General features: G+C 34.9%; 40 protein-coding genes and 3 rRNA genes (1 of these 43 only partly in view). 5 read left to right on the forward strand and 38 right to left on the reverse strand.

Annotated elements, in window-relative coordinates; translation table 11 throughout:
- Positions 1-41: 41 nt before the first annotated feature.
- The 38 genes from ACE1MS_RS22920 to ACE1MS_RS23105 all read right to left on the reverse strand — a co-directional run bounded on the left by ACE1MS_RS22920 (position 42) and on the right by ACE1MS_RS23105 (position 51,985).
- The gene (locus ACE1MS_RS22920) at positions 42-458 is read right to left on the reverse strand and encodes a hypothetical protein (RefSeq protein ID WP_447403083.1); all 417 of its coding nucleotides are present in this window, start codon (positions 456-458) and stop codon (positions 42-44) included.
- An 858-nt stretch (positions 459-1,316) separates the two neighbouring features.
- Positions 1,317-8,846 carry a leucine-rich repeat protein gene (locus ACE1MS_RS22925; RefSeq protein WP_447403084.1) on the reverse strand — a complete coding sequence of 2,510 codons (7,530 nt, stop codon included), beginning with the start codon at positions 8,844-8,846 and terminating at the stop codon, positions 1,317-1,319.
- 235 nt (positions 8,847-9,081) lie between these two features.
- Entirely contained in the window at positions 9,082-9,672 is a 591-nt protein-coding gene (locus ACE1MS_RS22930; RefSeq protein WP_447403085.1) for a hypothetical protein, read from the reverse strand.
- 15 nt (positions 9,673-9,687) lie between these two features.
- The gene (locus ACE1MS_RS22935) at positions 9,688-10,203 is read right to left on the reverse strand and encodes a hypothetical protein (RefSeq protein WP_447403086.1); all 516 of its coding nucleotides are present in this window, start codon (positions 10,201-10,203) and stop codon (positions 9,688-9,690) included.
- A 9-nt stretch (positions 10,204-10,212) separates the two neighbouring features.
- Positions 10,213-10,545, reverse strand: coding sequence for a hypothetical protein (locus ACE1MS_RS22940; RefSeq protein WP_447403087.1), 333 nt, complete (start codon positions 10,543-10,545; stop codon positions 10,213-10,215).
- Between the two features lie 346 nt (positions 10,546-10,891).
- Positions 10,892-11,587, reverse strand: a complete 696-nt coding sequence (locus ACE1MS_RS22945; RefSeq protein WP_090002871.1) for a peptidoglycan recognition protein family protein — start codon at positions 11,585-11,587, stop codon at positions 10,892-10,894.
- 27 nt (positions 11,588-11,614) lie between these two features.
- Entirely contained in the window at positions 11,615-11,767 is a 153-nt protein-coding gene (locus ACE1MS_RS22950) for a hypothetical protein (protein WP_447403088.1), read from the reverse strand.
- Between the two features lie 253 nt (positions 11,768-12,020).
- A 5S ribosomal RNA gene (gene rrf, locus ACE1MS_RS22955) occupies positions 12,021-12,136 on the reverse strand.
- Positions 12,137-12,247: 111 nt separating this feature from the next.
- Positions 12,248-15,175 (reverse strand): 23S ribosomal RNA (locus ACE1MS_RS22960).
- Positions 15,176-15,356: 181 nt separating this feature from the next.
- Positions 15,357-16,908: ribosomal RNA gene (locus tag ACE1MS_RS22965) — 16S ribosomal RNA — on the reverse strand.
- The 16S, 23S and 5S rRNA genes sit together here, the layout of an rRNA operon.
- Positions 16,909-17,259: 351 nt before the next feature.
- Positions 17,260-17,427, reverse strand: coding sequence for a hypothetical protein (locus tag ACE1MS_RS22970; RefSeq protein ID WP_258954759.1), 168 nt, complete (start codon positions 17,425-17,427; stop codon positions 17,260-17,262).
- Between the two features lie 384 nt (positions 17,428-17,811).
- On the reverse strand, positions 17,812-18,429 hold the full coding sequence (locus tag ACE1MS_RS22975) for a hypothetical protein (protein ID WP_090002756.1): 618 nt from the start codon (positions 18,427-18,429) through the stop codon (positions 17,812-17,814).
- A 301-nt stretch (positions 18,430-18,730) separates the two neighbouring features.
- Complete coding sequence (locus ACE1MS_RS22980; RefSeq protein WP_090002757.1) at positions 18,731-19,225, reverse strand: hypothetical protein; 495 nt, start codon at positions 19,223-19,225, stop codon at positions 18,731-18,733.
- A 7-nt stretch (positions 19,226-19,232) separates the two neighbouring features.
- Positions 19,233-19,904, reverse strand: coding sequence for a hypothetical protein (locus ACE1MS_RS22985; protein WP_447403089.1), 672 nt, complete (start codon positions 19,902-19,904; stop codon positions 19,233-19,235).
- Positions 19,905-19,915: 11 nt separating this feature from the next.
- Positions 19,916-22,105 (reverse strand): peptidoglycan DD-metalloendopeptidase family protein, encoded by a 2,190-nt coding sequence (locus ACE1MS_RS22990; RefSeq protein WP_447403090.1) that lies wholly within the window; start codon positions 22,103-22,105, stop codon positions 19,916-19,918.
- Complete coding sequence (locus ACE1MS_RS22995) at positions 22,098-24,026, reverse strand: hypothetical protein (protein WP_274997023.1); 1,929 nt, start codon at positions 24,024-24,026, stop codon at positions 22,098-22,100. The genes ACE1MS_RS22990 and ACE1MS_RS22995 overlap by 8 nt, the downstream gene beginning before the upstream one ends.
- A 16-nt stretch (positions 24,027-24,042) precedes the next feature.
- Positions 24,043-26,799, reverse strand: a complete 2,757-nt coding sequence (locus ACE1MS_RS23000; RefSeq protein ID WP_447403091.1) for a hypothetical protein — start codon at positions 26,797-26,799, stop codon at positions 24,043-24,045.
- Positions 26,800-28,827 (reverse strand): VirB4 family type IV secretion system protein, encoded by a 2,028-nt coding sequence (locus ACE1MS_RS23005; protein WP_447403092.1) that lies wholly within the window; start codon positions 28,825-28,827, stop codon positions 26,800-26,802.
- Entirely contained in the window at positions 28,808-29,710 is a 903-nt protein-coding gene (locus ACE1MS_RS23010) for a hypothetical protein (RefSeq protein WP_447403093.1), read from the reverse strand. Before ACE1MS_RS23010 ends, ACE1MS_RS23005 begins: the two co-directional genes overlap by 20 nt.
- A gap of 12 nt (positions 29,711-29,722) precedes the next feature.
- Complete coding sequence (locus tag ACE1MS_RS23015; protein ID WP_447403094.1) at positions 29,723-30,025, reverse strand: hypothetical protein; 303 nt, start codon at positions 30,023-30,025, stop codon at positions 29,723-29,725.
- Positions 30,026-30,086: 61 nt separating this feature from the next.
- Positions 30,087-30,383, reverse strand: coding sequence for a TrbC/VirB2 family protein (locus ACE1MS_RS23020; RefSeq protein ID WP_447403095.1), 297 nt, complete (start codon positions 30,381-30,383; stop codon positions 30,087-30,089).
- 174 nt (positions 30,384-30,557) lie between these two features.
- Positions 30,558-30,998: a hypothetical protein gene (locus ACE1MS_RS23025; protein ID WP_090002765.1), complete on the reverse strand. Its 441-nt coding sequence runs from the start codon at positions 30,996-30,998 to the stop codon at positions 30,558-30,560.
- A 679-nt stretch (positions 30,999-31,677) separates the two neighbouring features.
- The gene (locus ACE1MS_RS23030; RefSeq protein ID WP_274997007.1) at positions 31,678-31,872 is read right to left on the reverse strand and encodes a hypothetical protein; all 195 of its coding nucleotides are present in this window, start codon (positions 31,870-31,872) and stop codon (positions 31,678-31,680) included.
- 683 nt (positions 31,873-32,555) lie between these two features.
- Positions 32,556-34,115 (reverse strand): nuclease-related domain-containing protein, encoded by a 1,560-nt coding sequence (locus ACE1MS_RS23035; protein ID WP_274997005.1) that lies wholly within the window; start codon positions 34,113-34,115, stop codon positions 32,556-32,558.
- Between the two features lie 947 nt (positions 34,116-35,062).
- Complete coding sequence (locus ACE1MS_RS23040) at positions 35,063-36,133, reverse strand: hypothetical protein (protein WP_447403096.1); 1,071 nt, start codon at positions 36,131-36,133, stop codon at positions 35,063-35,065.
- Positions 36,134-36,506: 373 nt separating this feature from the next.
- Positions 36,507-36,722, reverse strand: coding sequence for a hypothetical protein (locus ACE1MS_RS23045; protein WP_090002769.1), 216 nt, complete (start codon positions 36,720-36,722; stop codon positions 36,507-36,509).
- A gap of 1,430 nt (positions 36,723-38,152) precedes the next feature.
- Entirely contained in the window at positions 38,153-39,547 is a 1,395-nt protein-coding gene (locus ACE1MS_RS23050; protein WP_274996997.1) for a DUF3854 domain-containing protein, read from the reverse strand.
- 507 nt (positions 39,548-40,054) lie between these two features.
- A complete protein-coding gene (locus ACE1MS_RS23055) occupies positions 40,055-40,267 on the reverse strand; it encodes a hypothetical protein (protein WP_090002771.1) in 213 nt (70 codons plus the stop codon).
- Between the two features lie 79 nt (positions 40,268-40,346).
- Positions 40,347-41,150, reverse strand: a complete 804-nt coding sequence (locus ACE1MS_RS23060) for a hypothetical protein (RefSeq protein ID WP_447403097.1) — start codon at positions 41,148-41,150, stop codon at positions 40,347-40,349.
- Positions 41,151-41,240: 90 nt separating this feature from the next.
- The gene (locus ACE1MS_RS23065; RefSeq protein WP_447403098.1) at positions 41,241-41,690 is read right to left on the reverse strand and encodes a hypothetical protein; all 450 of its coding nucleotides are present in this window, start codon (positions 41,688-41,690) and stop codon (positions 41,241-41,243) included.
- A gap of 48 nt (positions 41,691-41,738) precedes the next feature.
- Positions 41,739-42,392, reverse strand: coding sequence for a hypothetical protein (locus tag ACE1MS_RS23070; RefSeq protein WP_447403099.1), 654 nt, complete (start codon positions 42,390-42,392; stop codon positions 41,739-41,741).
- A 22-nt stretch (positions 42,393-42,414) separates the two neighbouring features.
- Positions 42,415-42,948, reverse strand: coding sequence for a hypothetical protein (locus ACE1MS_RS23075; RefSeq protein WP_447403100.1), 534 nt, complete (start codon positions 42,946-42,948; stop codon positions 42,415-42,417).
- Between the two features lie 577 nt (positions 42,949-43,525).
- A complete protein-coding gene (locus ACE1MS_RS23080; RefSeq protein WP_274996988.1) occupies positions 43,526-43,906 on the reverse strand; it encodes a hypothetical protein in 381 nt (126 codons plus the stop codon).
- An 11-nt stretch (positions 43,907-43,917) separates the two neighbouring features.
- Positions 43,918-45,075, reverse strand: a complete 1,158-nt coding sequence (locus ACE1MS_RS23085) for a hypothetical protein (protein WP_447403101.1) — start codon at positions 45,073-45,075, stop codon at positions 43,918-43,920.
- A 1-nt stretch (position 45,076) separates the two neighbouring features.
- Positions 45,077-45,922, reverse strand: a complete 846-nt coding sequence (locus ACE1MS_RS23090; RefSeq protein WP_090002778.1) for a hypothetical protein — start codon at positions 45,920-45,922, stop codon at positions 45,077-45,079.
- A gap of 198 nt (positions 45,923-46,120) precedes the next feature.
- Positions 46,121-47,062: a hypothetical protein gene (locus ACE1MS_RS23095; RefSeq protein ID WP_090002779.1), complete on the reverse strand. Its 942-nt coding sequence runs from the start codon at positions 47,060-47,062 to the stop codon at positions 46,121-46,123.
- 151 nt (positions 47,063-47,213) lie between these two features.
- Positions 47,214-50,396, reverse strand: a complete 3,183-nt coding sequence (locus ACE1MS_RS23100) for a type IV secretory system conjugative DNA transfer family protein (protein WP_447402975.1) — start codon at positions 50,394-50,396, stop codon at positions 47,214-47,216.
- 158 nt (positions 50,397-50,554) lie between these two features.
- Positions 50,555-51,985, reverse strand: coding sequence for a hypothetical protein (locus tag ACE1MS_RS23105; RefSeq protein WP_447402976.1), 1,431 nt, complete (start codon positions 51,983-51,985; stop codon positions 50,555-50,557).
- A gap of 476 nt (positions 51,986-52,461) precedes the next feature.
- Here ACE1MS_RS23105 and ACE1MS_RS23110 point away from each other — a divergent pair, with 476 nt between their 5' ends.
- The 5 genes from ACE1MS_RS23110 to ACE1MS_RS23130 form a co-directional block, all read left to right on the forward strand.
- Positions 52,462-53,661 (forward strand): ParM/StbA family protein, encoded by a 1,200-nt coding sequence (locus ACE1MS_RS23110; protein ID WP_090002782.1) that lies wholly within the window; start codon positions 52,462-52,464, stop codon positions 53,659-53,661.
- Positions 53,654-54,232, forward strand: a complete 579-nt coding sequence (locus ACE1MS_RS23115; protein ID WP_447402977.1) for a hypothetical protein — start codon at positions 53,654-53,656, stop codon at positions 54,230-54,232. The genes ACE1MS_RS23110 and ACE1MS_RS23115 overlap by 8 nt, the downstream gene beginning before the upstream one ends.
- A gap of 1,072 nt (positions 54,233-55,304) precedes the next feature.
- On the forward strand, positions 55,305-55,946 hold the full coding sequence (locus ACE1MS_RS23120) for a hypothetical protein (protein ID WP_447402978.1): 642 nt from the start codon (positions 55,305-55,307) through the stop codon (positions 55,944-55,946).
- A gap of 832 nt (positions 55,947-56,778) precedes the next feature.
- Positions 56,779-57,531 carry a hypothetical protein gene (locus tag ACE1MS_RS23125; RefSeq protein ID WP_447402979.1) on the forward strand — a complete coding sequence of 251 codons (753 nt, stop codon included), beginning with the start codon at positions 56,779-56,781 and terminating at the stop codon, positions 57,529-57,531.
- Positions 57,532-57,635: 104 nt separating this feature from the next.
- Positions 57,636-57,671 carry the 5' portion of a hypothetical protein gene (locus ACE1MS_RS23130; protein WP_447402980.1) on the forward strand. 1,020 nt of this gene lie beyond the right edge of the window, so the window shows 36 of its 1,056 coding nt (coding positions 1-36); its start codon is at positions 57,636-57,638; its stop codon lies off the right edge, out of view.

Below are 57,671 nucleotides of genomic sequence, written 5' to 3' on the forward strand. Positions count from 1 at the left end.
TCATATAAATTATAATGACTTCAAATCTTCTTCAATTAAAGTTAACTCTTTTTTTGAATGAACCAAAACCTAAATCCTATATTATCAGAATTATCGCAATATATGTAATATTTAGGGTTTTCCATTCCAGCACTATTACTATAGTCTATCTGAGAAATATTAAAATCAAGTATTTTAGTATTTCCATCCATTTCAACTTCAAGCTTAAGTGGTAATACCATATTATTAACTAAAGCATCAATATCAATTAGTGCATCTATTAATCTGTATCTATCATTTTTCCCATCATGATTACTCATAATATCGAGATGATATTTTTGCTCAATTGCTAAAGAAAAATCTTCAAGCAAGAATGGGTCAAGTTGTGATATATCTTTATTACTTTGAGATAGTAGCTCCATCCGGGTAGTATTTGCATTTATTGTTGTATCTTTCTCTAAAATTGATTTAAAAGCCATGAAAATTCTCTCCTTATGATTTTATTTGAATTAATTCATTATATAAAATATACAATAATTATAACTTTTTGTAAAAAATACGAACGATTTTATGTTTTCAAGTAGGGGTAGTACCGTCAAAACGCACATTTTATACGTTAAGGCTGTAAACTTTGATATATACAATTTCTAAAATGTCGGCTGTACCCCTTTTATAAAACCTTACTTGGAAACCTTCCCAAGGCGTCGTTTGGTACTTGTCAAAAAAATGTTATTCCACAATCTGGCCCAATTGTTGAACAAAAAAAATGTTTTGCAATATTAATTTTTAATAAACTCTATCTCTATAATAAATTATGGGACTTTGTTTTAAACGGTCATTCTTTTTATAAAACTTCAATAAAAAAGCACCAATCCATGTCTAAAAGACAGTGAATCGGTGCTTCTTTCGATTTTCATCAGCATTTATACTTTACTTTAATAAATAGAAAAAATCAAACTACCATGTACGATTTTCCAAAATAGCTTTCCATTTAACCTTCTAAACTGTCTATATTTTTCCCAGTTGAATATAGACTTAAGTGGTTCATTGGTCTCTTTTTTAAACGTACTATTAAAACACCTTGAATTACTTATACTTTTAATTTCACCTTTCGGAGCAAAATAAAGAGACTTCCAACAACAGTAAGTACCACCATAAATTTTTTAATCATTTACATTCATCACCTATTTAGTTTCTTGATATACATCATTTTTGGAGTTAACTTATTTGAAAAAGTATATTTAATACATCCCCCTTAGTAAAGAAGTACACTGATTTTTCGTTGTACTTCCTTTTTTTATCTAAAGGAAGAATTGTTCTACTGATTTAAGGATTGCTTAAAATAATCCTGCAAGTTCTAAGGTGATTTGTAGAACTTTGGCCATTTCCGCACGGCTTAAATTAGCACGTGGGTCAAATTTATTGCCCTCTTTACCACTAAAAATCCCAAGTGTTTGCATTGTAGCAACAGCTGGTTTTGCCTCTTCTGAAATTTTATTTGCATCTTTAAAATCAAGCATTGTGGAATCACTTTTCTCAACCTTTAAATAGTCCAGAGCTCGGTCTAGCATAAGTGCTGCTTGTTCACGTGTTAGCGGGCTGTTAGGATTGAACTTCGTAGTAGTTACACCTCTGATAATGCCCGTTTCGTATAAGGCTTGTACATCATTAGAAAACCAATCTTTAGACTTTACATCTTTAAAGACTCCGTTTACAACATTAGATGTATCAATTCCTAAACTTCTTACTAACATCGCACTGAATTGTGCTCTAGTTAGTGACTCGTAAGGGCTGTAGTAGTCAGGAGCTGTACCCTTAACAATATGTCGGCTTGCTAACTCCTCAATTGCACGTTGACTAAAGACTCCATCAATGTCCTTAAATGTAATTTGATTTGTAGAGAATTGGAATTCCCCTGTTTTAGTCACCTTAAACTGAATTTGGTTCGGTACTGCAAAAGTAAATGGAATAGCTGTATATTGGCCGATTTCAAAGCGGAACACATACACTTTTTTCGATGTTTTTGTGATTTCAATTGGCTTCTTAAATACAGTGATTTCCTTACCATCAGCCCAAATGCGAAGTTGATAATGTTGATTGGCTTTTAATATCCATTCGACTTCCCAAAGTTTTGCATCGATTTCAAGTGGAATTTTAATTTTAATATCTTTTTGTTTAAGTTCTATGATATCTGATGCAGGATTTTTAATTGTCCACTTACCTTCATTGTAATCAACAGTTTCTGCTACGGTAGTACCTCCTGGTATTTCTGGTAAAACAGTAGGAATCTCTGGTTTTGGAATAACTACAGGCGGTTCCACTGGTGGGTTCGGATCTACTGGTGGTTTAGAAGGATGTATGATTGTAATATCCTCATCAAAACCAGGAATCTCCTCACCTGGTAATGCTAATAATTTCAACAATGTTGTTTTAAACTCGCCTGCGTATAAGTTCCCTAAGATGAAATTTTTAGCTTCTAACCTTGTCTCATCGGTTGGATTTGCTAAGAATGCCCTAACTAATACCGTTGATTGAGATACATCATATAAATATTGACTGTGACCTACACCTGTATTTTGAACAGTTGCTGTAAAGTATGCATTATCTAATGAAGCAACTAAGAAGGAACGTACAAGTGCCGTCTCTTCTCCGATTGTTGGCACCGTAACTGTTTCAACAGAAGTTTCTTCAATTATTTCTTCAGGAGTTGAAGGTGTCTCTTCTACTTCCCTTGTTTCTACATTTGTTTCGTCAGTAGTTGTTTCTTCTGCGTCAGGTTTTTCGACACTTTCTTTACCATCTTCGGTCGGTGGTGTTTCTATAGAAGTTTCCTTTTGTTTTACTACAAAACGTAGTAATTCAAACGGAATATCTTTTGATAGTTCAATGGTTTGTGAAGGTTCTTCCGTTTCGAGTAATTCATAACCTTCAGGAGCTTGAGCTACAATATCGATATTACCAAAGTTAACCTCTTCGATTGTCTCTGTATGGACAACTTCATTTTCAAGTGTTACATATTCGATTGTGTAGCTTCCTTGCGTTATTTCTGTTACCTCTTTCACAGGTTTTACTATAAAAGTAATAACTGTGCCTTTTGTATCTTCCTTTAATTCAAATGTTTGTGTTCTTTCAGACACTAGCTCGTATCCTTCAAGAGCTTGAGCATTGACAGTTATCGTACCAGTTGGTGCTTCTTTAGTTTGCTCTAAAATAACATCACCACCTTCTGTTACATACTTAACTAAGTAAGACAAAGTAATAACCTCATCAGAACCTAATAATGCTTCTAGTTCAGCCAATACCTCCTCTAAAGGCCTATTTAAAAGATCTGAAAGTTCTTGTGCAAGAGTTGGTAAATCTAAAGCATCATTAAGGTAATTTGGAATGGACCTTAGTACAGACGGATTAGGGAACTTAGATTTTACAGAAACTGTTGCACTTAAAAACTCCGCTTCATATTTAGTGATGTGTTCCTCAGCCATTGATCGTTTTGAACGCTCTAAGAAGGTGATTAAGCGAACAATTTGTACAACATCACCTTTCTCGATATTACCGTGTTCGGCTTCTTCAATGATGTTGTCTATATAATCTTTAAGCTTTTCATCTACTACATCATTATCTGTGTAGTCAGCCAATTCTTGAGAAGTTACGTTGTCAGGGTCATTTAATATCTTGTCAATTAAGTCGCCCTCTTTTTGGTCAATCACATTTTGAAGCTTATCTAAACGCTCTTGCAAGTAATCTTTACCCTTCCAAGGTTTTAATAGATCAACCGACTCCTGAGCTTTATCCTTGTAGGACTGCACCTTCATTTCTTCCGCTTTAGATACCACGTTTTCAGCTTCTCTGTATTCAAGTAGGTTATCTAAACGAGCCTGTAAGGTTATTTTTATTGTACTGTCAGGTAAAGCGTTAATTTTGTCTTGGACGTTACTCAGACTATCTGTGTTTAAAGTATCCTCTGCTTCTTTTAAAGTTTTATCAATCTCTCTAATTAAATCTATAAGTTCTTTAACTTTATCAAGACGATTTTGTAATTCGTCTTTCTTTATACCTTCTTCTAAGGAGTTTACAAAATCTTTTGCAATATTGTAATCACCCTCATCTAACGTAGACTCAGTTTTCTCTACAGCTTTTTCAGCTTTCTCTTCAGCAGATAAATTATCGATTTTCTTCTGTACCTCATCTAAGCGGTTTTGAAGTTCTTTCTTCAATTCACCATCTTGAAGTTTATCTACCTTAGATTGAGCTGAATTTTTATCCTCTTGAGTTAATGTTTTTTCAGCGTTTTCTACTGCTTCGATAGCACCGATTTTTTCTAGGACAATATCTAATCGATCTTGAAGTTCACCTTTCTTTACTTCATCCTCAAGGTTGTTTACTAAATCCTTAGCTTGGTCATAATCATCTTTTTCAAGAGTATTTTCAGCGTTATCTACAGCTTTTTCCGCTTCCTCTTCGGCAGTCAATTTGTCTATCTTATCCTTAATAGCTTCTAGACGGTCTAAAAGTTCATCTTTCTTCGGATGATTTTTTAGAGCATCTACTTGAGATTTTACTCCTTCATAATCGTCCTTTGATAGAGACTGCTCCAAGTTAGATACTGCTTTCTCAGCCTCAATTAAACGTTGTACTTCATCGAGACGTTCAATAAATACATTCTTTATATCTGAATTATTTAAAGCGTCTACAAGTTCCCTAGCTGCATTTACATCTTCCTGCTCTAATGAAGTTTCAGATCTTGAAACTGCATCCTCAACAGCCTTTAAGTTATTTATTCCATCTAAAATCAATTGTAATTCAGCTTTCTTTGGGTTATGTTCTTCAATCTTATTGATAAAATCTTGTGCTGTTTTAATATTATCTACTGTTGGTGATGTTTTAGCAGTTTCAACTGCCTCTATTGCATCAATTACTATCTGTATTTGCTCTAATCGGTCCAGAAGTTCCTGTTTATGTGAATTATCAGGGGATAAAGCATTTACCAACTGTTCCGCTGCGTCTTTGTCTGATTTTGAGTAAGATACTTCTGCAGTGTCTACCCCATCCTTTGCAGATATTGTTTTCGATACTTCATCTAAACGTTCTTGGAGTTCATTTTTCTTTGCCTCGTTAACGATAATATCCACTAAGGGTTGAGCTATTTCTACTACAGCTTTTTCAAGAGTACTTTCAGCATCCTCTATAGCTTTTGTTGCGCTGATGATGTTTTGTACGTCATTTAGACGAGAAAGTAGGTTCTCTTTTTCTGTGCCACCAGATAGAGTGTCAACTAGTTGTTTGGCTTTATCATGATCACTCTGAGTTAAATTCATTTCTGCATTTACTACAGCTTTTGTAGCGTCATTAAGAATTTTCACTGCGTCTAAACGTTCTTGTAATTCGGTTTTCTTTTCACTGGTAGGTAAAAAATCGATCTTTTCTTGAGCAGTGGCAATATTTCCATCAGACGATGCTAATTCAGCTTGCTCTACAGCATTCGTAGCATCGATAATATGCTGTACTAAATCAAGCCTTGACTTCAATGAATCTTTATCGGGGCTGTCAGGTAAAGTATCTACTAGTGTTTGAGCCTTGTCTTTATCTTCTTGTACTAGTGTTGACTCAGACTTTGCTACTGCTTCCTCCACCCCAATTAGATGAAGAAGGGCGTCTAAGCGGTTTTGTAATTCAATCTTAACTTTATGATCAGGTAGATCTGTTACTTTTGCTTGCGCCTCTAAAATGTCTTTCTCATGACGTGTTGATTCAGCATTTTCTACAAAAGTTATAGCAACAATGAATTCTTGTACAATATTTAATCTGTCAGATAAATGTTTCTGTATCTGAGCATCACCGATTACATCTACAAGAGATTTTGCTGAATCTTTATCTCCTTGTTGGAGTGAAGTTTCAGCAACTATAACCGCGTCTAGTGCTATTGCAAAGCGCTCAAGTAAAGATACCTGTTCATTAAAGGAGGTTTTCGCTGCTACCCAGTCAGGTAATGAATTGATTGTATCCTTGATACTTTGAATTGCTGTCGTTAATTCACCTAAATAATCCAAGCTCTTGGCATTTTCAATGCTTGTTTGGATATTTGTTAAAGTGGCAATGTAAGTTAACCAAATTTCGTAGTCAGATACTGTTGGTACAGTTACTTCTCCACCATTAAACGTGGCAATGTAGTTGGTTAAGATACCTTTTAGTAAATCCACATTTTCAGAAGTTACACCAGATATTCCAGCCCAAACAAAATTATCTACTGTGGCAGTTGAGTAGTTATCTAATAGCCACTTTAACTTAATTGCTTGTACATCTACTGATAGTGGTTTAGATACTGTCTCATTACCAGCTGTATCAGTTGCACGTGCCTCGAACTTTCCGTTTTTAACTAGAACGATCGGAGCGGTGTACGGTGTCCATGTACCACCATCAATGCGATACTCTTTTCCAACTGCATCAGTCGGGAAGTCTATTGCTACAGTGAGAGCTTTATCTTTAGAATCATCAATTATCACAGTTATAATCGGCTCTACAGGTGGAGTATTATCTAATTCTAATGGGTTACTTGTTTCGAAAAGGGTATTAATACCCCAAGCGATCTTCGTGTGAAGATAGTACGTTCCATCCTCCAAAGTTTCATCTAACAAGGTTGTTATACCTTCATGAGGAACAATAAACCAATCAGCGCTTTGTACATCCTTTACATTTGCTTTTTTATTGAGTGCATAATATATTGCATCACTAGGGTTACCATCTGTAGGTATAATTGATAAAGAATGCGTTTTTTTTACTTGATTAGAGTAACCAGCCATTGTATAAAAGTCGTTATAGCTGTATCCTTTGTTCGCGATAAACGTTTCAAAAACAGTTTCTTTTAATCCATAGTACTTTGCTGAAGGAGTGTTAAATGCTTCTGTACCAATTGTTGTTGATGGTTCTGCACCTTTGAACTCTACATATGTTAGTGGGTTCTGATTGAATGCTCTATTATCAATGTTTTTTACAGTTGTTGGGATTACTAAATTGATAATTCTATTTGCAGAAAATGCATCTGCACCGATTGAAATTAATCCATTATTCAATGCGACCTTTGATAAAAGATTTGATTGGAAAGCTCTTGCTCCTATTTTTGTAACATTGTTAGGTACAATAAAAGAAGTCAATTTGTTCCCATTTAAAGCATCCGCACCAATTTGAATGATGTTTCCTTGAATATCAATAGAAGTTAATCTGTTACCAAGAAATACTCCATCTTGAAGTGAAGTAACACCTGCAGGTACTACTACAGTTGTTAATTTATTTCCGGTAAATGCATACCCCTCTAAAGACTTCAGATTTTGAGGTAGAGTAATAGATTGCAAGTTGTTTTTATAGAATGCACTGTTACCTATAAACGTCACTGTTTCAGGAATTACAACACTGTTTAACTTTACAGTTGATTGACCTTTAGCTAATTGGGTACTCTCACTAACTGGTTGGAACGCATTTGGTGCAATTCGTGTTACTTGTAAACCCTCGATAGCGGCAGGTATTACTACATCTAGTTCAGAACCCCAATACCCTTGAATACTGATTGAATTATCCATCGTTGAGTAAATAAATGAAGGGTCAAAAGTTTGAACCACCCTATTTCCAAGCGCATCTTCTAGATAAATAGTATAATCTGTACCTTCGTTTACAGTGAATGCGTAATTGGAATTTGTTGTGACCTCAACAATATGACTATTATTAGCCGAGTTATTAAAGAAGTCGGCAGTCAAATCTTTACCTTTTGCGTACTTAACAATTGATACATCTCCCTCAATAGTTGGTGAAACTACAGCTGAAGATTTATCAAGGTTTACATCCCAACGTACATTTTTTATAATCGCAGGTTCCAAATTAACAAGCGGTTGAAATGTAAAACCTTGGCTCTTTACCGCTGTTTCAAATGAAGTGCCTGTATATCCCTTGAAAATTACAGAGGAATTAAGATCATAAATTCCATTCCAATCACCAAACACTGTACTCCTACTTTTCCCCTTATAGACGACCTCTTTTAAACCTTGATTGGCTCCAAATACCCCGTCCTCTACGCTAATAATACCTTCAGGTATATCGACATTCACAAGACGGTTATGAGCAAAAGCATGCTCTCTAATAGTGGTTACGCTATTTGGGATGTCTATACTTGTGATTGTGTTGCCCATAAATGCCCATCGTCCGATAGTTGTTATCCCGTCTTCAAAGATAACACTTGTTAGGGAACCCCTTGCAAATGCCTCTGAGCCCATACTTTTTATTCCTTTAGGGATTGTTAAAGTACCAGCTAAACCACTCTGTAAAAATGCAGAATCCCCAATTGTTTCAAGGGTGTTAGGTAATTTCAGAGTTTTACTCTCGTAATTATTCATGAAAGCTGATTTTCCGATAGCCTTAATGCCTTCTGAGAGATTTATAGACTTTATGGAATTACCATAAAACGCCATTTCTTCAATGGTAGTCACATTACTAGGTATGTCAATATTGGTGATAGGGTTATTATTAAATGCTCTAACTCCAATCACTTTAACAGTGTTAGGTATGACGATACTTGTTATCCCTTTGTTATAGAATGAACCTTGTACCCCTGGCCCTACACTTTCACCAAGCTGTACTACAGGCATACCGTTGATAGTCGAAGGGAATACAATACTTTTACCTACCCCTTCATAGCCTGTTATTGTTACTTCTCCATTGTTTACTTTATACGTAAAATCAGATGCAGGATTTGAATCAATTGCTTTAGGTTCTGCAGCTTTTACCGTATCTACTCCAACAACTAAAGAAGGAGTAAGACCACTTGCTACAATAGTAAATGCCATAGTTGTTTTTATTAATTTTTGTTTCTTTTTCTTGTACAAAATTAAATTCCCCCTTAAAAAAGAAAAAGAAGCACCAAATAAACGCACATATGTGCACTTATTCGGTACTTCCGAATTTTGTTAATTTCAACCTATTTTTTGTATATTCTCTTCAGCAATTAATACTTTAGAATCAAATATACGTAAATTATATTTAAATAAGTATAAGTATTCAACATAAATTATCCTGATTTGGAAAAATGGATCAGAATTAGTACATGTCCATACATGATTATTAGTCGCATCCTCCACTTACAAAATCATTGCTTCCTGAGAATCCCTTACTACTTGAGGAATAGACAGATTCATTGGTTGAGGATACACTATTTCTAGAATCTAAATCTCCAGTATTAATATTTGTGCCTTTATCGAAACGATCATCAATATCCATATATGAAGAGGATGACGGAAGAGCATTTGAGCTCCATAAACCTGTACTTCCATTCCTTTCTCTATCATACTCTCTTTTGTTAAAAGTAATAGCAGCACTTCTTAAAGAACTTTGAGTACCTGGATATTTCTCTTCTTTATTTTCTTGAACTCCTTTATTTAATGTAGCAGCAGCGGTTTTTAGAGAACTCGATGATTGTTGACTTTTAATCTCCTCGCTACTTTTATTACTATACATGGAATTTACTACTTTACTAAATGAACCTTCTCCTTTCCGTAAGTCTTCATTTTCTAACTCTTCCAAAATAATAGCCTCGTCTAAATAGTTTTCAGATTTCTGGGATTTATATCCTCGAAATGCTTTAATACCATGAAAAGCGCTTAATATAGTAACCAGCCCTAAAACGCTTACGCCAATTATTGTAACAATACTCATCTCTTCACCCATTTTCTAGACTAGATCGTTTTCATTAAAACTAACATTTAATGCATTACTTGAACTATTTGCAGGAAAATACTCTTGGTTTATAGTACTAATACGATTACATAATGCAACTAAGTCATCGTATGCATACCCATTTCCCTCAATAAACAATAGGGATTTCATAGATTCATCTAAAAATTCCACACTACGATAGTAAGCTTCACCCTTTCTTTCATCCATTACATCTTGATCAATAAATGCGATATCTCTAAAGTCCAATTCTACTTTTTTAAACTTAGTTTTATATATAAATCGATCGTAAAAAACATCGATAGTATCTTTGTGAGGCATTGGAAGAATTTTTATTAAAAAGAAGGTTAAAAACAGTACAATTGTCGATATTAAATAGCCTTGATTTATATACATTAATAAAGAAAAAACAATCAATAAAATTGCAGATTTCCCTAGTATTAAACTTCTATATAGCCAGATTTTCTTGCGACAAAAAATAGTAAAGTATACTTTAGTTTTTGCTTTGTTCATAAGAATTACCTAGTGAACAGTTCTAACGAGTGACTGTAGTTCACTCATAACGTTTAGACTAGTATGCGTGCTGGGGTTAAAAACAATATTCCCTGCTAAATCACCTTTAGATTGGAAATCCATCAAACCAATAATCATGAATTTTCTTGTGGATTTACTTTTGCTCTCTTCGTACCGTAGATTTTCTTCAAAGTCTTTATTCACTGGCCGTACAAGTTTTTCAATCAATAGGTTTGAATGTAGTAATTCCTTTTCTGCAATTTGTTGCATCATTTGCAACTTACCAACACTTTTTTTGGGAATTAGTTGAACTCCAACAACTTTAAAAGCCCTTTTCTTCAATTAGTGATCCTCCTTAGAATAAAAAAAAGAACCTCAAACGTTTAGTTTCCTAGACGTTAAAGGTTCTTCCTTTATATCGTTCGTTATTTTTAATTAATAATAGTATATTCCTTAAATCATATCTTGTCTATATCGATTCTTCTAATATAGAAAGCACTCTAACAATAAATTATAACACTGTACCACATTAAAAATGCATTTTACTTCTATTTTGGTTCTCTAGCATATCTGCTGACTGTTTTTACCTAGCTACTCTAAAGGGGGGAGCCCCGACTACCATCGGCGCTAAAGAGCTTTATGGAGATTAAAAAAGCCCACTACCAATTAGGGTAACGGGCAATTATTTTTATCGTTGAGAGATAATAATCTTTAATCCTTCAAAATCTCCTGTAGTCATAGTTCCTTGATCAAATTTATCCAGCCATGACTTAACGATTTCCCCTTTATCTACTGATTGTTTAATAAAGTCACGTACTGCTTCTTTAGTTGTTGAGCTTGTAAATTTCATTATATCATCTTCCTTTTCAACTATATTCTTTGATTCAGTATGTTGCATATTCGTTTTAACCATTTGTAAAAAACTGCCCCAAGGAATAGGTGCACTTGTGGAACGCATCTTACTAGGGCAATTTTTCCCACTGTAATAGTTATGTTGTACAACATCATTAATTGTTAGCTTCTCATCTTTAAGAATTTTTGCAACTAGCGCTGCTGTATTTTGTACACTTCTTACATAATCACCATCCATGTTTACACATATTTCAACATGGATACCTTCGTTGTTACCCTGTGTACTACCAGCGGCCCAACATTGATAGTCATGTGTAAAAGATTGAATCGCTTCTTTGTCATCCACAGACCAATGCCAACTTGCTTGGCGACTATTACCATTGGCTTGAAGTCGTGCGTGATTGTCTGCTCCACTACCCGTTTTGGTATTGTCGGTTTCATGGATGCAAACCTTATTACGCGTATTTTTATGTCCAGCAGTTACTTTAATAGCAACCGCTGGATTTACTAAATGTTGTCTGATTATCACCATTATTTATCACCTTTTGTTTGTCATACTTTAAACTCTCTCACTATCATTTAACCCAGGTGTTGTTGGATCACTCACTACACCAAATAGTGCACCAATATGTTGAATTAATAGCAGCAACAATGAAAATGATCCCACTAAGAAAGGCATATGTTTTACTTGTACTTTCCAATTGATTCTCATGTTAAATCAATCCTCCTTAAAGTATAAAGGCCAATAATGCTCCTATAAGTCAACCAATTAACAATCTTAATATTTAATAAAAGCCCTCCACAATTATCTGTGGAAGGCATTACTCTGTAAACTTTTTGCTTTTTCTTTTCCCAATTTAGTTAACTATGATATTAGATTCTATTAAACTAACTTGCATCCTTGGTTGAAAAAGAATCCGTTGTAAATAAAAAAACAGCCAGCACTCAGCTGACTGTTTTATTGTGCCTAGCGACGTCCTACTCTCACAGGGGGAAGCCCCCAACTACCATCGGCGCTAAAGAGCTTAACTTCCGTGTTCGGTATGGGAACGGGTGTGACCTCTTTGCCATCATCACTAGACTATGGTCGACCTTCCATACATGGTGTATTGCTGTGTATAGAAGCTCTCTTTTTAGAAAGATTTGTTCTTTCAAAACTGGATAAACGGTTCATTGAATGCTTCAAACTTTTTTGGTTAAGTCCTCGATCGATTAGTATTCGTCAGCTCCATGTGTCACCACACTTCCACCTCGAACCTATCTACCTCATCGTCTTTGAGGGATCTTACTTACTTGCGTAATGGGAAATCTCATCTTGAGGGGGGCTTCATGCTTAGATGCTTTCAGCACTTATCCCGTCCACACATAGCTACCCAGCGATGCCTTTGGCAAGACAACTGGTACACCAGCGGTGTGTCCATCCCGGTCCTCTCGTACTAAGGACAGCTCCTCTCAAATTTCCTACGCCCACGACGGATAGGGACCGAACTGTCTCACGACGTTCTGAACCCAGCTCGCGTACCGCTTTAATGGGCGAACAGCCCAACCCTTGGGACCGACTACAGCCCCAGGATGCGATGAGCCGACATCGAGGTGCCAAACCTCCCCGTCGATGTGGACTCTTGGGGGAGATAAGCCTGTTATCCCCGGGGTAGCTTTTATCCGTTGAGCGATGGCCCTTCCATGCGGAACCACCGGATCACTAAGCCCGTCTTTCGACCCTGCTCGACTTGTAGGTCTCGCAGTCAAGCTCCCTTGTGCCTTTACACTCTACGAATGATTTCCAACCATTCTGAGGGAACCTTTGGGCGCCTCCGTTACCTTTTAGGAGGCGACCGCCCCAGTCAAACTGTCCGCCTGACACTGTCTCCTGCCCCGCTAAGGGGCATGGGTTAGAATTTCAATACAACCAGGGTAGTATCCCACCGACGCCTCCTTCGAAGCTGGCGCTCCGAGATCTCTGGCTCCTACCTATCCTGTACAAGTTGTACCAAAATTCAATATCAGGCTACAGTAAAGCTCCACGGGGTCTTTCCGTCCTGTCGCGGGTAACCTGCATCTTCACAGGTACTATAATTTCACCGAGTCTCTCGTTGAGACAGTGCCCAGATCGTTACGCCTTTCGTGCGGGTCGGAACTTACCCGACAAGGAATTTCGCTACCTTAGGACCGTTATAGTTACGGCCGCCGTTTACTGGGGCTTCAATTCGCAGCTTCGCTTGCGCTAACCACTCCTCTTAACCTTCCAGCACCGGGCAGGCGTCAGCCCCTATACGTCACCTTACGGTTTTGCAGAGACCTGTGTTTTTGCTAAACAGTCGCCTGGGCCTATTCACTGCGGCTCTCATGCGCTTGCACGCTCAAGAGCACCCCTTCTCCCGAAGTTACGGGGTCATTTTGCCGAGTTCCTTAACGAGAGTTCTCTCGCACACCTTAGGATTCTCTCCTCGACTACCTGTGTCGGTTTGCGGTACGGGCACCTCTCACCTCGATAGAGGCTTTTCTTGGCAGTGTGAAATCAGGAACTTCGTCCATACGGACTCGCCATCACAGCTCAACGTTACAGTGTGCGGATTTGCCTACACACACGCCTTACTGCTTGGACGCGCATAACCAACAGCGCGCTTACCCTATCCTACTGCGTCCCCCCATTTCTCAAACGGTGAGGAGGTGGTACAGGAATATCAACCTGTTGTCCATCGCCTACGCCTATCGGCCTCGGCTTAGGTCCCGACTAACCCTGAGCGGACGAGCCTTCCTCAGGAAACCTTAGTCATACGGTGGACGGGATTCTCACCCGTCTTTCGCTACTCATACCGGCATTCTCACTTCTAAGCGCTCCACCAGTCCTTCCGGTCTAACTTCAACGCACTTAGAACGCTCTCCTACCACTGACATCGTAGATGTCAATCCACAGCTTCGGTGCATGGTTTAGCCCCGTTACATCTTCCGCGCAGGCCGACTCGACCAGTGAGCTATTACGCTTTCTTTAAATGATGGCTGCTTCTAAGCCAACATCCTGGTTGTCTGTGCAACGCCACATCCTTTTCCACTTAACGATTACTTTGGGACCTTAGCTGGTGGTCTGGGCTGTTTCCCTTTTGACTACGGATCTTATCACTCGCAGTCTGACTCCCGTGTATAAATATCTGGCATTCGGAGTTTGTCTGAATTCGGTAAACCGGGATGGCCCCCTAGTCCAAACAGTGCTCTACCTCCAGTATTCTCATCACGAGGCTAGCCCTAAAGCTATTTCGGAGAGAACCAGCTATCTCCAAGTTCGATTGGAATTTCTCCGCTACCCACACCTCATCCCCGCACTTTTCAACGTGCGTGGGTTCGGGCCTCCAGTAAGTGTTACCTTACCTTCACCCTGGACATGGGTAGATCACCTGGTTTCGGGTCTACGACCACGTACTAATTCGCCCTATTCAGACTCGCTTTCGCTGCGGCTCCGCCTTCTAAAGCTTAACCTCGCACGTAATCGTAACTCGCCGGTTCATTCTACAAAAGGCACGCTATCACCCATTAACGGGCTCTAACTACTTGTAGGCACACGGTTTCAGGATCTCTTTCACTCCCCTTCCGGGGTGCTTTTCACCTTTCCCTCACGGTACTGGTTCACTATCGGTCACTAGGTAGTATTTAGCCTTGGGAGATGGTCCTCCCGGATTCCGACGGAATTTCACGTGTTCCGCCGTACTCAGGATCCACTCAGGAGGGAACGAACTTTCGACTACAGGGCTTTTACCTGCTCTGGCGGACCTTTCCAAGTCGCTTCATCTAACTCGCTCTTTTGTAACTCCGTATTGAGTGTCCTACAACCCCAAGAGGCAAGCCTCTTGGTTTGGGCTCTTCCCGTTTCGCTCGCCGCTACTCAGGGAATCGATTTTTCTTTCTCTTCCTCCAGGTACTTAGATGTTTCAGTTCCCTGGGTCTGCCTTCAAGACGCTATGTATTCACGTCAAGATACTACGCGATTAAGCGTAGTGGGTTCCCCCATTCGGAAATCTCCGGATCAAAGCTCACTTACAGCTCCCCGAAGCATATCGGTGTTAGTGCCGTCCTTCTTCGGCTCCTAGTGCCAAGGCATTCGCCGTGCGCCCTTAATAACTTAACCAAGTTATTAAGCATATAAAAAACTTAAAAAAATAAATGTGTTTGTTACTATTTCAATGTCGTTTTATCCAGTTTTCAAAGAACAAGTTTTGAAGTATTTCATTCAGAAGAATGAACCTTCAAAACTGAACGCAAAACGTAATCTTACAAACCCATGGTTTGTATTCCGAAAATATCCTTAGAAAGGAGGTGATCCAGCCGCACCTTCCGATACGGCTACCTTGTTACGACTTCACCCCAATCATCTATCCCACCTTCGGCGGCTGGCTCCAAAAGGTTACCTCACCGACTTCGGGTGTTACAAACTCTCGTGGTGTGACGGGCGGTGTGTACAAGGCCCGGGAACGTATTCACCGCGGCATGCTGATCCGCGATTACTAGCGATTCCGGCTTCATGTAGGCGAGTTGCAGCCTACAATCCGAACTGAGAACGACTTTATCGGATTAGCTCCCTCTCGCGAGTTGGCAACCGTTTGTATCGTCCATTGTAGCACGTGTGTAGCCCAGGTCATAAGGGGCATGATGATTTGACGTCATCCCCACCTTCCTCCGGTTTGTCACCGGCAGTCACCTTAGAGTGCCCAACTAAATGATGGCAACTAAGATCAAGGGTTGCGCTCGTTGCGGGACTTAACCCAACATCTCACGACACGAGCTGACGACAACCATGCACCACCTGTCACCGTTGCCCCCGAAGGGGAAACCATATCTCTACAGTGGTCAACGGGATGTCAAGACCTGGTAAGGTTCTTCGCGTTGCTTCGAATTAAACCACATGCTCCACCGCTTGTGCGGGCCCCCGTCAATTCCTTTGAGTTTCAGTCTTGCGACCGTACTCCCCAGGCGGAGTGCTTAATGCGTTAGCTGCAGCACTAAGGGGCGGAAACCCCCTAACACTTAGCACTCATCGTTTACGGCGTGGACTACCAGGGTATCTAATCCTGTTTGCTCCCCACGCTTTCGCGCCTCAGTGTCAGTTACAGACCAGATAGTCGCCTTCGCCACTGGTGTTCCTCCAAATCTCTACGCATTTCACCGCTACACTTGGAATTCCACTATCCTCTTCTGCACTCAAGTCTCCCAGTTTCCAATGACCCTCCACGGTTGAGCCGTGGGCTTTCACATCAGACTTAAGAAACCACCTGCGCGCGCTTTACGCCCAATAATTCCGGACAACGCTTGCCACCTACGTATTACCGCGGCTGCTGGCACGTAGTTAGCCGTGGCTTTCTAATAAGGTACCGTCAAGGTACAGCCAGTTACTACTGTACTTGTTCTTCCCTTACAACAGAGTTTTACGAACCGAAATCCTTCTTCACTCACGCGGCGTTGCTCCATCAGGCTTTCGCCCATTGTGGAAGATTCCCTACTGCTGCCTCCCGTAGGAGTCTGGGCCGTGTCTCAGTCCCAGTGTGGCCGATCACCCTCTCAGGTCGGCTACGCATCGTCGCCTTGGTGAGCCGTTACCTCACCAACTAGCTAATGCGCCGCGGGCCCATCCTATAGCGACAGCCGAAACCGTCTTTCAGTGTTTCACCATGAGGTGAAACAGATCATTCGGTATTAGCCCCGGTTTCCCGGAGTTATCCCAAACTATAAGGTAGGTTGCCCACGTGTTACTCACCCGTCCGCCGCTAACGTCGAAGGAGCAAGCTCCTTCTCTGTTCGCTCGACTTGCATGTATTAGGCACGCCGCCAGCGTTCGTCCTGAGCCAGGATCAAACTCTCCATAAAAGAAATTTGATTAGCTCAAATTGTTTTGCTGGCATCAATTTTGATGTCCAAAATTTTGTTTGTTCACTAGCTAAGCTAGCTACTAAAAACTATATTGATTACGTTTTTGCTTGTTCAGTTTTCAAGGTTCATTTAATTGTCGTCCAGCGACAAGAATTAATACTATCAGAATGTGAAACATTCGTCAATAACTATTTTAAAATATTTTTATACTGTCGAAGTGACAGGTTCTAAAATATAACATAATACACTTTCTAATCGTTTCTACTAACCAAAACGGCACAGAAATTCCTTCTATTAAATGATAGTATTGCTCATATCCTTTTTTTTAAATGCTCCCATCGGAAATCGTTACCTTAGTGGGGCGAAAAGTGACTCAAAAACAGCCGCATCTGTCCCGATACCTATACACTTCAAATCATCAGCTTCACCACTTACTCCTACTGAATCATAATTTAAATTTGAAAAAACTTTAATTTTAGAAAGAGAGCCTATTGCTTTGTCCCAGTCGTTTTCCATATAATCGCTCCCATCTATAGCATTGAAAAACTACTCTAGTCAACTACTTAATAGAGAATCTATCTCTGTAACAAAAATTTCAGGTTAACCAATACGATTCATTGACTTTTTAATAACATACACGTAATGGTTTAGCATGCATAATTTTTATAATTTTTAAATACCCTCATTAACATATTCTTAGACTTTAATTTAATTACTGAACATCGTAATTTAATTTTAATTGTTCTGGAACTAAACTTCTTTAGTTCTAAAAAAGAAAAATGAGCTGCCTATGCAACTCAATAATCTTTCTTTTAATACACTGCTGTTATTATTTTTATTTTGTTCCGAGAAGGATTTTTCATTCCTATCTATTCGCCACTTACCTTAAAGCCAAATACATTAAGATTGGGATTTTTTCTTAATTAATTGTTGAGGTACATGCTCCTTGCAATAAGCAAATTTAATTCCGTTTAAGCTTAATAAAAGCTCCTCATTTTGAGATAATTGCTTCTTGCATTTTATACACTCTCTACCTGCTGATGGCATAACACTGTGGATTTCAGGATCAAAATTATCAATAACTATACCTTCATTTGATTGTAATCCTCCATTCGATTCTTTAAAACCTGGACTTGTAGACCAGTCTCTGTAGGGTGCTAAATCATGCCACCCCATTTTAAACTTATCACAAGCATCTCTAAAAGCTTCTGATTCAGCAGTCATTAGAGCATTTTTAATAGATGTGGTTTCAGTTTTTGCAATCTTAGCAATCCCCAAACCCTGCCTTATTGTATCTACAAGTGTTATTTCTCCCTTTACAATTACAAAATTTTTTTCAAAGTTAAATACAGGTTCACCAATAATTCTCCAATGCCACTGGGAATTTGCAACGTCTTCTAAGCGAGACATATAGACCTGGACAGGTATATGACCTCTTTTACCATCAGAACTTACTTTGACTGTTCCAGGAGGAAAGGGCTTTCTTAATTGTTCCGTAATCTCTGTATAGGATTTCATTTTGCTGTCCCTACCTATTTAATAGTTTGTAGTTAATCATTTATAACCACCAATATTCAAATTGGAGACGTATTTAATGTTTCAGGTCCATAATAAATTTTAAAAGTGAGTTATTATCAAAATTTGCTTAATAACAAGCAGATTTTAATTATTCGACCGCTTCATGTTCCACAAAAATTTAGCATTAAAGTGTAACGAAAAACATGTATTAAAATAATTGTAGCAGTCTGAGATTTTTACTGCTACAGATGAATACAAAAATAAGGTTATTCCCTTGTATTTAGGGAATAACCTTATTAACTTATGATGTAAGGACTTTAACTATAGATGGTCCGACCTTCATTAAGCACCAAAGAAAAGGAACTCCTAAGAAAATCCCATATCCGATACGCTTTCTTCCCGGTATACGGCTAGCATGATGTAAAACAGCCACTCCAATAATTAAAACAGCCACTATTAAAGGTTGTGTAACTCTAACTATACCTTCATATATTTTTAATCCGGCAATCTCAAGCGTGGGAACAAATAACATCAGTCCAAGCTCTGCCTCGGGCGTAGCAGGTTGCTCAAATACATAATACATGACTAACACAGGACCATGGATAACACACAATAAACCAATTGGCATAAGAACAGTTAATACATACGCTAATCTTCGTTTATGGGGATTTTTAAATGCATATATAAACATAAAAATTCCAAATAAAAATCCGACACCACATACAAATATTAAAATTAACTGAATGTAGTAGATACCTATAAGTAATGGCTCTGTTGCATCAATGTGTTCTAGCATACTTCACCTACTTGTCTTCTATCATTTCTATAATATCCCAAACAGAAGAAGAGATATAAGGTAAATCTATTGTTTCACCTTCACTAGCATTAAATTGGTATTGTTCTAGCATTTTAACAATTAAATTAATACGAATAGGTTCTGAGAGATCTTTATAATGAATATCTAACACTACTCGTACTGCATTTGACTCAAGCACCCATATACTTCGAACTACTTCCACTTTATCTAGTTGACCATCACGAGATAAACGGCTCATAGCTTCATCAATTTTTTCTAAACGTTCTTTTAAAAGGTTACTAGAAAAATCTGCATCTATCTGTTCCGGATTCATTGAAGATATAAATAAATCAGCATTATTCATATTTGCCATAGAAAAAAATTCCGTAATTACCGTCTCCATTTTTCTGCTATCAAAATTGGAAGTTGATTTTTCTACTTCTACTTCAATTCCATCGAGTGTTTTAGAAGTTTTATCAAATTCACTAGCTAAAGAGTCATATTCAATTAAAGTATTTTCATTCCCTATTTCGCCTTTATTTATTGAGGGCGAAAAGTAGGCTTTGTAAAATACAAAACCTATAATTACAACTACGAAAAACAACACCACTTTAAACCATACTTTACTTAGTATATTATCTTTTATGGATAACCATATTGCTTCTTTAATTTCTTTCATAATAGCACCTTCTATTTTATTGGAGGCGTTGGAATGTAATTCATTGGATTACGTGGATTTGTCGCTTGTTTAATATATACAGGAATATGGAACTCAAAATGTAAATGAGGACCTGATGATCTACCCGTACTTCCCATAATCGCAATTTGTTGCCCTTTTTTAACCGTCTGTCCTTTTTTAACATTCATGGAAGCTAAATGAGCATATAATGTTTCAAATTTATCACCGTTTATTTCGTGCTGAACCCTTACAATATTTCCATAGGTGCCTAATGGGCCAACATATGAAACTACACCATCTGCTACTGTTACAATAGGAACATTTTTTCTACCGCCTGCCCCAATATCTACTCCATAATGGAATTCTTGACCATTTCCAATATCTCTCCAACCATAAGGCGATGTAATTCGTCCAGTGGTTGGATACGTAAGATCGCCAGGTGCAACTGAGATTGGAGATGAGACACCTAACTCATATTGCTTTCCAGTACTATATACATCATTTGCATAACCTTGTGCTCCATTACTTTGCCAAGCTACATTGCCTCCATTATATTTAGCTAAAGCAGTTTTTATAGATGTTTCATTTCCTTTTTCATATCCTATGGTTTTTAAATAACAAGCTGCAGTTGTAGCTGCATCTATTAAATCCCACGGACTCGCAACTCCATCATTATTACCGTCCATTCCTCGTCCACCGTACTTTTTAATATTCGCTGGAACAGTAATAAATGAAAGATCATCAACAAGAATATTCCCTTTTTTTGTTGTAGGGTAATCACTAGCAGCGGACCAACCAAGCCACGTTAACGGCATAAACTGGAAGTGACCTACTGCTCCGACTAGGTTACCATCTTTATCACGTGAACCTAATGATGGATCAAAAGCCACAGGATTACTACTAAATGTGGATTCCTTACCATGAACGGCTGCTAATATATACCAGTCAATTCCACAATTATTAGCTGCTTTCTTATAAATATCCTCAAATTCTTTTGGATACCAGCCCCCTGTTAAACCTCCTAAATCCCCTAAGGTTCCACCTAATACAAACTCATCAATACAAGGATCAATAGACTTGTTCTTAAAGTAGCATTTTTTTAACCCTTCATAGTCAATATCAGGTTTTGGAAACCTTTCATCTATTTCCTGTCCTAAATCTATTGCATATTCTAAGTCTTGCACTTGAACTAATTTTGTATAATCGCCTTCTTTTGAAGTAGAAGTAAGGATACGAACTAATTCCTCCGGTATTAATTCGATCATTGGCGGCATACCATCATCGATAACCCATAATTTTAATTCTGTTGTTATATCACTGACACAATCACCACTAGACGCAGTACTTTCCGTAGTTGTAAGTAATTCTTTGTACGGAATTTTTGCTTTTAAGTAACCCATTTGAACTTCATCAATTATTTCATGCGATACGTTTTTCTTGGTTGTAGTTGGTCCTGACACAGATGTAGATGTATTCCCATCTTCATCTGTATGTGTACATGTCGTTGTAGTTGTTATCTTTACGAATTCATCAATTGGAGATGATCCTTCAACAAATATTGGCTTATAGTTAGGAGAATCCTCAAAATAATAAGCCATCTCTTTATCAATGATTTCAATGAATTTTGCCAATAGTAATTCCTTATTCGCAGCAGTATAATTTTTATATTTCTCATGCCAAGCTTTATAGCTTTCGTTTTCTATGTTCTTGAAATAATGATGTATGGTTGGAATAGCTATACTTTGTTTAAGCATATCTCCAACCTGATATAGCCAAGGTTCTGAAACTGGTGGATAAGGATATTCAGATTGGGTACTTCTGAGCCTATCTCTAATTTCAGTAGGCCCTTCTTCTAATCTTAGTTCAAACACTTGTTTTACAGCATCATCAAACACGACTTCAGTTTCAGAACGAGTAGATGCTTTTTGGAATAAATCAAAACTCGCTACACTTTGTAAAACTAAAAGTAACAGGATGATTAGGATAATTACTACTAATACATATGGGCCTAGAATTCCAAGGAGCCATTTTATACAACTCATCAATACTTTTGATATTATTGATTTTAGGAGTTTTGCAAACTTTCCAAGCTTTCTAGCCCCTCGTATTAGATCTAAGCCTTTCTTTCCCGCATTTATGGGTTTTGTAGTCGCGCCTTTACCAATATCTGTACTTTTATTGTTATTATCTGAATTACTCATTTACCTCACCATCCTTTTCAGGTGAAGTACTAGAATTAAATGGTGAACTAGTTTCTAATGACTTAATAGGTGAAGGCAATTCGCCTACATTACAGTGTTGTTCTGGACGCCACTGACTAGCATCAAAACCACTATCAACAAATGAATTTCCACTTTTATCTGCTATCATCGCATCATTTACTTGTGTATACATTTGAGTATTTGGTAAAGTACTGCCTGCATCGATTTTATTTAAAGAATCTGTAGGCATGTAATCCACGGTTCGTGTCATACCATCTTTTAATCTAGTATCTGCATCACCAATTGGGGAGATTAATTTCATATCTCCATTGTTATCTAAATAAAAACCACTACCTTCATTGGTTTGTTGAAACTGAATTTTCGCTTCAGGGTATTTAGCGGCAATATCACTCAAGTTAACTGAGCCTAATCCTCCAAGTTCTGTAGAACTTAAAATTGCACCTTTACTAATTCCACTTAACCCATAACCCATTTTCCTTCCAATTTGACCTTGTCCTACGATAGTTCCTAACGATTCTCCCATTGCACCAAAATACTGTCGCTTATCAGAAATATTGTTTAAATTAAGAGAGTTGTCCTTTACTTTAGCTCTTGTGTCCATTATTCCTTTTACACCGGCTGCAATATTTCTTGGAGCCTGTAGAGTATTACCTACCAAATTAGATCCAATGGATGCTCCTAGCGAAGCTCCCCCGGGTCCAATTACCATTCCTGCTGTACTGCCCAAAGCTGCTCCTGTGAATTTAGCACCTGTCTTAAATTTATTCCAAGTACCAGATCCTTCTGCTAATGCCGAAATAGCAGTTTTATTAGGTTGTTGATTACCTAACCCTGGCTTGCCCTTAAACATTTGTTTTGATCTACCAGCTTTAGCTGCGTAATTTATCAAAGATTGAGCAGTTCGTGTAGTCATAGTTGCAGTAGACATTCCCATAATACTTAAAAGCATTGAACTCAATGGTAAAAACAAGAATAATAGAATCATTTTAAAAACAATACTTAATGAATTTAAATTGATAAACATCATGATTACAGCAAAATAAATAGCGTGTACACTCTGCATAAAGACAGCACCTAGGAAGTCTATCAACCATAAACCGAAATATTTTCTTGTTTTCTCAAATAGCAATCCAATTATCACTAATCCACCTACTAATAACAGGACAGTGATAAGAAATAATCGATACATGTAAACTAAATTCAGAAACAGTAACATTACCCATTCAGCAAATAAAACGAGAATGTCAGTAAAATGGAACTCATCTTGTGAAGCGAGTATACTCAGACTTCCTAGTTTCATCCCTTGTGCTTCAAGAACTTCAACCACTGAAGAGGTAATTGCGTGATTAAACATAAAAATATAATCAACACTTGACCAGTAAGTAATAAGTAATACTGCAGCTAAGAAATACATAAATAGCTCTTCACCTATGTTAAATCGTTTAGAAAAGGTACTAGAATACATCATTTTAAGACCACTTATTAAGATGCTTAAGCACAAAACTAAAGTAAATATGAATGTAACTATATTAAAAATGGGATCAATAACTTTTTCTTTTAAAGAAGTTGGAAATAAACCATATGTTAAAGCCGGTTCTTCTTCTTCACTTTCGAACCATATACAATATGGATTGCCAAAGATTAATTGATTAAGGGTGTTTAAGTTAACCGCATTGAACGCTAATTGAACTAAATCTAAGCTATACTCTTCAGTTAACGTTGCCCTATCATCTTTAAAATCATCTACTTTATCCGTTGTTTCTTTATCCTTCAATGCCCCTTCACATGACTTTTTAGATTTATCTTCTTCATCGTTATTTGCATAGGCTAATGAAACATTATGGAATAAAGAAGGGATCAAGATGAGAAAGACAAGTAGCAATCGCACACAAGTTTTCACATGTTGTCCCCCTTTACTAGACGAGTTTCTTGACGCGTTTAGATTTAGTTTGATTTTGAGCTTTAGCTTTCCACACACTTGCGACTTTCCCTACATTACTGGTTTCAGTCTGTTTATCAGTGGTACTTTGTTTACCTTTTTTAGAAATATTATGATAAACATAAGCATCCGGATTCACTTTATTCACATTGAACCCTGGGTCCTGATATTTTGCCGCGTTAGGAGAAGCAACTTTTCGAACAGTTTTTGGGTTCATTGCTAAATTAGACTCACCAGTATTAACAATATAAGCCTCAGATTTCCTCATCACCGAAGGAGTTGAACCTTGTAAACCAACTGTTTCCGCCCTTTGATTTTGGGTTTCATTACCTTCAACTGATTGAGAAGGACCTGCCATAGCAGCAACACTATCTACACCCACACTTGCATTTGATTGAGGGATATCATAATCAGGTGTCGCATTGTCTATACTTGTAACACCATTTGGTATATTAATAGAAGAACCACTTACTGTTGATTGATTAAATGCAACTGTCTCTCCATCTGTTGATGGATTTATTGCTCCTGGTGTTCCTGAACCACTTGAAACAACATCTTCAACAGCTGAAACTGAACTGCCTGAAACAACATTTTCAACCGCTGAAACCGAACCACTGTATGAGTCGGTTAATGGTGCAGCAACATGTCCACTCTCCACAGCATCTTCAAATGGCAGAACTGAAGAAACATTTGAAATTGGACTATCAGGTGAAGCATTTACTGGACTGTTAATTGTAGCTTCCGATAATGATGGAGAATGCGAAGGCGTTGTATATGTTCCGTCCGGCTGGTATTGATAATTTAAAGATGGATCAGCTAATTTATAATCCATGACACGAGTTTGTCCATCTTTTAATGATGAATCAGCAGCACCTGTTAGACCAACTTGCTTCCAACCGTTATTTGTATTTACATAAAAACCACTACCTTGATTTGTTTGCATCCATTTCATATCCGCATTAGGGTATTTTTGAGCCAATGCATCAAATGTGGTTGCTTGTAATTTCCCTGAAGCATCTTTCATACCAAAAGATGACGCCATTTCAGTTGCTAGACGTTGACGAGAAACTCCACTTAACGCAAATCCTGCATTTCTACCTATTGCTGCACCTCTTTGACCAGCCAGCATTAATCCAATGGACTCTCCAAAATTCCCCATTGTTTGACGACGAGCATTTAATGTGTCAAAGTTCGCATTACTTCCAAACAAGGCTTTAAAACCTGATCCATTTTCATTCGAAAATTTACGTGCTTGATTGAAATTAGAATGGATGTTGCGACCACCTACAAGCATATTTCTCCCTGATTGAACAAGACCTCCTCCTACCGCTCCACCAAGTTTAGCTCCTATACCTGCTGCCATTGGTCCAGCTACCATTCCAGCACCTGCTCCAACAAAACCACCTAGTTTGGAACTAGTATCTTTAGCCATATTAAATAGGGATGAGTTTGTTCCAGCAGCGGAAGAAGATATAGAGGTACTTGCACTATCGCTAGCCAAACTATTTGCTAAATTAGTAAGAGAATCTCCTCCTGAACTACTTGTAGAATTATTATTAAATAACCCACCATTACTAGTTAAAGAACCTCCATACATTACACTTTTAGCTTGCGAAGCTAAATTCATAGTGGATACCATTCCTCCAAGTCCAACCATAGTTAAAGCAGAGCCAACTTTAGATGAACTATCCCCTATATTTAAAAGTTTCGAAATCATCCCAGAGATGGGAATAAACATAATCATTAATCCAATCTTAAAAAATACACTAGCTCCCATTTCTGCAAACATTACCATACCGTAGAATACAATTGCATGTATGGATTGTAAAAATACGTTTCCTAATAATTCTCGGAACCAATTTCCAAAGAACGCTCTTGTTTTAGAAAACATAAGACTGTATATTGCAACCATACCTAGAACGAGTAATAATAGAATGATTACTTTCCGAGCAAGGTAAACAACATTCAAAATACCTGCTAATATCCACTCACCAATCGCAACAATTAAGAAAGATCCCATTAATCCTGGTGAAAAATCCCCAATAGAACTCATGGCAGATACATTATCCACATTTGTTGTATTGGCTTCTAGTAATTTATAAATATCTATAACAATTGCTGCATTTATTTGGAATAACCAATTGGTCCAATCATTGTAGAAAAATGATAAAAATAAGGCTACAATCCACATCCAAGCATCATTCCAAAACTCATCCATTGCTTGTCCACGAATACTATTGCCCATTGTTTTTAATCCTGTAATCAACATTGCTAAAAGTAATACTAAGAAGAACACAGAGCCAAAGAGTTTAAGTAGTGGATCTATAATTTTTGTTCTTTCATCAAGTGTAAAAATACCGTCTGCAGACATTTTGGTATTTTTACCCGCCCAAATACAATATGGGTTCCCAAAAACTAATGTTGACATTCCGTTAATCGGACCGATATGGAAGAGATTTTGAACTTGGCTGGTTAAAAATTTCTCAGCCATATTTGCATCGTTCTCTTTATAATCATTTATTTCTTTGTCTACATCCTCTGAAATTAGAGGCTTCCCGCAAGCAAATGAGCTAAGTGAATATTCGGTATTAATACCACTTGTATTACTATCACCTTTATCAATATTATCTAAATGAGTTCCAGACCCTTCATCTAATCTCGCAAAGGCTGTTATTGGATTAATTGATAACGAAGTGATTAAAAGTAAAAGAAGCAACATTTTTGCTTTTTTCATTTAACCACCTCTTACTAAGGAATCCACAGAGACGTTTTGGTTAGTATTGATATATTTCCATTCACTCGGAGTCGGAGAACTTTGGAAGGAAACGATTTCTTTACCTGCCTTTAAGATCACTTCACCAGTGTCTGCAGTTCGTATCATCCGTCCAACTTCTTCTGAAAAGCGGAAAGTTCTTAAGATAGGCTCTACATCCTGATCTGGCTGTTTCATAAATGCACATGAATGCAGCTGTGCAACAACGTCTTGTGCTTCTTTTGTTCTATCAAACATCTCGTATCGTTGAGAAACAAGGGTTAACGAGACATTCCATTTTCGTCCACGTGCAGAAAGAGTTTTAAAGAACTTTACCATTGACGGATACTCTAACATCATCCAAGCTTCGTCCTGAATTACCCTTTTCTTTGGTTTAGGATTGTTTACAATGAATCTATTCCAAATCCAAGTCATTAAAACGTGTTGTGCTAAAGGTCGCTCACTACTTGATTTACTTAGATTAGAGATGTTGAAGTTTACAATTTGAGCATTATCTAACATATCTTCTGGTAGTAAATTTCCTTCTTTATCAACAATCTTAGTCTGACAATCAAACATACCAAAAGCTCGGCCTTTTATGAATAATGCAATTACACTTTGTAATTCCTCTAATCCTACTTCTTTTTCTTCATGAATTAGTTTCTTTATTTCCCTATCAACATCTGAAATTTGAGGCATTTTTTTATATTTTCTAATGTAATCAATTTCACCATTGTCTTTTACAAAATCCACTGTTTCGTACAAGGACTCTGGATCTTCTGTAATCTTGCACTCTTCCTTGTAAAGCCTTAGTAAAATACGATCTAGAGCATTTAATTCATATGGTGTTAAATGCGGCTTGTCATGAGAGGTCGATTCTTTCATTACTTTGAAGAATTCAATTGCTTCTTTTACTTTTTCATTAACGTTTACACGTTCAACCACATACTCATCAGGTTGATAACGATTAATAACCTCTTTTTCTACGTAAATATCAAGTGGATTAATCTGACTTGCAGATTCAACTCCGTCACTTCGGAGCTCTACTACAATTCCTCCAAGTGCATAAGTTAACCCGACATACTCTGGTTCAACATCCATGATAACTACTTTTTCAATGCCATCCATGAACCCTCGACCTATCAATTGCTTTACGAAAACACCTTTACCTGCTCCCGATTCCCCAAATATGCCAAGATTATAATTAGTTAGTTTCTTATCGAAGTTATTAAAATAGATATACTCACGACCATAAATACCAATCGGCATACCACCGTCGTGGTTAAGTTTAGATGACATGTGTGGGAATATTGCCGTTAAAGAGTTTCGGTCAAGATTTCGATACGACTTCTTCAAATAATTTGTTCCAAGTGGCAATGTTGATAACCAGCCTTCACGTTGACGGTCAAAGGCATTAATTAGCTCAATAGACTCCGCAGAAAGCTGCCTTTCAATGGCAACACTTTTATCATTGAGTTCACTTAGACTATCAGCATAGATAGTTGCAGATATACTTACATAGAACAAACCATTTGAGTTATTTCGTATCTCATCACGCAAGCCTTTTGCATCCCAATAATTTTGTTGTACTGCTTCGATTTTATTACGATCACCTTGTTTCTCAGCAGAATACATTACCGCTTCATACTCATCAGCTTTATCCTTCAATTTCCGTACAGCATCAGTTCTATCATAGGGCTCAATATGTACCGAAACGTCCATATCATCTCCTGTGAATAGACCTTCTAACCAATTTATTCGTACATTTGCTGGATAACCGCTAGGCTTTACATAAAATGATCTACCGAATTTTTTAGTACCTAAAGCAGTCTGTTGTTCAAAAAAGTCTGGATGGAATTTTACACCCTCATTTGAAATATTATCGATTAGTGTAGGCTCCACAACATTGTTTTCCCCAGTTACGGGTTTAGGCGGTATTGTTTTTTTAAACTCCCGCTTATTTTCATCTTCAATATTTTTTGCTTTTCGTTTAGTTAGCAGTCCCAACAATGTCTATCGCCTCCTCTACATTATTTACAAAATTCTCAAAGTCAGGGATAGTCGAGAAATCCATTGTTACAAAAGTGCTTAGCTTTTCTTTCTCCTGAAGATCTTCTATTGGATGTAATACAATACGATCACGATTTAAAGCACGTTTTACAACTTCAGCAGCTTCTACGGAACCGAGAATAGTTGCCTCTACTTTAGCTCTACGTAAAGCTCGTCTTACAATTTCAGCGCGAAGTCCAATATTATCAATAATATTTTTTTCTTTTTGTTCTTTATTTAACTTTGCCATTTTCGATGGCTCATAAATGTATTTAACAATGTAATACAACCGTAGTGTGATACGAAAATTTTTCTCAGTAACGGTTTGAATATGATCTAAAACATCTCGGTTATAGTTAGCAGCATGCTCATTTACGCGACTTAAATTTTGTTCAAATCTATATCGATCTTTAGTAAAGTCTTGTCGAACAGCTTGAGCTTGTAAATGAACAGGAAAATTAATAACATTAAAAACTTGCTGATATCCTTCTAAAATTGCAATACGCTCACGGTCCTGTAATAAATGGAAATTTACAAAATCAGAACTTAATACCACCAAATATTCATTACGTTCACGTTCAATTACACTATGTTCAATCTTTTTAAGTTCCATTAATTCAAGGATTGATTCGTATTCCTTATCTTCGTTGGTTAGAGTACTTTTGTTTTCAGAGTTCGACGAAGGTGCAATTCCTCCGTTTTTTTGTTCCTCAAGAAACTGTTTTCTTTTCCAACCAAAAACAGGTTCATTTCGATCCATCCGCTTTTTTGCTACCATTAAAATCAAAAATACAACTACAATAGCTAATACACAAAAAAGCACAAGTAAATCTAAAATATCCAATTGTTTCACATCCTAGTTTATATATGTTTTTTGTGACCTCCAGAATTTATAACGACGTACGACGAATTCTGATAAATAACAGTCGTATTTTTCTAGATAAATAAACGCTAGAGCAATAGAAATACCATTAAAAACCAGGGTTATTAAAATTTTAAATATAAATTCCAACCAGCCACCAATAAATGGCCAATTAAATATAACTAGTTGCAATAATGTAACTACAGCCACTGGACCAACTAACAATAATTGCCTTATGGAAAAATAAGCTAGTACTGTTTTTTGTTCTTGTGTTAAATCAACTGGAATTTTAATCATTTTTGTTCTCCTTCCAAAAATGAGTGACTCTATTGTCACTCATTCTGAAATGATTAAATTTTTAACCGAATAAACCTGATACAACTTTTGATAGCATGAATGCACTAAAGAATAGAGCAGCTCCTGCTAAACATGAGAAAAGTGCGGTCCACCATTTACCAATATTTCGTGGAGATATTGACCCAAAAATAATTACTAAACCAATAATTAAAACAGCTAATGTAAAGCTAGCTCCTCCAATACCACCAACCAATTTAATGATTTTTTCTATAATCTTTGAAAGTTCTGCATTACTCTCAGTATAGATTTCTTTGGTAAATTGCGTATTTAGCAAAGTTAAAGATGTTAAAGTCTTCATTCAGAATTTCACCTCCTTTTCAATCAAAAAGAACGAAAAAAAAGTACCGTGAAAGCAAGGCACAAAACCCAGTTGGGATTTTGCCTTAAACTTTCACGGTACTTCCGTGTTAACTTTCGTCATGTAAATTTAATTAGATTATTACAAAATTAGACATAAAAGTCAATGCATTTTCTATTCATATTCTTTAATCACTTCTCCATCGCGGAATGGTTTTTCTGCGATAAAGTCCATTTTAAATTTATCCTGCCAGTTTCCGTCTTCATTTTCCTTAAATTCAAACGCAAAGCGTAAATGTCCATGCTCCAATTTAGGAATATAAAGGATTGCTGTCGATAGTAAGTACACAAAACGTCGATAAACCAACATCGGAACTTTAAACTCATTTTTCTCCAGTTTAAAATCTTCGTCGAATTCATCGAAGTTTACATGCATAGAGTCAAAATGAAACTTAGGATATAACAGCTTAGATACATTCCCCTTTCTTACAAAAACATCAAGATATCCCTGTTCATTGGCGCAAACAGCTTCAATTATATCATTATTTTTTAACATCGCTTTTTTAAGTTGTTCTGCGACTTGTTCATTGTATGTTGGTACTAGTGTATTCTCCATTTTCCTGCCTCCGTGTACGTACTTTTATAAAATAAAAATGTGTTAAAAAAGGAGTGATTTTAGTATCCCCCGGTATAGATCCCATTGATAACATCACTAATAATTGATAGTTATTGTAAAAGGTTCTGAAGACCCACTCATTCTATAGCTCATTGTTAAAAAAACTATGTCGATGTAATTTTTTTCATGAAGATGTTGTAAAAAAGATATAAAAAAATCCTTTTTTTTTAATTTTTAACATCCATTAATTATATATTATCAAAAAGAGTACGACAATAGACACTGTATAACAATAAGCAAGATAGCCTATTTAAAGCCAAAATTTTATCACATTTTACCAAAATCATTGAGCCTATACCCCTTCCTTAAATAATTCAAATTTAAATTTTTTCATTTGAATTATTTAAGGAAGGGGAGAAAAGACACTCCTGAATGAATATTTATGCCTTAATATTTATATTTAAATTCTTTATAAACATTACGTGATTTACAACTAAATTATCTATTTATTGTTAAACTCCTTCCGTTAATATAAATTTTCTTCCCCACTATTTAATTAGTGAAAAAAAGCTTTAATATAAAGCATTAAAAGCTAATTTAGGATGGCGGTAATATAAAAATTATTACTAATTTCCATATGCAAAGTAATGATAAATATTTAACTATTTTAATTTCTTAATTACGATTTATTTTCATCTTTTAACTGTGGCATTTTACAATCCGATGCATAATAATTTAACTCACGATTAAAATTATCTGCTATGATATTAAGATTATTAATTACTTCTTCTGTAATTTCCGAATGGGAAAAATCTACCAATTCATCGTAATTACCTATCCTCTTATTAGTAATAATATTCTCCTCAACTTTCATTTTAAATTCTCAAATTTTTTAAGTATTGTAGTACTAAAGCTTTGTGTTTCACTAATCAACAGAGTAGTTCTATTAGCTTCTTCTAAATAACTCACTTATTGAATGTCCAAGTAAGGTTTCTACTTTTTTTCAGTAATATCTTTCGATTAATGCACTAAGAGTACCTATGATTAGTGTATTCCTATTGGTACAGGTATTCCCGATGTTTCAGTAGAAATTTTAAACTTATGTACCCCTAAAATCTTATTTATCTTCAAGCACGAAAAAAAGCACTCTTGATAAATGAACAGACCTCTCCTATAAAGGAAAAGTTTGAACACTAACAAGAGTGCTTTTAATGCTATTCACCGTATGGTTATAGCCTGGAATCGTTCTATTAGATAAGTCCATTATATCTATTTACTTCCTGAATTTCAAGTACATAAAAAAATATATGAATCTTTTTACACATATAAATAACTAAAATATGTATTATATTACCACGTTATTACATATTATTTTTTTCGTGTTTTCCAATTATTCTTTATCTTTTTGGTATACAGCAAAAAAAAAGAAGGTGCAAAATACAGCGACCTTCTTTTGAATCTCCATCTATAAACCCCAGTAAATACATCAGATAACAACTGCTAATAATCTTCAAAATCCAATTTTACAAATGAATTCTCGAATATCTTCTACTCCATTTATTTCATATTAATTACATCATTTTCAATATAATCAATAAACCGTTCACTTGATAGTAATTGGCAATCACTATAATTGCTTATTACACCTATATTTAAGTTGTTTTTTAATAAATATTCATTATCTGGAACATTGTCTTCAAGGACATAATAATAATCTGTCCTAACTCTTCTAAATAACAATTTTAAATCAAATACTAATGTTAATGTATCAATTAAGTTTTTGTATTCCTGTATCAAATCACGATAAGGGAACCTTTGGGAAGGTAATGAGTTCTCCTTAAATAAATTATATAATTTGTCGATATCCTGTTTTGAGTAGATATTATCGTTATTAATAATTAAATTATATAATTGAGATGTTCGGACTATTTTTTGAGGACTATTATTAGAGACAATAACATTATCATTTCCAATAACAATAATAGGCTTTATTTTTATTTCTTTAGTTTCTAACATAAGCTTAGGCATATGTGTAGCTAAGAACTTATTTTGATAAGCAATATGGCGATTAGTTTGAGCTGTAACGTCTTTCATTGGTTCTTTTTTTCCGTTCTGTAAGCATTTAAGCCATTGACCATCTGAAGCAACAGTAATCGAATATTTTCCTGAACTTCCGAAGTTTTTAACTTCTAATAAATAGATACCAGTTTGAGAGAACACTAATGCATCTGATTCAATTGATTGATCATTGACTTGCAATCGAACATTATATAAAACCTTAAATTCATCTGAATGCATGTCTAAAGCTTGTTGAAGCTTGTCTTCACCTTTGACACCAAGATTTAGAATAGCATTTTCCTTGTTAAAGGTTTCTATGATATTTCGTGCCTTACTTACCCCATGACGATTGAAATATTTAGATATGTTTTCTATATATGTAACGTCAATATTGTGCTTTTTGAAAAGTTCTAGTTCCACATCCCTTGCTTCTGGGTAAACGTTTGGTCTGTTTAGGCAGTGTAGGTCAACAAATCGATCAGTTGAGAATAGTTTAATTACCTCCTCTAACTGAGTTATATTCGTTACTTTTGATAGGAATGGGTATTTTTCTTCAATGATTGTGTTTATGTAGCCTAAAGCTGCAGGTATTCCTTCTAAGTATTGAATTCGTTCTTCTAAACTATGATATAACACGATTTCCTTGAGAGGTTCGGTATGTTCTTGGAAATAAGAAGCAACAATTTGATTCTGTTCCCTTAATGCTTGGTATTGTAATGTTGTAGAATCCTCAATAAACCGCTTATTTCTAATGGGCCACTCATCTCTTCTTTTATACCGCTTTCCCTGAAACATTTGTAGAATATCGAAGAATTTAAATACCACATATGTATAAAAAACAATGCCAATTATAATGAAGAATGCATATTTATATAAACCATTTAATAATAAGATTCCTGAAAACAATAGCGATGGGACAAATAATAAAACACTAGATACCATAAGCATTCTCTCTGCCCACTTTGGATAATTCCGATATTTTACATAGTTGTTTGACCATTTATTATGTATATTACCGTAGGTTGTACGCCTTTTAATCCATTCATCATACTTACTCATAAATACACTTCCCTCATAATCAAATTCCATTTTAAGATAATTTAACCATATATAATTATAAATTGAAATGGGGTTTGGCATGTATTTGATTGATATGGCAAACATGATGTTTATAAAAAATAGGTAAATGTACAAAGATAACGACTAAAGCATTTAAGCATTGCATATTGTTCATTTATAAACTTCAATCTCAAGAAAATAATAAGTTTAACCTTGCATACGAAAGAAACTGTCTTTTTAGGTAGAGATTTCGAAGGATGATGTTTCCTCTGTAAATAAAAAGGCTATTACTTAAAAATACTCTCCTCTTTTTAAATACATCTGAAAATATCAGGATTCTTTTTACTGTCTTCATATATTACTTAATGTAATAATTTATCCTCTAAATGATCATTTACTTTTAGTTTTTTGGTTAAGAATTATATATATTTTAATTGGAAATAATGATGAAAGATTATTATTTATGTTGGTATTCAACTTTTAATTGAATAGCAAAACATAATTAAAAATATAAATAATAAATAGTAAATATCATTCAAACAAGAACAATAAAACCCACTAAGTGATCAGCAAACTTCCCTCTTAAAAAATTACAGTAGTAATAATCAATATATATATTTATAGGGGATAACTTATCTTCCATAAACCCTTCTGGTACCTACATTCAGTCAACTTCTTTCAATTCTTGAAATACTTTATACCTATCTACTAACATGTATTAAAACTCTTATTAACTATTTCAACAATCCCGTAATAATATTTCCACAACCTTATATCAACTACTAACAATATCCACAGACTTGAAATCGATTAAAGAAACCAAGTAATTGTAAGTAAATTACATATTTAGACGAAATAAAAAACGAGCCCCTTTAAATTTGAAAAGAGAATCGTTTTTAACAATGACAAATAGCCTTTTTCAACTTTTATTTTTTTGAAAAAGGCTGTTATGTAAATAATGGCGGTATTTCAGCATTTGTTTTCTGGTAAGCAAAACGTATCATAGTCTTTGTATGCTCATCGGTTTTAACAAAATCATTTAAGTACCCTTTTAAGCGTACCCGGAATAAGCCAGGAAGGTTTCTTGTTTTTGAATGCTCTATCGCATAAACTGTTTTTGGTAATACATCCACTAGTAAGTTTTTTGTTATATGTAAAGCCATATCGTTCGCCACAACGTTCGGCAACTTGTGTAAATGTGTTAATACATCTGACTTAAAGATATTAATGCAATTTGTTAACTCACTATTTTTGTACTGAATAGAGCTATTTTTAAAGTGTTTTCGGATTTCTTTTCTTGCAATCGCTGTAATAGCTTCCTCAATTGGATTAACTTCACGTTCATTGAATGCATCTGAATTGAACCTTAATTCAACTACAGAATTACCGAATGTATCTCTTTGATCAAAATTAACTTCTTTGATTAATCCTTTACCATTATTGATAAGGCGTTTTAACCAATCTTTACCACTTCGTAAGCTCTTTTTCATTTTTAATAACAATGGCTGGATCTTACGTTTGATGATTGACTGAGATTTATTTGAATAATCACGGTATAACGCATTAATGATGTCTAGTAATCCCACAATTCCCGAAACATCTCTTGCCTTAATAAAGGCATTTAGGTATCCATTTTCAAAAATATAATATGGGATACGGAAATAGTTGAGTTCTGCTGACTTTCTTGGGTCATCTTTTACTGCAAAACGTGATACTAAAGGTAGTTGAATATAAAGCTTATGATTTACAGATACTCGACTTACAAAACCAAGTTCTTCTAGTTTAATTAAACCTTTATTTATCGAACTATAAGGGAGGTCATATTTTTCAGTTAAGTGTTTAAGGATAAAGTCATCTTCACGGATTAGTCCTTCTTCATCACATTTGCTACGGAGGAGTAAATATGTGACCAGGGATGCAGCTGTTAAGCTAGTAGAATATTCACGGAAATGTAGCTTCAAAAACTCTAATTCTGCTTGATAGAAAATAATTCCATCTAATTTACGCACTTTAGCCATATATTAACTCCTCCTTTCTATATAAAACACGTTGAATTTTTTTGTAAGACTTGTTATTATGTAAGTAACTATACAAGGCCGATTTTTGGCAATATTAAAGTGGCCCTTTTCAATCAGATTTTTTGAAAAAGGTTACGTTAATTTTTATTAAGTTGTTATTGTTATTGTTATTAATTGTTAATTGTTAATTGTTAATAGCAAGTAGTTATTCTCATTTTTAAGACCACTTAGTAAAAACTGTGACCAGCAGCTTTTACACCAAGTCAATCGAATCGACCAAATTCGAATGACGACTTCTAAAGCACCCGCTTTGCAGACGACCAAATCTGTGAAGCGGTTTTTTCGTTTTCATTTATCTTTTTACTGTTTGTTATCATTTAGATAATGTAGACCGCTCTGGAAGAACAAAGTCCCCACGCTCAAATGCTTCAATCGCATACTTAATTAATGCAATTCCTACACTCTGATCTGTCTCTAGATCATGTTCTGAACGAAAAGCGTTCACTTTTTTATTCATATCATCATCCAAACGAATTAACATAGGTTTTTTCTTGCGTGCAGGTGTAGCTGTACGTGTATAAGATACCATCTTAATTCCTCCTTCAGAAAATTGTGTTACACATTCAAAATTAACACACTATAAAAGAGATTACAATAAATACATTGATATATTTGGCAAGAGTTGATATGATTATTCATAGAAGTCTTAAAAAAGGCAAAACTAAAGACGCCTCAAAAAATCCCATTTTTTGAAGTGGTCATATATTCATTTATACATCTTAAAAAATAGTTTGTGAAAACTGTTCCCGCAGTTGTTCACTCTTGTCTAGAGAATTTCCCGATTCACTAGACTAAATCCAAAAGCTCGCCGTTTTACTCTGATTGGTCATTGTAAAGCGGCTTTTTGTCGTCTGTATTCCTTAATTTAGTTTAAAGAATACAAAAAGAGCATACGAAACTAGTCGTATGCTCGGTGCTTCCGCAACATATTACAAAACAGGAATATTTAAGATATTTTCAAAAGCAATTATCTTAAACTTCTGCGAATATGTCAAGTGCACGTTAGTTCGACAAAGTTTCAATAAAAGCTAGATTTCTCTAACTTTTTTTACAGCAACCAATAAGAATCCACGAAAAAAAGACCGTCTATAATACTAGAGGTCCTACCTATACGTCGCCAAAGAAGCTTTGCTTATTGTTTATTAAAATCAGATAATTAGATAAATGATTAATATTTTATTATAAAATTGATTGCAATATTTTTTAATATTGCTTATAATTCTATTTGTATTAACCAATTTAAGAAATTACGATAAACAAACTTTGCTGGTGCGTATATCGTAGACCCAAAACCTCTTGCTGCCAACAAGGGGTTTTTTACTTATATCAATTAATTTCATAAGTTATAAGAATTAATTCATATACTTATAATAAAACTAAAAACCAAGCTAGATGTCAAGAGAATTCCAAGGAATGCCCCATGGATATTAGTAAAAAACCAATCTAATATGGATTGGTCTTTTTTTAACTCTAGAATTTCAGCTTACCCTCTACTCTTATAAATGACATTAATATCTTATACAATGCGTATAGATAAAATAATAGCTATGTAGCAAACATCACAATGAGAGAGAAGAAGGAGACCGGCACAGTTATCATATCCCGAAAGCTAGTATATTCGAGTGCATCCCCCTACACATTCTTTATTGACTGGAGTATTAATACGTCAATATCTAACCTCAATAAGGAAGAAAAAAGGAGTGTCTCAAATTTCGACTTTGAGACACTCCTTTTCTTATTATAACTTCAGCTTTAGATAACTCATTATAAAGCCCCTATTCGGTCTTTGTAGATGCCATGGAATGGCTAGATAGCTTTCTTGGACACATAACTTCTACAGGCGTGAAATTACCAGATCACGATGATTGAGACCTGCCAGTCTCTTCTTTTATGTGGATGTACGAAAATATTCAGTAACTGGAATTGTTGCTTCATAGGTGGCCTTATCATCTTAAATTCTTATAGGGAATGAACGGTATCAAGAGTCACTGCTCTTTGACGTTTTGTTTTTAAATTAAACTCGATTGGCAATTTACGATTATGGACAAGGTCATCTAAACCTTTACCGTCATTTAAATTCCATGTCCATATAACCGAATCTACACCTAGTTTAGCGACTTCATTTGCGAATCTATTAACGATTTCCATAAGTGTTGCTTGTTTCTTCACACTTTCCGATGAATTGTCGCTACGTTGGAAAGTATCCATATCATAAGCAATTATTAGTTTTTGTACATTCCATTTAGGGATTAGATTAAGGATTTCATTAAAATTACCTACACCAGGTAAACCAGCTGCAAATACATTAAAAGTCTTAGCACTAATTTTGGCTTTGTGCTCTCCCTCTGTGATTAATAAAGTTCTTGTTCGAAAGATGTTTGTGACATTGACCCCTCGCTGCCACCCTTTTAAGTACTTTGGTGGTATCTCTATCGTAATAGGGGCACCACTAGATACACCATTTCGTCTTGCTTTGGTTATCGTGTTCTCAATTTCAAGATTATGTGTTGAGGAGAACCAAACATATTTCGGATCTCCACTATCTCTTCGTACTCGTAGTCTAACAATTAAACCATCTTCATTAAAAACAGGAATAAAATATCCTTTTGATACACTTAAGACATAGAACCAATGCCCATTGTGTTTCTTACCATTAGAGTCTGTAAATATCCCTACTTCACCTAGCTCCCTTGGTATTTTTGATTCAAAAAAATCAGGTTGGAAAATTTGTGATAACCCAGGAATACGTTCAAATGAATAATTTAACGATTTTAAATGCTTGTAAATATTAATCCATTCATCTAAAGAAGGGACAGACCTAAACATGTAAAGATTTATTTCTTCAACAGAGTATCGTCGTTTAACCATTAATTCATCTACATGTTCTTGTCGAAGGGGACACAATTGCAGTAATGCACGATAAAACGCATCAACAACTTGGATTGGTTGAGGTACTAGCTCTTGTTCTTGTGAGATAATCCTCATTGAAGGTTTATATGTATTGCTACCAGGTTTCATAATAGCTCCAAGATCGTCTCTCACTTCAATTCCCATTAGTTGTGCAACACCTAATACGGATTCTTTAAACTTACCTTCTCTTTGACCGAATTGATGCCAAGAGTATAAAGAAATTGCATTATTCCCCTTTACATCGGCACATTGGAAACAATTAAAGATGTTTTTATTGATCTCGATACAGCATGTATCAAGTTTGGACTCATTATGTGAAGGGTTCGGGCATGGTATAAAAAGTTGCTTCCCCACCCTTTTTGTTGGAAGACCTAGCGCTTGTGCTAGATCGACGAGTGTCACTGCTTTTACCCTTTCCACACTTTCTTGACTGATTTTTGCCATTTCAAATAGCCTCCTTAAAAAGTTTAACTCTTTTAGACAAAAACAAAAAAAGCCCAGTAAGAAACGAAGGCACGACAAAATCAAATCGTATTCGTCACTCAAATGAGCGTTTAAAAATACTGCTCTTACGTTTGGATTGAGCAAAAAAGTTCGAAGAAAAGTTATATGTTTAGTATAACGAACCAATCAAATTTTTTCATTATATGCAGTCTCTAGGATTTTGTGTTATAAACGGATATTAAAGAAATCAATTGATAACAATTTTAATAACCTTTATAACTTCATTTATCCATTTGCAAATGAGATTAGAATTATCCTAGTATTATTACTTTTCTTTTCACTTTTGTAAGTGTCCTAATAATGCTCACTGGTGGTTTCGAGTGGATTTTATATTTGTGCTCAAATAACCAACATAAAAGAGAATCTGCCTCCAAGCCAGTACCTATCCTTACAGTTGCTTTAACAATTCCGCATCAATACTATCTCTATACAAGAGAAGGGCTTTTATCAAACTACTTCCTTCGAGTAATTTTCAATAAATTCAATGTCTATTCCGTCATTTTTAACAAAATCGAATAATTCGTTAAAACACTTTTTAAGCTTTATATTCATCCAACCTAAATTGCTTTCACAATAACAATATTCAACCTCAAAGTAAATGATTGCATGATCGAAATTGACAACAGCTACATGCTCATTATTTATACGTAGTATTTTCACAAGAAAACTCCTTCTTATTTACATTCCTTTCTAAGCATATTCTCTATATCAAGTAAAAAAATCTTTATATATTGTATACTTACCAGTTGCTATTAACAGCAAAAGATTTAAGCGAACTAATTACCATATGTTCCCCCACTTTCTCTATTAAAAGGAATATTTCGTCTGAGAATTTCCAATGGTTTACATAATTTTCTCGCAAACTAATTGGTATATAATCTTGGGATAAAGGTTTAGTGGTCCTTAAAATTTCTACATGACCAAACAAGTCATTAATTATGCTTACGGCTTCGATTTCGCTCAGTTTATGTTGACTGGAAACATGTGTTTCAGATGTATACTGGATGAATGCAAGTAATTGTTTAAATTCTAATGGTTCAATAGCGCTTTGTACATATAAAAAATATTCTGGATCAATATTATATTCATCTTTTATAAGGTATTCGTACATCCAGCCATTATTCTTAGCTAATCTATTTAAGGAACGAATTAGACTTTTATCTTCAATTGTTACTATTAAGCTTGTTATTTGGTCTCTTCTACAATGGTTCTCAGAATAGTTCTCTTGCAATTTTATTTCCGTATATTCCGTAGTTAAATATACTGTGGTTTTCATTAGAACTAGTCTTGAATAAAAGAACACTTCTTTAATAACCCGAATTAATTCTAGTTCTGTTAGCTGGTGTGTTTTATGGACTCTTGTATATGAAAAGTATTGGATATATGCCAAAAGCTGCTTAAACTTGGAAGGCTCATAAACAGACTTCACATATATGTAATACTTGGAGTCAATACTGTTTTCTGATTTAATTACATAATCAAAAAAAGTATTTGTATTTTTTGCTTCAAATTTATTGTTTATTTGCTCGACTATACTATTCATAAAAGCCTCCATTATCTATGATTGAAAGTCATTGGGTAGTTTCCAAACCATTGAAATACTGTTTGATTAATGTTAAATAATATTGACGGACTATTGGATTACTTGAAAAGATGCTGTGTAATTGTCTATTGCATCTAAAAATTCATCCATATCCTTTTTAACGTCAATTTCATTACTCTTCGAAACCTTTTCTTTCACATCTTCTAAGCTATATACTATTTGGTCAATTGCAGCGCCGTAGTTGGCATATTTTGAATTTGAGTTCACACTTGATAGTAATTCATAAGAATTGCTTTTAATGCCCTTAAAGCCTTCAATACGCCGTTCTAGCAGTTCTACTACATAATTGCTCTCAATTTTTTTTTCGTTGTAATCTTGAATAATAAGAATGGTTTCACTTGTATTGTTTACCAAGGAAACTTGGTCCGAATAAAGAATATATTTTTCTAATGTCCAACTAAAGAAAATGCTTGTGATAATACTACCAAGCACTCCTCCCCCTACAAATAAAAGGGATAGTTTAAAATATTTTTTATTCATTGATACAACCTCCATTAGACTTCTGTGTTGGCTTTTAATACAAATCAATTAGTTCTTCTCTATCTCAAAAAAAGCCATGTACTTTGGCTTGAATATTGCTTGCGCGATAATATTAAAATTTAAGTTGGAATGAGATACTTCATTCCAAACTTCTTGGTGCTTTCTCGCTATCGAATAAAAATCAACTAAAAAATTAATCAAATTCTCTCTTTGATTACCAGTTTTTAAATTTGAAAGTGAAAAAGGTGCATTTTCTAATCCATCACCTAACATGCAAGCAAGACTCCTGTATAAAGGATGGTCGAAATCATTTAGATATAATTGGCGAATAAAAATGATGCCAAAGTGCATTGTATCAGTACTCAATCTTAGAATTTCAGAATCTGTTTTGGTCTCAAGGTAATCATAAAACTTCCTAGTGCTAAGATTTGTTGATAAAAATGATAAAATCTTTCTCGATATTTCTTCTTCTTCATTTAGAATGAGTTCTTTTGAAAAACTATTACATTTACTTCTTAACCCAACAGAAATGAGTTCCGTTTTGGTGTAAGCTTCACAGATAAATTGCTTATTTGAAATTTTGTTCTTCTTCATAAATCTGTTTCGAGCGGAAGATCTGGTAAATGCCCAAATAACAGAGTGTGTAGGGCCATTAAATGAGCCTCTCCTTTTAGGAGAAAGTAAAATGTAATATTTAAACATTTAATCACTACTCCTTACAAAATTACTTAGGGAACTGATAGAGGATTGTACCATCATCTTCAACGGTAAATTCTGCATCATTCTCTTTCAAGATTTTAATAAATCCTTCCTTAACTGAATTATGGCCTTCAACAAAATCCCATGATAGTCTACGCAACACTTTACGCTGTTCAGTGTTTTGTACTTCTTGCGATGCCACTAAGAACTTCTCAAAAGTATTAAGTTGTTGTTTAATGGGGAGATTTAACGAATTAAACTTTATGTCCTGATTTTCTATCAAAGTGTTATACTCTTTGACCTTAATCAACACTTCGTTGATATCGGTATCTTTTCCATTAGATAGGTCATCCCATATTGATACAATTTCATTTGAATAGGTTGAATAAACAGTTTGAATATAGGATTCAATAGGATTTTCAACACTCAATTTCATTTCCGGCTGCTCTTGGACGTGACTGTTTTGATCAGCGAGGTATGCTCCTCCTCCAATTGCACTTATTAGTAAGACAAAAAGCACGCTTCTAAAGACAAGCTTCTTATTCATATTTATTTTCATAAAACTCACTCCTAGTTTTGCATATAAAAAACCACATACGTACCCTAAGTACGCATGTGGTTCTTCCAACATGGCAAATGTCGTTAATATGTAATTCAACTAAATATATATCAGGACCACAACCTGTGATAACACATTAATTAAATGTAGTCCTTTCCAAAAGGCAAACAATTGGGCTGCTGCCAGCTTAGTCAGAGAAAAGACCGCCAACTCTTTTAATCACTACCCCTGTATTCCAAACCTTACTTCCCCATTTATCTCCGCCATCCAAACAACTTACATTACCCATTAAATGTTATGAAGGATGAAGGTATATGCTTTTTAGGATGAAATTTCACAAAAATGCTCAAGGGTTCATCAGCCTCAGTCGATTAGAAGTAATGCTATGAGTAAATCCAAAAGTTACCCATGGAGGATTATAGGCGTAACTCATCAATTATTAGTTTTTATACATATATTATGTGGATATAAAATCCTTTGTTTTTTCAACTTCCGCTTCTGTTAGATACATAGAAAATATTCCTTCAATTAATTTTAGGGTGTGTAATGTTATTCATTACACACCCTTCGCTATGTTTTAAGGAAATCGAGTCATTGGTAGTCTGGCCATGAATTGTTCCTTGATTTGCGAATCTGAAGCAAATGAAGTACCAATCCCTAAGCGGATTTTCTCGTCCGCTTCACTTGAAGGAACACGCTCTTCATTTCTATAATACGCGAGTAATTTATTGAAGAGATACACATCTTCAATGATATGAAGCTCAACTTCCCCATTTTCCTTGTTGTCAACTAATAAAAAATGAATATCCCCATTTATATCATGACCAACAACGTATAAGTCACCATCATAAGGTTTTGGGTATCTAAATGCTTCATCTGATACAACATGTGTTAAATCACGGGCTTCATTCATTTCTTCAAGAAGAATTACAACCCATTTATCTTGTGCAATTGTCAAATTTCCACCTCCTAATAGTCATAGTCCGCATCATCCATTAGTAGGTCTTCATTGTATAAAGACGCATGATATTCAGAAGCCGACATACCTTCCCATTCAGGAGTTAGGAATTTAATTTTTGAAGATTTTACACCGGATGCTTCAAAATATGTGTAAAAGATTGCGGGATCATTTTTTTGTATTAATCTTTCATCTGTAGTAAAACGAATTCTACTGTCTGGCATGTATTGCTCAGCTAATGCTGCAATATCAGGGATTCTAGATACATCATCAACCAATAGTATGACAAGTTCTGGTCGTAAATCTTCTGTCAAAGATGTAAATGCTAATTGAATCTGTTGAAACCTCTCAATACAGTCAGAATACCAATTCTTTACTGGTCGAATAATCTCTAACCAAAGGTATTTAAAATCCTGTTCATCTTTTATTGTTTTAATGGCATAGTGTGGTCTAAAATAGCGGCCATTAGATAAATCAAATTTCTCCTGTGATGACCATTCAATTACACGGTCAAGTTCTCGCAATTTACAGTAGAATTCATTAGCTATAACTGTAGAAAAATAGTCAGTCATTTTAGGAGCATTTCCAGGGACATATTTTATCGGTAAAAATTGATATGTTCTTGGAACATGGGTTCTTGGTAATATAATACCTGCGGCTTTTGCTCCAACTGGTGAAAGTCCATAAAGATGAGGTAACAACCTTTCATTTTCACAGGGGGATACCCATTTAAATGCGACAATTATGCCGCTTCTTAAACACTTTCTGATGAATTCTTTAATTTTTGTATCAGAGTCAGTGGGTGAAAAGACAGCTCTTTGAATTTGTGAGCGTGTAGCAACACGGTGGTTGGCTAAGAACGTCAATAATGCAATCTCTTTATCTGTAAAATTATTATCTTCCTCTTTTCCACGTAGCCAATAGTTACTATTGCGGATGACATTGGATTCTACGGGTAAAAAATATAACAGGGCATATGGATCTCCAAATAAACTAAAAGGGTTACCGTTTGGCGGAAGGTATTGTAATATATCGCGTGGAAGCGACGGCGACTTATATGGGATAGTCGTAGAGTATGTTGGTGATAATTTTTTTTGAAGAACAGGGGTTGCCTGTTCTTCAACATCACCTTCTACAAAATTTTGAATGCTAATATCTTGTGCAGTCATTTTATGAACGACTAGCCTTTCCTATTTGGTTAACCCTTGGGAGAACGATATGCCCATAAATATGCCCTGTTTGCATATCCACACGACTAACTTTTAGCTGACATTTTTGCCCTTCATTAAGGTGTTGCCCAACACGCATGGAAGGGAATGGAGCCAATGCTGAGATGTTGTGCGGTTTTAAAGTTACAAAGACTCCTAGTTCCGGATTAATATTGTTGATTTCAGCTGCATATGAACCACCAGGTTTGTAATCTGCTAAAAATACAGCAGGGTCTGCTTCTAAAATACGTCGACTGAACTTAACTTTTTGCTCATCCGCATTTATAGAAATTATTTTTACATCAATACGTTCACCTCTGCCAACAACCTCCCGCATATCTTTGTAATAAGCATAAGAATATTCTTCCTTTGGCATACGTGATCGAACACCATTGACAATTAGATATAAATTGGCTTTATCTACGCCTGAAACAAATGAACTGTAAACTTTCCCTTCTTTAGCAGAATTCCAAAAAAGGTTAGCTTGGATGCTTAATGCTTCTGTTCGATTCGCAATGAAGTAAGCACTATTTTCATCAGATATAACATCTTCAACAATAACTTCAAAGTCGCCGTCAACAAATGCATAAAGTGATCTGAATTCATAGTCATCCATCTTGTTTTTTGGAATATAACCATAAATACCATCGTAATAAACTTTTAGGCATTCAATCGCTGTACCTGCCATTTGCAGTTCTTCAATTCCGACACTAGTTACTGTAATAAATCGTTTGAAGCGGCGAGCATCTTTTAAATTAGCCTCAGCATACATTCGCTTTTCTTTTAATTGTTCTTCTAACATTGTCATAAATCATTTCCTCCTTATTTTGACAATCAAAGAACGCAAAAAAGCACCAAATCCACGTCTAATAAGACGAAAGATTCGGTGCTTCCGAACATTCTTCTGAAAGGTTATTTAACTTAGTTTACAAACAATATACCCTTTATTTCTATATTTTGCAATACCTAACAAAAAATTCGCAGAGATAGAGAGTGTTGTTTGGTATTATAGTAATTTACATGGATAGAAGATAATAGGGGTAGATCTAACTCCAGCTTTTACACATTCTTTAGTATGTTTAGTTACTGCATTTTGGAGGTGCGTTAAAAATAACTGACCAAAAAGAGGGGGTACCTTATTATTAGCCTCTGACGTAGCTGAATTAACCAATAAAACTCCACCCTCTTTAATAAATAACTCTGAATCGAAAATGTCTTTTCCCTCTTCATAGTCAAATATATTGGCGATTAATGGACAGTTTAAAAAGTCATTAAAAAGCTTCTTAACTCCGTCGTAATAGCGTTCTTTTTTATTTTCAACAATTTGACGACCTGAATATTTGTGTTCATCTGGATATAGTACAGGATTCAATCCTTCTGATGTATAATCAAGAACTTCATGTTCGAAATACTTAAGCAAATCCTCAGTATTCTTTGGATTTTTAATAGAATTGAATGTCGTTTTTTCTTCTTTGTTGTATAGCTCACGAAGGTGTTCAACAGTATCTGCCAAGAAACGTGGTTCTAATAATAATTGTATAACATGATTAATGGTTGTTTCTGGGCCAAAGGATATAATGGATAATTGTGTAAGTGCAAAAACTAGTTCGGTTTGTACATTTTTGAGAAATTCCTCATTGGTCCATAATAAAATGTCCATAGTTTTGTGTAAATTAGACGCTGATTCTATTGAATCTGCACTAAATGGCTGGAATTTTAATGACCAAGATTTTGTTGGGTCTAATACTTGAATCCTTTCAGTTGGGATTTCAAGTCGTTTACATAAATTTAAGACTTCATCGATTTTCTTACTATTTGAGTCGAATAATACAAATCCACACTTCGATTTCCCGCTTACACTCTTTAATATACTTTGGTATAAAGGTTGTCCTAGAACAGTTAAAACATCTTGATACAAAGGTACTTCATTTGTTTTTTCTGTTTGCATTTGATACCCTCCATTTCTTGTAGAAAAACTCAAAAAAAAACACCGAACCCACGTCTAAAAAGACGAAAGAATCGGTGCTTCCGAACATTCTTCTAAATATTAATTATGTTGAAGTCATTTTATCAATTTAAGGGAAATGAACCAATAGGTTTTAAATGTCTTCTTCAATAACATCTTCAGAAACAAAATGCTTACCTGGTATAACAACCTCAATTTTTCTTTTCTTATTTGCTTTAGAAAATACTTTCTGCTCTACAACTGATTCCTTCCTTTCAGAAAGGTTGGTTTCACTACCCTCTGAATTTCTTTCTGTTTTAATAATGTTTTGAGATTCAACATTACCATCATTGAACAAATTTAATTGACTATATTGTTTTACAGCTGTATTAGTATGTGCGTCTTTATTTAATACTTTATCGTTATCGACACCAGAACTTGTAGCAGAAATATTAACTTTTAACATAGGTGGTTCCATCTTAGGTTGAACAAGAGGTTCTTGTACCACATCAATTTGCATCTGCGATTCATCTATGCTATTTGTAAGTACATCACAAACCATAAAATCAACTACATCTTCGGATGGCTGTTTAACCTTGGAATCCACTTTTTTACTTGTAGAAGCTACTTCTGATGTATTTTCAGCCACTTGTTCTTCCATTTGACTTAACCATGCTGCCGTATCATCAAAATTAGAAGTGATTTCTACTATAGCTTCAGTATTTCTTACTCCATTCTCGGATTTATCTTTATCACGATGGGATGGGATGGTGTTGTTAATACCCGTTCCATCATATTCGTGTTTTAGTATTCCTTCAGAAACAGGGAATTGAATTACGTTATTATGTTTGTTTTCACTGTGCAAAAGAATAGCTTGTGATTGGAGTGGTGGAGACATAAATCCACTGTCATTTGAACTATGTTCAAATTCTTGTACAGAATCACCAATAGCAGATACATTGGGCATAAACTCATCTGGAATTGCACTATGAAAGTCTGTAAGATTTAAAATTTCTTCTTCAGTTGTCATATGTTCCATAGATTCATACCCAACCTTTACATTAGTAACGAGTGAATCTAGTTTGTCTTGTGATACATGATCCGTGACATTAAAATCTTTTTCTTCTGTTGATTTAATGTCACTAGCTACTAAGTCCATAAATCGGTTAATAAATGCTGATTCATGAACAAATTGACCAACAGCCCTCTTCGGTATTCCGATACTGTTTCGCTCATTAACTACTTGAACAATCATTTCTTTAAAGGGTAATTCACGGATGTCTGTTGGTGAGAAACGTGGCTGCAATTCTTTTTGAGTATTTAATCGGTAACCCCATGTCTGTTTTTCACTCGTCATAGGAGATCCTGATTCATTCATAGATTCTACAACATTAAGCTGTTCTCCGAACTCTTTTGAGAAATATTCATTATCTTCAACAGGTCCTCGACCAAAAACTGTTTTATGTGAAGCATTTCCCATAACTGACTTACGATAGGATAATCCTACAGAGTCTAATTGAGCGATAGACTGCATGGCAATAACAGCACCTACTTTATAAGAACGTCCTAGGGTTAAGAAGCGCTCAAATGCCTCATTAGCATACAGTGGGAATTCGTCTACATAGAACATAATGGGTATTCGTTCAATTCCTGTTTCTTTACATTCTTTAGCGCGGCGGAATACAGCACTTTGGAATTGTCGAATAAAGAATTGTCCGAATAAAAGAGATAATTCATCTAGATCCCCTAATGCAGTATTTACTAATACGACACCACCTTCACGTAAAAACTTGTCCGCATCAAAAGCTTCTTCCCCATCGTTACAAACAAATAAACTTTTAAGCATAGAATTTAAAGCAATCTCATTAAGATATTTTTTCGCACCAGTAACAAACTTATCCTTCTTATTTTCAACCAATGGGCGTCCAGCATATTTATGATCTGGAGGGTATAATACCTGTTTAATTTCTTCTTTATCACGGAAAGTTTTATAATCAAGTACCTCGTTTTCAAAATATGAAACGATTTGTTCAAATGAATTTAACTCTGCTCGCATACTACTTTCCAAAGAAGGATCTTCCCTTTTTGAATTTATTGTTTTTCGAACAAATTCTACTATATCAGCTAGATAACGAGGGTCTGTAAACATTTGCTGAATATGAAGAATATTTGTTGCAGGACCAAATCGAATTTTAGCTAATAAAGTATACGTACTCGCTGCTTCGTTTTGTTGTCCTTTGAAGAATTCATCTTGATCTCCAGTTAGTGCATTTAATGTACCTTGAAATCCTGAGGCTGCTGTTTCTCTAGTCCCACCGAATGGATTATATTTTATTGACCAAGATTTTGTGGGATCTATGACTTTGATTTTTTCCTCTGGAACGCCAAGCTTTTTACAAATGGTTAACACATCATCTACACCATCACCTTTAGGTTCCAAGAAAATTAGACCCATATCCCGTTGCCCTGTAGCTATTTTTAAAATATCTTGTGCTATTCGTAATAATAGTGTGGTTGAAGTTTTACCAGAACCAGTAGCCCCTATTATAGCCTCATGTAAAAATCTTTCATTCTCTTTGATGATAATCGGCTTTTTTGACTCTACATCGAATCCGACAATAACATCACAAGAATCCAGTTTATATTCATGTGCAAACCGTTTGATATATGGAGCTTCCCATGTCATAAAATGATTTTGAAGTAAATCCTTATTTATCATATAATCACGTGATTGTAAAAAGAGTGCAATTGCACTGAAGATAACTGGTGTGATGAATAGAATTAGAATTAAAGAATCTAAATCATCAGTCATGATAATGTTTTTGTAAGGTTCTGAAATTCGAACGCTGGTTAAGTAATCCAGAAAATAATCTGCAATATACTTAGCAAAAGCACACCAGGTTAAGATATGAAAAGTAACCAGATTAAAAAATGCTGCTTTCCATCGTCCCTTTTTCGTTTTAGACCAATCTTTAAGTATAACTGGTCCTTTTTTTTGAGGTATTGTGATAGTACTGTAGTGCCAAGTAAAGTAAGGCGAAACCCATATCAAAATAAAAAGCCACCAGGGAAGCTTATTTAATAATGCTAATTCAAACATTCCTAATAGACTCATTACCCAGCTGAAAAATGCTATGGGTAGTAAAACAGTAAAATTAAGCCATGATAACACTGTGACTAATCGATAGTTTAAGGTCATACGAACAAATTCTTCACGTTTGGTTTTCTTAATAGCCTTTTTGAACCGGGTTTTTAAGATTCCTTCACGTACGATACCATGTTCAGTATCCGTTTGTATTAAGACCTCTTGCTTCTCCTTTTTTTGTAAGAAGCCCATTAAATCCCCCCCTTCTTATTTTTTGAAAAACAAAAAGCACCGAAACCAACACCCTAAAATAAACTCTAAGGCGGAGGTTCGGTGCTTCCGAACGTGCGATTATTTGTTTTTCTAACCCTAATTATATGTTTCTAATGTATAAAGTCAAGGGCACAAATTTACTTAACTATGAAGACAGATTCCAGGAAATCAATACGTTCTAACCCTTTCTTTAGAACGGGGGGATTACTGCAGAGATCCATAATATGTAATCGGTCGTAAAACAAACTTTCTACCCCAGTCTTAAAAGTAGCATCAATTAGTCCCCTTGAATATGGTTGCAGCTTCCTAAAGACAACTATTGGTACAATAACATACGCTTCATTCTTTTCGACAGCAACCCTTTGAAGGTTGTTAAAAATCTTAATACACCTTTCCCATTTTTGAGTATTTAACCCTTCAATGTTAAAGAAAATACAATAGTACTTTCTATCACTCGTAAAACGTCCTAGTACATCACCAGTATGTTTAAAGTAATCAAACAACAATCCGTCCGTAATGGGATCTGAATAGTTGAAGGTGTTGTGTAATTCTTTTAAACGGAACGCTTCAATTAGCGGGTATTTAAATGCTTTACTGAATTCAGTTCTTAATGACAGAATTGTATTTTCAAGATTACTTACAGTGGTGGCTATAATATTGAATTCATCAATGAACTCACCACACATAGCATTAAAAGCTTTTAAGAAATTAAGATAACGAAGATTAACCTGTAAATCATTTACCTTTTGATTGTTTGTATAACGTGGATCTTCTAATACAACTATCATTCCTTTGTAGTATTTAAGCTCATTTTTTTCCTTAAGCTCCCTCAAACGATTATTTAGCCGTCTAAATTTTGCAAGAAGCCTTTCCCCATACTCTGTTTTTCTGTCATATTCCATAAAGTAATACGCTAATTCACCATATGTTTCTATAAGGTTTCCTTGATCATCATAACGAGATAGATTTAAACAAATTTCGCCATCAGGTTTGTATTGCATATTTTCTTTTAAATTTGAACTTCGTGGTGAGGAATGCAAGTTATCTCGTAATGAACATATGTCCGTTAGCTTTATACCGCCAAATACCCACTTGTCATTTTTAAGATCACTTGCCGCCTCTTCTACTTGTCGATTAAAAGCCAGAATGTTGCATTGAATCTCTGTTTGAAAACGAGAATGTATATTTTCAACAGGTGGTACTCTCCAAGGAAAGTAGCATAAATCAAAGTCGAACCCCGAATGTTTATACTTATCCAACTCCGTGATTCCCAGGAAAGAATAAATCTCGTTTTGCCCCTCTTGTGTCAAATAGTAATATACTTCAGACGAATCTGATACACGATGTTGCTTTAAGTAACCAACTTCCTGTAAAAGCCTCATGGTTTTGCTTAAAACCTTTCTTCCACTTTCGAAATCTTTATCCTTTCGAGTTTTCCCCTTAAGTTCAGGTCTTAAATAACTCAATATATGATGAATCTTAGCCATTCTTACTTTTAGAATGAACTTTAAAATTTCCAGTTGTTTATTGCTCAATTTCTTATAAGTTGGGGGTGCCAATTCTATCAATTCTCCCTTCTGCTTTTAACTCCGATTTTAGGTCAATGAAGTTCGGGGTTCAAGAGAAGCTGAAAAAAATGTTGAAAAGTGCTTTATTACCAACTTTTAATATGGCGCTGACATACGGCGCTTTTACAGTGTGCTGCCAGCACTACTGCTAAGCGCCCCTTCTAGGGAACAAATACAAAAATAATAATCTGTTAAAAAAATACAATTATTGAGTTAGAGAATTCCCAATTAGTAAGAAAAAATAGATATGTAATACCATGAAAAGTCCTATAATAACTTCTTCTAAATATAAACAATTTTTAACTCTAAAAAAATATCGTACACACAATATACACACAATATACATATAGATTTTTATATACGTATATTGTGTGTATGTAATGTGTGTATAATGTGTTGACGGGTGGTAATCTTACCCTGTATAATTAAGACAGAAAATAAGGTTAGCCAGGACAATTATTAGGAGTGGATTTTGAATGACAAAAAAAAGAATTAAAAATGTAGTACGAAGAGCTGGTGTAGATGGAGGCAATGGTGAAACAAAGATGTATTTTGAGGGAGTTGAAGAAGGACTAGCCATCCCAACAGCTGAACTCATCGTTATTAACGCAAACGGCAAAGGCAACTTCTTAGCTTCAACAGTCGTAACACCAAAAAATATTCATGAACATTTAGATATTACATTCTTATCGTCAAAAGCTTTAACAAAAACTAATGAGCGTTATCTTATCGGTAAAAGAACATTGAAATCAATGGGGGCAAAGCCCAAAGAAACGCCAAAGCATGCCCAAAAGCATACTTCTGAAATCGTTGCGAGAACAATGCTTGCAGGGTTACTGGTAGATGCGATAAGAAATAATCCAGATAGCAAATCAATTACAGTACATTATGATTTAAATTTAGGTTTGCCTTTAAATCAGATTGATGAAGAAGCCTTCCAAAAACATGCTGAGAGATTTATTGGTACACATGAGATGAAATTCCATTATCCGAATGGAGAAGAAATCTTAGTTACAATTGTTATTGAATTTGCGATGACATTACCAGAAGGAGCAATTGGTGGTTATGCAATTATCTATAATATAGATGGTAGCTTGAAAACTTATGAAATAGTTGAAGAGGACGAATCTGGTGATTTAAATAAGTCCGAAGTAACATTTGAAGACAGAGAGCTACTTATGGGTGATATTGGAGCTGGTTCACTAGATTGTGCTGTAATGATGGGGGTTGATTTTGACTATGAAAATTCTGAAGGGTTTGAATTAGGAACTAAAGAATCCGTAAATAAAATCCGAACAGAATGGAACAAACTGCAAAAACAAGATCAAATTCATTCTTTAACACAGTTCACTGAAATTTATAGCAATACAGAAATTTTTAACTCTACAAAGTTACAGAATTTCTCTACTATGTATCTGAATGACGATGCAATTGTTATTGCAGATAGTCTAAAGAGTATTTATGAAAAAATGCCATCAAGAGCACGTATTGTTTTATATGGTGGAGGAGCTCTTCTATATAAAAATGCATTAATGCCATTATTAGAAGAATACAGCGATAAGGTTATTTTTGCTCCTGATCCTAAATTTACAAATGCAAAAGGATTACTTATATTTGCCCTTACCCCTGCCTTTGAAGAACTAAAAAGCAATTATCTTGAGGCTTTAAGTGTCTAAACGAAGAACCACTAAATATGAACATGGGGATCGCTATCAGGTCTATATAAACAGGACTGTTGATGATGAACTACTTTCATTTATAAACAAGCAATCAGATATATCTGGTGCAAGTATGCTTGGGCTTATCTTACTGTACCAAATGTATGGTAATACAGATATTGATGATTTGTTACCTAGAAACTATAGAGTAAATGCACACATTCCAAATTTTAATAATAATGTTCCTATCTCACATCAAACAAATGAAGTTATAGTTCCGGAAGTGAAAAATGTATCTTCAGAAAATGATATAGATAGTCTTAAGGATACTGGACGAGCAGAAGAAATAATTATTGCTGCTCGTCCAGTAATAAACAAAGAAGAAGAATCATCATCTTCTGAAGATATAAAAATAATAGAATCTAATAGTTTAGGTTATGATAATGAATCAGTATCCCCTGTTCAAAATGAAGTTTCTGAAGAGAATAATGAAAGAATACCTACTAGTAAGGGCAACGGTTTGAATTCAATTAAGACAAGTTCCATGATGCCATTCGGCAACATGATCAAGCCGAAAAAGGGTAAATAAAAAAGACCGTACATCATTTGTACGGTTTTTTATTTAGTCTAGATGGTGGTAATTGGAAGTTGGTTAAAACGCTAGATTTTACTGCCTAAAAAGTAAGCGTGTTGAATAATGATCAATTAATCATAGTCTAGATTTTTTTTTATTAACCCCTTAGCTGAAAAAGATGCAGATAACATACTTAATTTCAGCTTTACCCAAAGACTGTTCATATTCACCATATATTTAAATTTTTAAGAGGCTTCTTTTTTTATAAGCTGCAGATTATGTACCTGCCTAAAGGGTCTACTTACAGATTTTAGATTAGGTAAATTCGTTTCAAAAGTTATTTTAGAATAGGGACTAAAAATATAGAACAATTAGCAAAAGTTGATATCAATACTTGTTGAAATATAAATCTCCCTTTTATTCAGTCCCCCACCTGTTTTATTCAGTCCCCTATCTCTCTTATTAAGTAAAAGATATCCCTTGCCCAGTAAGAAGGAATGACTAAATAACTCTTGCCCAATAACCCAGTGGGTAAGAGTTATTTTACTAAATTGCCGGTTTAGTATTACGGGGGAGCAGAGTGTTAATGTGAGTATGTAAAACTTCAGTTTTAAATCCACTCTTGCTGCTGAATTTCCTAACTTGTACAGTTTTGTTTATACTAATATATTATTTTTTATCCTTTTTCCCCTTCTGTATTTCATCTTTCTTTTTTACTGGAAAGCCGTACTTTTTAGTGTGATTTTTCACTTCGGCAATCAATCTGTTCTTTTTTTGCTCCATGTATTTCACCCCTATTCACTGTATTTACTTCAAAATAAACATTAGCTAATAACCCAGTGGGCAAGTTTTATCATGTCTATCTTCCCCTATTATTAAGATTTGGGAAGGGCTATGTTCAACAAGTAATAACAAAAACATAAATATTGAACACTTGAAAACTCAAATATTACTGGAGTTCCCCTTTCATTTTTATTTTGACCCCAAAAACTCTTTTTTATACTCATACTGTTAGAGAAATACTCATACTATGGAAATACCTCTTGCCCACTGGGTAGAATAAGATTTTTAGAAACGGGTGATAAACATGCAAGTCACTAAAAAACGTAAAGTAAGAAGTGATAAAAAAACTAACATAAAACCAACCATTTTATTGGATGCTAAAATCGCAATTTATCGGTTAGCAGACATAACAGAAACTCCAGTTAAAGACGTTGGTGAATACTTATGTAAAGCAGCTCTTAGCAATAAAGGGATTTTAGAAGTGCTTTCAAAGCATTTAAAACGTGATATAGCAATTGAAAATACCTTTTATAGAGGCAATAATAATAATCCTTCCATTATACGTAGAACAGAATCTGGAGACTGTGAGCGTATTACAATAAGGGTCACTACTAACGTTAACGATACTTTAGAGGACCTAGCTTATTGTTTGGGTTGTGCTAAAGCACGAGTAACAGCAACACTAATTGAAAATGCGATTAGCGAGTTTAGTATAGTTGATGATTATGTTAAAGGCTTTTTAGAGGAAGGTCTTGATAAAAATAAGATGAAAGAGTTAAAGAAATTAATGAATTATGTTAATGATAATGAAACAGGCATTGATTATACATGGGCCTCTATGCTTTCTGTAATTATGGATGAGGTTAGATCAAATACAACTACATTACTAAACGGTCCTAATGAAATCATAGAAGAGTATTTAGTTAATAATTGGAGAGATAACTAAATTAAAGATTGTTAAACATCACTGATTTAAGTGGTGTTTTTTTATATTAACCCCTCCCCTACCTGGTTTATTATATAAAACATAATGATAATATACGTATATTTTGTGTGTATACAATCAATATTAAGATAAATATACACACAAAACATAATGATAATATACGTATAAAATAACCATTATTAAATTTGTGTGTATAATATAAGTATAAAATACATATAAAATATATGTATATTTATTATATTGATAATGAATTCATCATCGGATAATTAACTTTCATCTATTTAAATTAATTATCGATGATGTTTAGTTAAATGATTTATTAATATTAGATTAATTAATGTATAACGTGATTGTTTATCGTTATTCTCCAGGTAAACTAATATCTAACGATATATTAACCTTTATATATCGTTATACGAATGTTAATATATTCGAGTGTTCTATCGTTAATATAATCTTACTTGATAATTAATCTTTCGATTAATAGATAATGTAAAATGATTAACAGGATAATGATAGGATTATCAATTGCTTCTTAATTAATTAATGATAGATTAACGGATTGTTGATGCGGAAATATTGGGATAATCAGTTGATAGATAAATGTCGTAATTTGCTTTATCGTTAAGTTATTTCGATTGTCTGGGTTTGATAAATGATTAATGTATAGATAACTAATTTGGTATATTAAATGATATTTTAATTGATTCGATAAATTATCGTAGTTGTTATTATGAAGTCTGAAAAACCCTTTAATATCAAGCGTTTATTGATTATCGATAGGTTAATGTGGTATTTTATTTATATAGAAGGAAAGAGAGGAGGGGTAGTATTGTCTGATGAAACAACAAATTTAGTCACTATTAATGAAGGTGAAGAAAATACAACTCCAGATGTGGACTATTTACAAACTTGGAAGATAACAGAATTTACTGAGGTTATGAATGAAACTTTCAAACAGAAATATAATGAAGACTTAAATATTACTGTAAATACACTTAATAATTACTTTAGAGACTTAGAAAATGATGATATTCATTATTTGAATCGAATAAATGGTGTTAAGATTTATGATCCAATGGATTTGAATATAGCTGAATTCATTGCTATAAAACGTTCAAAGAAACTTAATAAGGGAATTTCTTGGCAATTACCCCAAATATTCGATGCTATTAAGAGGGATTTACCATGTCGTCCTAAACCTGAAGCAACGGATTCACAAACTAGTACAAAAGAAACCTCAGAAGAAATTACAAAACAGCTAGAGGAATTTAAAGAATCATTTAAAGAGACCTTAATTGAAATAGTAAAGCTTGAAGTTGGCCAAAGAAATGATATACAACAACAATTGCTTGAGATGAAACAGGCTAATGAAAAACAGGTCAATCGGACAATGGTTGAAGTTATGCAAAAACAAAGTGAATTTAGGGCCCATGCTCGTGCTGAATGGGATAAGAAATCACCATCAGAAAGATTTGAAGGATTGATTTTTAAGAGGGAAAAAATAAAAGAGCGCGAACAATTTATTGATGAGTATGTTGAAAAGAAATTTATGGAATGGATTATTGAGCAAACCAATAGTTGAATTCGGAATTCTTTTCCAATAGAATAGTAGTATTACTAGCGAAGCACGCAGTAATTCCTTAGGGGGATTACTGCGTGCTTTTTTTGTGTGAAAGGGGAAAAATGATGGAAATGTCTAAAGACGAATTAGAGTTAAATGCA

This window comes from Lysinibacillus sp. fkY74-1 (assembly GCF_053165895.1).

Coding starts and splice junctions, on each gene's coding strand:
- ACE1MS_RS22920 (WP_447403083.1), bottom strand. CDS start 458: ATGGCTTTTAAATCAATTTTAGAGAAAGATACAACAATAAATGCAAAT.
- ACE1MS_RS22930 (WP_447403085.1), bottom strand. CDS start 9,672: ATGAGTATTGTTACAATAATTGGCGTAAGCGTTTTAGGGCTGGTTACT.
- ACE1MS_RS22935 (WP_447403086.1), bottom strand. CDS start 10,203: ATGAACAAAGCAAAAACTAAAGTATACTTTACTATTTTTTGTCGCAAG.
- ACE1MS_RS22945 (WP_090002871.1), bottom strand. CDS start 11,587: ATGGTGATAATCAGACAACATTTAGTAAATCCAGCGGTTGCTATTAAA.
- ACE1MS_RS22950 (WP_447403088.1), bottom strand. CDS start 11,767: ATGAGAATCAATTGGAAAGTACAAGTAAAACATATGCCTTTCTTAGTG.
- ACE1MS_RS22970 (WP_258954759.1), bottom strand. CDS start 17,427: ATGGAAAACGACTGGGACAAAGCAATAGGCTCTCTTTCTAAAATTAAA.
- ACE1MS_RS22975 (WP_090002756.1), bottom strand. CDS start 18,429: ATGAAATCCTATACAGAGATTACGGAACAATTAAGAAAGCCCTTTCCT.
- ACE1MS_RS22980 (WP_090002757.1), bottom strand. CDS start 19,225: ATGCTAGAACACATTGATGCAACAGAGCCATTACTTATAGGTATCTAC.
- ACE1MS_RS22985 (WP_447403089.1), bottom strand. CDS start 19,904: ATGAAAGAAATTAAAGAAGCAATATGGTTATCCATAAAAGATAATATA.
- ACE1MS_RS22990 (WP_447403090.1), bottom strand. CDS start 22,105: ATGAGTAATTCAGATAATAACAATAAAAGTACAGATATTGGTAAAGGC.
- ACE1MS_RS23000 (WP_447403091.1), bottom strand. CDS start 26,799: ATGAAAAAAGCAAAAATGTTGCTTCTTTTACTTTTAATCACTTCGTTA.
- ACE1MS_RS23015 (WP_447403094.1), bottom strand. CDS start 30,025: ATGATTAAAATTCCAGTTGATTTAACACAAGAACAAAAAACAGTACTA.
- ACE1MS_RS23020 (WP_447403095.1), bottom strand. CDS start 30,383: ATGAAGACTTTAACATCTTTAACTTTGCTAAATACGCAATTTACCAAA.
- ACE1MS_RS23025 (WP_090002765.1), bottom strand. CDS start 30,998: ATGGAGAATACACTAGTACCAACATACAATGAACAAGTCGCAGAACAA.
- ACE1MS_RS23030 (WP_274997007.1), bottom strand. CDS start 31,872: ATGAAAGTTGAGGAGAATATTATTACTAATAAGAGGATAGGTAATTAC.
- ACE1MS_RS23035 (WP_274997005.1), bottom strand. CDS start 34,115: ATGAGTAAGTATGATGAATGGATTAAAAGGCGTACAACCTACGGTAAT.
- ACE1MS_RS23040 (WP_447403096.1), bottom strand. CDS start 36,133: ATGGCTAAAGTGCGTAAATTAGATGGAATTATTTTCTATCAAGCAGAA.
- ACE1MS_RS23045 (WP_090002769.1), bottom strand. CDS start 36,722: ATGGTATCTTATACACGTACAGCTACACCTGCACGCAAGAAAAAACCT.
- ACE1MS_RS23050 (WP_274996997.1), bottom strand. CDS start 39,547: ATGGCAAAAATCAGTCAAGAAAGTGTGGAAAGGGTAAAAGCAGTGACA.
- ACE1MS_RS23060 (WP_447403097.1), bottom strand. CDS start 41,150: ATGAATAGTATAGTCGAGCAAATAAACAATAAATTTGAAGCAAAAAAT.
- ACE1MS_RS23065 (WP_447403098.1), bottom strand. CDS start 41,690: ATGAATAAAAAATATTTTAAACTATCCCTTTTATTTGTAGGGGGAGGA.
- ACE1MS_RS23070 (WP_447403099.1), bottom strand. CDS start 42,392: ATGTTTAAATATTACATTTTACTTTCTCCTAAAAGGAGAGGCTCATTT.
- ACE1MS_RS23075 (WP_447403100.1), bottom strand. CDS start 42,948: ATGAAAATAAATATGAATAAGAAGCTTGTCTTTAGAAGCGTGCTTTTT.
- ACE1MS_RS23085 (WP_447403101.1), bottom strand. CDS start 45,075: ATGACTGCACAAGATATTAGCATTCAAAATTTTGTAGAAGGTGATGTT.
- ACE1MS_RS23090 (WP_090002778.1), bottom strand. CDS start 45,922: ATGACAATGTTAGAAGAACAATTAAAAGAAAAGCGAATGTATGCTGAG.
- ACE1MS_RS23095 (WP_090002779.1), bottom strand. CDS start 47,062: ATGCAAACAGAAAAAACAAATGAAGTACCTTTGTATCAAGATGTTTTA.
- ACE1MS_RS23100 (WP_447402975.1), bottom strand. CDS start 50,396: ATGGGCTTCTTACAAAAAAAGGAGAAGCAAGAGGTCTTAATACAAACG.
- ACE1MS_RS23110 (WP_090002782.1), top strand. CDS start 52,462: ATGACAAAAAAAAGAATTAAAAATGTAGTACGAAGAGCTGGTGTAGAT.
- ACE1MS_RS23120 (WP_447402978.1), top strand. CDS start 55,305: ATGCAAGTCACTAAAAAACGTAAAGTAAGAAGTGATAAAAAAACTAAC.